Below are 55,179 nucleotides of genomic sequence, written 5' to 3'. Positions count from 1 at the left end.
CAACGGCGCCACCGCGCCGTGCACCCGGATGCTGCCCTCGTCCGGAATGAGCACCCCGGCGATCAGCCGCAGCAGGGTGCTCTTGCCGGTGCCGTTACGGCCGATCACCCCGACGGTCTCGCCCGGCTCGACGGTGAACGACACGTCGCGCAGCGGCCAGAACTGGCCGGGCAGGGCACCGCGCCCGCCCCGGTGGATGAACAACTCGCGCAGCCGCAACTGCCGACGCCGGTTGCGGACGAAGCGGATACCCAGGCCGTCGGCCTCGATGATCGGGGCGGCCACGTCAGAGTTCCTTGAGCACGGCGGGTTCCAACCGGCGGAACGACCACCAGCCGGCGGCGAGCACCAGCACGCTGCCGACGACAGTCGTGGCGAGCAGCCGGGCGTCCGGGAACTCGTCCGGGTACCAGATCGCGTGGTGCAGCTGGAAGATCCCGACCAGCGGGTTCAGCTCGTACACCACCTTCAGCCAGCCCGGCAGCTCGGACTCCCGGACCAGGCTGAGCGGGTAGATGATCGGCGTGGCGTAGAAGAGCACCCGGATGATCAGCCGCAGGAACCGTTCCACGTCGCGCATCAGCACGTTCCACGCGGACAGCAGCAGGGCCAGCCCGGTCAGCAGGACGGCCTGGACGACGACCGCGAGCGGCAGGGCGAGCAGCGACCAGCCCGGGTGGATCCGACCGTGCACCGCGTAGATCACCGCGATGGCGATCAGGATCGGCAGGCCGGCGGCGTACTCGGCGAACCGGCCGGTGACCCGACCGATCGGAAAGACCTGACGCGGCACGTTCATCGTGGTGATCAACCGGGACTGGCCGGTCAGCGCGTTCGTCGCCTCGCTCAGCGCCGAGCTGGTCCACATCCAGGCGAAGATCCCGGTGATCAGGAACAGCGGGTACGACCCGGCCGCCTCGCCCAGATGCCGGCCGGTGTCGCGGGAGTAGAGCACCCCGAACACGAACCAGTAGATGGCACCCATGCCGAGCGGCTCGATCAACGACCAGAAGTAGCCAAGCACCGACTGCTGGTACTTGACCGCCAGATCCCGTCGGACCAGGATGCGCAGCGAGTTGCGGTGCGACCACAACGCCGCGACGCCAGAGGTCACCGCGAGCCTCCCGCCTCCTGAAACGGACGACAGGTTAGCAGTCGGTGAACGAATGCCCGGAATCGACCGGACTCAGCACTCGATCACGTTGACGGCCAGACCGCCACGCGCCGTCTCCTTGTATTTGACCTTCATGTCGGCGCCTGTCTCCCGCATGGTCTTGATGACCTTGTCCAGCGACACCTTGTGCACACCGTCGCCGCGCAGCGCCAGCCGGGCGGCCGTGATCGCCTTGATGCTAGCCACCGCGTTGCGCTCGATGCAGGGGATCTGCACCAGGCCACCCACCGGGTCACAGGTCAACCCGAGGTTGTGCTCCATCCCGATCTCGGCCGCGTTCTCCACCTGCTCCGGGGTGCCGCCGAGCGCCTCGGCCAGCCCGGCCGCCGCCATCGAGCACGCCGAACCCACCTCACCCTGGCAGCCGACCTCCGCGCCGGAGATCGACGCGTTCTCCTTGAACAGCACGCCTATCGCGCCGGCCGTCAACAGGAACCGCACCACGCCATCGTCATCAGCGCCCGGGACAAACCGGGTGTAGTAGTGCAAAACCGCCGGAATAATCCCGGCCGCACCGTTCGTCGGCGCGGTGACCACCCGGCCACCGGCCGCGTTCTCCTCGTTCACCGCGAGGGCGAACAGCGTCACCCAGTCCATCGCGTGCAGCGGGTCGGGCGTCCCGGCGTCCGCCTCCAGGCCACGCCGCAGCTCCGCCGCCCGCCGCCGAACCTTCAACCCACCCGGGAGTACGCCGTCGCGCTCGCAGCCGCGCTCCACGCACTCCCGCATCACCCGCCAGATCTCCAACAGGTCGGCCCGGATGTCCGCCTCGCTGCGCCAGGAGCGCTCGTTGGCAAGCATCACCTCGCTGATCGACAGGCCCGTGGAACTGGTGACGTCGAGGAGCTGCGCCCCGGTCAGGAAGGGGTACCGCACCCGCGTGCTGTCCGGCTTGATCCGATCCGCGCCGGCCGCGGCCTCGTCCACCACGAACCCGCCACCGACGGAGTAGTAGGTACGGCTGCGCACCTCGGCGCCGGCCCCGTCGTACGCCGCGAAGGTCATCCCGTTCGGGTGGTACGGCAGCGAACGACGCCTGTGCAACGTCAGGTCCCGATCCGGGTCAAAGTCGATCTCGTGCGCGGCCAGGATGCTGATCCGCCGCTCGGCCCGGATCCGCTCGACCCGAGGACCGACGGTGTCCGTGTCGACAGTCTCCGGCGACTCGCCCGCCAACCCGAGCAACACCGCCGGACCGCTGCCGTGGCCGTGCCCCGTCGCACCCAACGAGCCGAACAGCTCAGCCTGCACCCGTGCGACGTCGGAGAGCAGCCCGTCGGCCTTGAGCCCGGCGGCGAACGTCCGCGCGGCCCGCATCGGCCCCACCGTGTGCGAGCTGGACGGCCCGATACCGACGCTGAAGAGGTCGAAAACACTGATCATGGCTGCGCTTCCTCGCCGTCGTCCCGGCGTACGGGACCCGGCCGCGCCAACACCGCCGACCTGGCAGCCCTGCTCGTGATCGACCGGGGTATGAGTTCCGGCCGCCCGGGGTGTGGAGGGCCGATCTGCCAGCGTACCCGCCCAGCTCAACGCCCACCCGACCACCGGGAGTGTCCACCTGACCGCCATCTCCCCGCCACCCGTACCCCCGCACGGCCGCCGCCACGGAAGATCGTGCTCGATCTCCGTCTCGATACCACTACAACCAGGATCGAGCGCGATCTTCGTCTGCTTCTCCGGACGCCGTGGCCGGCGGACGCGGCGGGTGGCTCGGGAAGGCGGGCGGGTGGCTCGGGGAGGCGGGCGGGTGGCTCGGGGAGGCGGGCGGGTGGCTCGGGGAGGCGTCAGCGAGGGGCTACCCGGGTAAAGCACCTACGGGTCCACGGGTCGCCGCTCATCCTCGGGACGGAGGGCGAGGTGGCCACCCCCTTCTACCGTGGATTGCAGACGCGGCGCACCGCCGCAGAGTGGGAGTACGACGATGAGTCGCAAACTGGTCCGGCCCCGCGAGGGGCGCATGCTCGCCGGTGTCTGCGCCGGCCTCGGTCGGCGGTTCGGCATGTCCGCCGGGATGGTCCGGCTGCTGTTCCTGCTGTCCCTGCTGCTGCCCGGCACCCAGGTGATCGTCTACCTGGTCCTCTGGGTTCTCATGCCGAATGAGGACCGCTACCTGGCCTCCACCCAGCACTGACCCGCGCCTCTCGCCGCGCGCCACCAGCGCCCCCGTCGAGGCCAGAGCCCCGGACCGTGAGGCAGCAACTTCACCGAAGTTGCTGCCTCACCAGCGTCAGAGGCAGCACCATCCCCGAAGTTGCGCAGATCTTGCCCGGTGAGCACCGGGCGACACGGACGCCACCCGAGCGGCGCGGTGCCGCGCGGTGCGGGGCAGCACGGGGCAGCGGAGCGGCGTCCGCGCGGGGTGTGGTCTTCTAGATCCACTCGGGCTTACTGAAACTGGGGTGTCCGGGGGGTCGCGATACCCCGACTTCAATGAAGCCGAGTGGATCATGGCGTGCGCTTCGCGCGAAGGGCCGCGAGAAAGGGCAGCGCCCGCTCCGACGGACGTCGGGGCGGGCGCTCGGCGTTACGGGTTTGGCAGGTCAGGGGGCCACGTAGGTCACGGTGATCTGCTGGTAACCAAGGGAACGCAGCAGCCCTTCCAGCATCTTGCGGGTGTTCTCCTCGGCGCGGGCGGAGAGCCCGCTGTCGCGGGCGGCGGCGGTGATCCGCTCCTCGGCGAGCTTGTAGACCTGCTGCTGCCGATTGGGGTCGTTGCCGACCAGGTCACCGAGCCGGTTGAGCAGACCACGCTGCTCCGCGAAGACGTAGCTCTTCTCCATGTCGAGGTTTGTCTCGCCGAGCTGCGGCGCGGGCAGCTTGATCTCGACGGACTTGCCGTCGGCGGACTGGACGATGGCACCGTCACCGATCTTGGTGAAGTCGACGTACGCCTCGACACTGCCTGCTCCGACGAACAGGGTGCGCTCGTTGAGCAGGAAGTCCGGCACGTTGCGCCTGTCGTTCTGGGTGTCGACGACCACCTGGAAGTTGCCCTCCGCGGCCACGTAGCGGCTGAGGTCCTGGATCGACTTCAGCAGCGTTGGTTGGCTGCGGTCGGTCTGCTCCTTGGCGAACGGGTTGCGGAAGTCCGGCAGGAAGCCGGTCGCCTGGACGCCGAGCAGCACCACCACGGCCAGTGCGGCGGCGCCGAGCAGCAGGAGCAGGCCGCGCGCGGCCCCACCACCACCGCCACCGTCGCCACCGGCCGTCGGGCCGCCGGGCGGGCCGGCTGGTGGGTCGCCGGGGCCACCGGGGCCGCCAGCACCTCCGGAGCCGCCCGGTGTATCGAACGTCGGCTCGGATGTAGCGGTCGACCGATCCCGGAGGGCGTCGCCGGTCGGGTAACCGGGGAACTCCCTCGTGGGCTCGTTGCTGCCAGCGTCGCGGGCCATCACGCTCACCGTCCTCGTCAGACACGTCGTCTGCTGATGACGGTACGGCCCCACTGCGACAGTCGCGCGTCGAGCGGCAGGAAGTGACAAGAGGGCAGGTCAGGCGAACGCGGAGAGCCCGGTGAGCCGTTGCCCGACGACGAGCTGGTGGATCTCGGAGGTGCCCTCGTACGTCAGCACGCTCTCCAGGTTGTTGGCGTGCCGCATCACCGGGTATTCGCCGGAGACGCCGTTCGCGCCGAGGATGGTCCGGCACTGCCGGGCGATGGCCAGGGCCTCCCGCACGTTGTTCAGCTTGCCCACGCTCACCTGCTCGGGCCGCAGCCGGTGGGTGTCGGCGAGCCGACCCAGGTGCAGCGCGAGCAGTTGCGCCTTCACCAGCTCGACGGCCATGTCGGCGAGCTTCGCCTGGGTGAGCTGGAAGCCGGCGAGCGGGCGACCGAACTGGGTGCGGGTGGTGGCGTACGCCAGGGTGGTTTCCAGGCAGTCGCGGGCGGCGCCGATCGCGCCCCAGACGATGCCGTACCGGGCTTCGGTGAGGCAGCTCAGCGGCGCCTTGAGCCTGACCGCCTCGGGCAGTTGGGCGTCCGCCGGGAGCCGGACGTCGTCGAGCACGATCTCGCCGGTCACCGACGCGCGCAGCGACATCTTGCGGCGAATCTCCCGGACCGTGACGCCCGGCGTGTCCATGGGTACGGCGAAACCGCGCACGCCCTCGTCGGTGCGCGCCCAGATCACCGCGACGTCGGCGATCGGCGCGTTGGTGATCCACATCTTTCCGCCGGTGAGCAGCCAGTCGTCGCCGTCGCGGCGGGCCCGGGTGGTCATCGAGGCGGGGTCGGAGCCGTGGTCCGGCTCGGTCAGGCCGAAGCAGCCGATCGCCTCGCCGGTGGCCATCGACGGCAGCCAGCGTTGCTTCTGCTCCTCGCTGCCGTAGCGCCAGATGGCGTACATGGCGAGCGAGCCCTGCACCGAGACCAGGGAGCGGAGGCCGGAGTCGCCGGCTTCCAGCTCCTGGCAGGCCAGCCCGTAGGCGACCGCGGAGGCGCCGGCGCAGCCGTACCCGGTCAGGTGCATGCCGAGGAGTCCGAGCTTGCCGAACTCGCGGGCCAGGTCCCGGGCGGGCACCTGGCCGTCCTCGTACCAGTCGGCGACGTGCGGACGCACCCGGTCGTCGACGAGCTGACGGACGACGTCGCGGATCTGCCGCTCCTCCTCGGTGAGCGACAGGTCCAGGTCGAGCAGGTCGAGTGGAGCGGTCATGGACGCCACCCTAACGAAGGTTCAGCGCGCGGAAGAAGGGCTCGTCACTCGATCGGCTCCGCGAGCACCAGCACCCGCGCGTGGATCTGGTTGCGCTGCTGCAGGGCGGCGCGCAGCGCGCGGTGCAGCCCGTCTTCCAGGTAGAGCCCGCCGTTCCACTGCACGACGTGCGGGAAGAGGTCACCGTAGAAGGTGGAGTCCTCGGCGAGGAGCTTGTCGAGCGCCAACTCGCGCTTGGTGGTGATCATCTGATCCAGGCGCAGTGGACGGGGCGGGATCTCCGCCCACTGCTTGAGGGTCAGGTTGTGCTCCGGGTAGGGACGCCCGTCCCGGACCGCTCTGAAGATCACGACGGCACGCTCCCCTCCCCGTGGCCGGGCCGACCGACAGCGCCGAGCCGGGCCGCGGCGGGCACCGCGGCGCGGCACCGATGACCGTGCCAGCCTAGCCGCCCGGTCCCCGTTGCGTTCTGCTCCCTGATGTCAGTTTCGCTACCGCTCGTCCGATCCTCAACCGGACGAACGGGACACCGCGCTCAGCTCCACCTGCCGCGCCGGACAACCTCGTCCACTCCACGACGCCCACGGCGCAGCGACGGTGACCGATGGTCGGGTGCCCGGTAACCGATTGTGACGGCACCGATGGGTTGGTACTCCACCGGCACGCCGAACGCGTCCCGGTAGCTGGCCAGCCGCTGCGGCGCGATGCCGAAGAAACAGGCCCCCAGCCCCTCGTCCACGGCGGTCAGCAGCATCAGCAACGCCGCGAAGCCGGTGTCCACGTGCCAGTACGGCACCGGCCACCGATCGGTGGACCGGTCCGTCCAGCCCTTGTCCGGCTCGGCGTAGCGCCGCAGGTAGGCCGACTCGTTGGCGTGCGGCACCACGATGAGCGGTGCCCGGCGCATCCCGGCCAGCCAGCGCTCCCGTCCACCGCCGTCCGGGGTGGTGGCCGCCCAGAACCGCTCCCGGTCGGCCGGCTCCTCCAGCACCAGGAAGCCCCAGCCCTGGGCGAACCCGGCCGACGGGGCGCGGATCGCGTGGTCGAGCAGCCGTTCCACCACGTCGGGCGGGACCGGACGGTCCGGGTCGTAGTTGCGCACCATCCGCCGACGCCGGACGACCTCGGCGAACTCCATCAGGCCCCGGGCCGGATGCCCCAGGCACCCCGCCAGGTCGTGCCGGGCTTGAGCGAGAGCAGGTCCCTCCCCGACCGGAACGCGTCCGGCGGGCAGGTCATCGGCTCGATCGCCACCGAGCGGCGATGCCGCTCACCGGTGAGCGCGTCCCCGGTGAACACCTGCCACCAGCCGAACTCCGCGTCCGCCCAGATGTGCACACCTGCCGAACCGTCCGGGGCGACCAGGCTCACCGACGAGCCTCCGTCGGCGTCGCGGATCACCTCGCCGAAGCACAGGTCAAGCTCGGCGGCGCCGATCCGGCGCGGGCTGGTCCAGTCGTACTCGGTGCCGGCCACCGGCGTCGCGCCGATCGGCAGCAGCCGCCCGTCGACAAGCATCCGGGTACGGGTGGGCAGCCGCATCACCAGGTCGTCGACCGCGACGCCCGGCAGTTGCAGGTACGGGTGCACGGAGAAGCCGAACGGCGCCGCCTCGCCACCGACGTTTGTCACCTCGTGCTCGGCGCGCAGCCCGTCCGCGTCGACGCTCCACCGGCTGAGCAGCCGCAACGGCCACGGGTAGCCGGGCTGCGGCGGCAGGTCGTAGCCGAGGGTCACGGCGGCCTCCGACTGCTCCACCAGACGCCACGGCACCCAGTTGACCAGCCCGTGGATCGCCACATGCCGCTCCGGCTCGGTAAGCGGGAGCTGGTGCGCCCGCTCGCCGAACGAGTAGCGGCCATCGCGGATCCGGTTCGGCCAGGGTGCCAGCACCTGCCCGGCGCAGCCGGGGCAGACCTCGTCGGTCTGGTAGCCGTCGACCAGGTCGACACCGTCGTGCCGGTACGTCCGGAGCCCACCACCCACCTCCACGATGACGGCCTCGTGGCCGGCGGCGGAGATGGTCCACTGGGCGCCGGAGAACGCGCGCTGCTCGGGGCTTTCCATGTCGGCGACCCTAACCGGTCACGTCCGGTCCCCGCTCGACGCCGCCGCCCGGTAGCGCAGCAGTGCCGGGAACGCGACCGCGAGCACCACGACGAGCACCGCCGAGGCGAGTCCGCCGGCCACCCAGGCCACCCCGCCGCCGAACCCGGCGGCCATCGTGCCGGCCCGCAGATCGCCCAGCCGTGGACCACCTGCCACCACCACCGTGTTGACGCCCTGGAGCCGGCCACGCATCCGGTCCGGTGCGTAGACGAGCAGCATCGACTGGCGCAGCACCGCGCTGACCAGGTCGGCGGCCCCGGCCACGGCGAGCAGGAGGACCATCAGCCAGAGCTGGTGGGCGAGCCCGGCCGCGGCGATCGCGACTCCCCAGGCGACCACCGCGACCACCAGGCCGAGGCCCTGCCTGCGGAGCCGGCCGATCCAGCCGGAGGTCAACCCACCGATCATCGAACCGATCGCGATGGCGCTGTAGAGCAGGCCGACCGCCCCGCCGCCGCCGAACCTCTCGTGGGCGATCTCCGGGAAGAGCGCCCGCGGCATGGCGAGGATCATCGCGATCAGGTCCACCCCGAAGGACAGCAGCAGCACAGGTGTGGTGGCCAGGTAGCGGAACCCGTCCACCACACTGGCCAGGCCGGCGCGGCGGGGCTCACCGTCGGCGGTCGGCTCGGGCGGCAGCGCGGGCAGGCGCAGCGCCGCCCAGAGCATCGCGGTGAACAGCACCGCGTCCACCCCGTAGGCGATGGGCAGCACGACAGTGGTGTCCGGCGAGGCGGCGAGGATCAGGCCGGCGGCGAGCGGGCCGGCCACCGAGGCCGCGGTGAAGGTCGTGTAGTTCAGGGTGGTGGCGGACGCCACCAGGTCGTCCGGCACCAGCCGGGGCAGCATGGCGCTGCGGGCCGGTGAGGTGATCGCGAACGCCACCGACTGCAGCGCCATCAGCGCCAGCAGCAGCACCGGGCTGCCCACGTTCAGCAGGGCCTGGACCAGCAACCCGAGGGTGGACGCCCAGAGCAGGACCGACCCGCCGAGCAGCACGGCACGGCGGTCGTGGGCGTCGGCGACCGCGCCACCCCAGAGGCCGAAGATCAGCAACGGTACGAAGGCGGCCACGCCCAGCAGGCCCACCCAGAACGAGTCCCGGGTCAGGGCGTACATCTCCACCGGGACCGCGACAGCCGTGAACTGGAACCCGAACATCGCCACGGTGTTGCCGAGCCACAGCCGCCGGTAGGCGGGCACCCGCAGCGGACGTACGTCGATCGCCCAGCGGCGCGATCCGCGCGCCCGGGCCTCCCGCACACCCGTCACGGCGCCAACCGCTCGACGATCCAGGTTTCCTCGTCGAGGCGGAAGCGGAGCCGGTCGTGCAGCCGCCCGGCCCGGCCCTGCCAGAACTCCACCGACTCGGGCCGGACCCGCAACCCGCCCCAGTGCGGCGGGATCGGGATCTCCGCCTCGCCGGCAAACCGCTCGGTCACCTCGCGGTAACGCTGCTCAAGCGTCGCCCGGCCGGTCACCACCTGGGACTGTGGGCTGGCCCAGGCGCCCAGTTGGGAGCCGCGCGGCCGGCTGGCGAAGTACGCCGCGCTCGTCGCCCGGTCGACCGGCTCGACCCGCCCGGCCACCACCACCTGCCGCTGCATGGGAAACCACGGAAAGACCAGGCTGGCGTACGGGTTGTCGGCCGCCTCGACGCCCTTGCGGGACAGGTGGTTGGTGAAGAAGACGAAGCCGTCGGGGTCGTAACCCTTGAGCAGCACTGTCCGACCGCTCGGCCGGCCGGCCGCGTCCGCGGTGCCCACCACCATCGCGTTCACCTCGGGTAGCCCGAAGGCCACCGCGTCGGCGAACCAGCTGTCGAACTGCGTGTGCCAGTCGGCGGCCAGGTCAGCTTCGGTCAGGCCCAGGTCCGCGGCGTACTCGTTACGCATCGCGGCCGGGGCGGGTGTGTCGCCCGTCACGTCCCCACTCCTTCTCGGCAGGTCCGCCCGCGCCCTCCCGCGCTGGCCAGCCCGCCCTGCCCAGTCTCACCGAGTCCGGCGGAGAATGCGCGTCCGGGGATGTCGCGTGCAGCACAGTCGCCGTGGGTCGCGTATCCGGTTACTCAGCAGGCAAGATGTTCCGAACACATCCCTGAGGGTCGCCTGCGGCGCTCGGCCGACCGGGCCGGATGAGCCGACTCGGGCGCACCGACCAGATCCAGGAGAGCGACATGGCCGATTTCAAACCCGGGCTGGAGGGCGTCGTCGCCTTCGAGACCGAGATCGCCGAACCCGACCGCGAGGGTGGCGCGCTGCGCTACCGCGGGGTCGACATCGAGGATCTGATCGGTCAGGTCTCGTTCGGCAACGTGTGGGCGCTGCTCGTCGACGGCCGGTTCGGGCCGGGTCTGCCACCGGCGGAGCCGTTCCCGGTGCCGGTGCACTCCGGGGACATCCGGGTCGACGTGCAGTCGGCGGTCGCCATGCTCGCCCCGTACTGGGGGCTCAGCCAACTGCTGGACATCTCCGACGAGCAGGCTCGCGAGGACCTCGCCCGGGTGTCGGTGACCGCGCTCTCCTTCGTGGCCCAGTCGGCTCGGGGCCTCGGCCTGCCGGCGGTGCCGCAGAAGGAGATCGACAAGGCGCAGACGATCGTCGAGCGGTTCATGAAGCGGTGGCGCGGCGAGCCCGACCCGCGGCACGTCAAGGCCGTCGACGCGTACTTCATCTCGGCCGCCGAGCACGGTCTGAACGCCTCCACCTTCACCGCCCGCATCGTCGCCTCCACCGGAGCGGACGCGGCGGCCTGCATCTCGTCGGGCATCGGCGCCCTCTCCGGCCCGCTGCACGGCGGCGCGCCGTCCCGGGTGCTCAGCATGCTCGAGGCGGTGGAGCGCAGCGGCGACGCGGAGGGCTACGTCAAGGGCGTGCTCGATCGCGGCGAGCGGCTGATGGGCTTCGGCCACCGGGTCTACCGGGCCGAGGACCCGCGCGCCCGGGTGCTGCGGCGCACGGCCAAGGAGTTGGGCGCGCCGCGCTTCGAGATCGCCGAGGCGCTGGAGAAGGCGGCGCTCGCCGAGTTGCAGGCCCGTCGCCCGGACCGGGTGCTGGCCACGAACGTCGAGTTCTGGTCGGCCGTCGTCCTGGACTTCGCCGAGGTGCCGGCGCACATGTTCACCTCGATGTTCACCTGCGCACGGATGGGCGGTTGGAGCGCGCACATCCTGGAGCAGAAGCGCCTTCAGCGGCTGGTCCGCCCGTCCGCCCTCTACGTCGGCCCGGAGTCGCGCAAGCCGTCCGGCGTCGAAGGCTGGGCCGCCATCCCGCACGGCGTCTGACCTGTCCCAGAAGGGCCTCTCCGCTACGTCCGGCGTAGCGGAGGGGCCCTTCCGCACGTCAACCGAGCGGTCACCGCCGAGGTGTGGCGAAGGACTCAGCCCGGCCCTCGGGGGCACGGCTTCCACCGATGGGTCCGGGTGCGAGGATGAGGGCCGGCAGTGTCGCCGGGCCCGCCCTCGCCCTTGCGGAAGGATCTTCAAGACCGTGGCTGACGCACCGACCATCCGGATTCCCGATGACCTCAAGCCCGCCGACGGACGCTTCGGCTGCGGCCCGTCCAAGGTCCGCCCCGCGGCGGTGTCCGCACTTGCCGAGGTCGCCACCAGCTACCTGGGCACCTCGCACCGCCAGAAGACGGTCCGCGACCAGGTGGCCCGGCTGCGCTCCGGCATCGCCGAGTTCTTCTCGCTGCCCGAGGGTTACGAGGTCGTGATCGGCAACGGCGGCACCACCGCGTTCTGGGAGGTCGCCACCTTCGGCCTGGTTCGCGACCGGGCCCAGTTCGCCAGCTTCGGCGAGTTCGGCGCCAAGTTCGCCAAGTCGGTGAAGGACGCGCCGTTCCTCGGTGAGCCGACAGTTCGCAAGGCCGACGCCGGCAGCGCGCCGAGCCTGGTCGCCGAGTCCGGGGTGGACACGTACGCGACCCCGCAGAACGAGACGTCCACGGGCGTGGCCGTCCCGATCAGCCGGGTGGCCGGCGCCGACGAGGGCGCGCTGCTGCTCGTCGACGCGACCTCCGGCGCGGGTGGCCTCGACGTCAACGTCGGCGAGACCGATGTCTACTACTTCGCCCCGCAGAAGTGCTTCGGCTCCGACGGTGGCCTCTGGCTGGCCCTGATGTCACCGGCCGCGCTCGATCGCGCCGCCGAGATCAAGGCGTCCGGGCGCTACATCCCCGCCTTCCTCGACCTGGTCACCGCGATCGACAACTCCCGGCTGGAGCAGACCTACAACACCCCGGCGCTGGCCACCATCTTCCTGGCCGCCGAGCAGACCGACTGGATGAACGCGCAGGGCGGCCTGGCCTGGGCCGCCAAGCGCACCGCCGAGAGCGCCGCCACGGTGTACGGCTGGGCGGAACGGTCCACCGTGGCCAGCCCGTTCGTCGGCGACCCGGCCCTGCGCTCCAACGTGGTCGCCACGATCGACTTCGCCGACGGGGTGGACGCCACCGCGGTCGCGAAGGTGCTGCGCGCCAACGGCATCGTGGACACCGAGCCGTACCGCAAGCTCGGCCGCAACCAGCTGCGGGTGGCGTTGTTCCCGGCCGTCGAGCCGACGGATGTCGAGGCGTTGACCGCGTCCATCGACTACGTCATCGAGCGACTCTGACGTTCGTCACGGTCGGTGTTCGTTGGGGCCTCCACGGACACCGACCGTGATCATCGTTGCAGCTCAGTCGCGACATGCGGGGTGTCGCTTCCCCCACCCCGAGACAGATGCGCGTACGGTGGTCCGAGACGCCTGGGTGGCCGACTCGTGGCGTGCGGCCAGCGAAGCGGGACGGAGGCAACGCTATGCGCCCAGTACGCTTCGTCGCCCTCTCCGAGGACGGCCATGCCCTGGTTCTCGCCGACGAGGTCGGGCGGTTGCTCGCCCTGCCGATCGACGACCGGATCTCGGGTGCGCTGCACGCCGAGCCCGGCGCGCCGCCGCTGCCGGCGGCACCGACCGCCGCCGACCCGATTCCCTCGCTGTCCCCTCGGGACATTCAGGCCCGCATCCGCTCCGGTGAGTCCGCCGAGGATGTCGCCCGGATCGCCGGCGTGCCTGTCGACCGGGTGCTGCGCTATGCCGGCCCGGTGCTCCAGGAGCGGGCGATGCTCGCTCAGCACGCCCGCCGCACCCGGCTCAAGGGCGCGGAGAAGCCCACCCCGTTGGCCGAGGTGGTAAACGGTCGGTTGAGCCAGCACGGCATCGACACCGAGAAGATCTCCTGGGACGCGTACCGGCGGGACGACGGCACCTGGCGGATCATCGCCACCTGGCCGTCCGGCAAGGCCACCGCGCAGGCCATCTGGGATCTCGACAAGACCCGGCAGTCGGTCGCCCCGCACGACGACATGGCGCAATACCTGTGTGCCGAGCGGCCCACCCCGATCCTCGGCCAGGAGCCGGCGCCGGAGCGGGGCGGGCACGGCCTGCCCGGTCCCTCGCGCGGCGAGCCGAGCCGTGGTGGGCACGGGTTGCCGGCGGCGTCCGAGCATCCACGCCCGGGCCGGGACCCGATCCGGGCCGGTCGGGACGCGCTGCTCGCCTCCCTGGACCGCCCGCTCGGCGCCTCGTCGGGTCGTGGCCTCGAACCGCGTACCCCGGCTGCTCTTGCCGGTTCGGACGCGCCTCGGCAGCGGCCGGTCGGCGGGGGTGCCGCCGCGCTGCTCGGCGGCGGCCAGGGGTCGGCCTTCGACGACGACTCGGATGCGCCCAAGGAGGTGCCTGCCGTGCCGTCGCTGGCGGTGCTGCGGCCCCGCCGCACGGGCGCGGCAGCAGCCGCCGGTGGTGGTGAGTCCACAGATGCCAACGGCAAGCCCCGCAAGCGCCTGCCGAGCTGGGACGACGTGCTCTTCGGCAGCGGGCCGGCGGCGCGCGAGTCTTCCTGACGCTAAGCGTCGACGGGTGGCGAACGGCCACCCGTCGACGCGAGGCAGGGCGGACTGGGCGTACCCAGGAAGTGCTGGCCTCGCCCACCTACAGCAGGCCATCTCGCGAGGTCCCCGCCGCCCGGTCAAGGGTGGCAACCTCGCGTACGGCCTCGGCGACGGCCCGGAAGTCCTTCTTGAGGATCGCGCCGTGGTTGCTGGCGACCTTCGCGGCGATCTGGATGTGCGGGTTGCGGGCGGTCGCCGCGTCGAGGCTGGCGCGGATCTTCTCCTGCTCGTCACCGCGACTGCCGAGGGACGTGCCGGAGGCGACGACGTACCGCACCGGCACGGTGATGCTGTCGAGCACGGGGCCCAGCTCGCGCTCACGGGAAAGTCTGCCCAGCTCGATGTTGCTGTCCGCCATCTGCTCGGCATTCATTCGCGGGGTCAGACCGGTGGGGCGCAGTAGCGGCATGAACAGGTTCATCCGTCGGAACATCTTCCGGATCCGCTGCTCCATGGCCTCGTCGAGCCAGTCGTGCGGAAACGCGCCGTCGACCAGGACTGCACCGAGAGCGCGCTCCGGGTTCCGGTTGGCCCAGTGCGCCCCGACCACCGCCCCGTAGGACCAGCCCACCACCAGCGCGCGGTCAACCTTCCTGGCAGCGAGGACGGCATCGACGTCGCGGACGGCCGCCTCGAAGGAGTAGTCCGTCGAGCGCTTCGACGTCCTGCCGCGAGCCCGCTCGTCGTAGGTGATGTGCCGCCAACCGGTGCCCAGTTCGGCGATGACTCGACGCCAGTACCCCTGGGTGGCGAACTGACCGTTGAGGTAGAGCACCGGTACACCGGGCCCGCCGGTGTCGGTGACGGCCAGAGCCGTGTCGTCGACCGGCACCAGGCCGGTCCACGTCGAACTGGTCTCGGACATGCTGTTCTTCGTCATCGTGTTCCGTCCTGTTCAGAGGCTGCGGGCGGCGATGTCGCCGCGGGAGGTGGTGGCGCGGATGTCCAGTGCGGTGGTGCCGTCGTTGCGGAGGGCGTTGCTGACCCGGCCGTGGCCGGTGCCGGCGTCCAGTGCTGCCGAGACGCCAGCGGTGGCGGCGACCGAGATGTCGCCGGACTGAGTCGTCAGCACGACGGTGCCGTGCGTGGCTTCGGCGATCCGGATGTCGCCCCTGGTGGTGCTGATCTCGGCGGGGCCGGTGAGCCGGCCGACCTCGACGTCGCCGTCGATCGCGGTGAGGCGGACGCTCGCCGCCTCGTCGATCTTGATCTGGCGGTACGCGCCGTCGAAGGTGACGTCGCCGAGGCGCCCGACACCCCGCAGCTCGGCGCTGGCGGCCTTGGCGTCGATGCGGGAGTCGGCGGGCAGTCGAACGGTCACCTGCAGAGATCCGGAGGAACCGACGAGCGGATTGCTGGGGGTTACGGCCATGATCCGCAGGACGCCGTCGGCGTACGTGACGGTGGTCTGTTCGGCGGCCCTGGTGTCGCGGCTCTTGGTCGGGTCGGTGGGCAGGACCTCGACTGTGGTGTCGACGCGGTCCGCGGCGATGAGCTGGATGCGCCCGGCAGGGATGTTCAGGATGGCGGAGATCGGGGCGGGGGTGTCGTACGTCTTCATCATTCTCTCCCGGTGCTCGTCCTTGTTTCTGATACCGGAAACGCTACGTTGCTTTCCACGCCCAAGCAACAGATTCGTTGCGTTCGTAAGGAGTTTTAGCAGTTCAAGGCTTTAGTTTCATTGCAACGAGTGTGCCGGATAACGCAACGGTCGATCCGCGCCTGTTGCAATGGTTAAGAAGTGAACGCTATGGTGAAAGGCCACGAGGCCGCCACGAAGGATCACCAGGGAGATCAGATGCCGGGAGGCCGACTCACCCAGCAGGAGCGCCAGCAGATCGCGTTGGGGCTTGTCGACAGCCTCCCCTACGCCGAGATCGCGCGACGTCTCGACCGACCCACCTCGACGATCACGCGCGAGGTGATGCGCAACGGCGGCCCCATGGGCTACCGCGCCGACCTAGCTCACCGCGCCACCGAACGCCGCGCCCACCGGCGCAGGCCAACCTCCTCCCGCCCGGCGGCGGCGGTCCTCCCGCAGCACGGGCGCGACGCCGAGGCCGTGGCCGACTACGAGGAGACGTTCACCACCGTCCTCATGGCGTCGGGTCTGAACAAGATGGGGGCCCGCGTGTTGACCTGCCTGTTCACCACCGACGCGGGCGCCCTCACCGCGTCCGAGCTCGCCCAGCGCCTCCAGGTCAGCCCGGCGTCCATCTCCAAGGCGATCAGCTTCCTGGAGGGCCAGAGCCTGGTCCGCCGCGAACGCGACGAACGCCGCCGCGACCGCTACGTCGTCGACAACGAGCTCTTCTACCAGGCTACGATCGCCAGCGCCCGAGCCAACGACCAGCTCGTCGCCACCGCGCGGCAGGGCGTCGCCCTCCTCGGTGCACACACCCCGGCCGCCGCCCGCCTGGAGAACATCGCCCGCTTCCTCGATTTCATGAGCGAGAGCATCGTCCGCGCCGCCGAACAGGCCCGCGAAGTCCTCCGCAGCGGACCCGAGACTGCCGCTGCCCCACCGATCTCAGCCCAGGGGCAGGTGCGGGTCGTTGCGCCGACGGCACCGGGTCAGAGCGGCCAGGCGGCGAGGCGGTCGTAGCGCGAGCCGCGCGCGCCGAGGTGGTCGACCGACGCGGAGGGCGGGTAGACCGCGACGAAGAGCCGCAACCGACGCTCAGCGGTGCCGTTGCCAGTGCCCGGCTCGGGCCGCGGGCAGGGCCAGCCCGGCCGCGTGCAGCACACCCTCCACCCGGACCCGCTCGATTTCCTGGTCGACGCCGGACAACTCGGCGAGGTGTTCGGTGATGCCGAGGGCGCGGCAGGCCAGCCGGAGCCGGTCGTCGTACGCCTGCAGGAGCGCGCCGTGCCAGACCATCGACCGACCGCTGCCGCCGAGGCGCTGACCGCCGAGGCGGCGCAGGTCGGCGGCGAGCTGCTCCAGGGGCCGACGGTCGACCCTGTCGAAATCGCTGAGGTCGATGTCCCGGGTCAGCGCGTCGGCCTCGACGGCACGATCCAGGCGGGCGATGGTGCGCTTCTCCCGGCTGCGCTCCCGCCATTCGGACCAGCCGCAGACGACCCGGTCGAGGATCTCGTCATAGCAGAAGAGCAGGGCGAATGCCGCCGGCAGACTGGCGACGGCAAGGAACGCCAAGGCCAGCATCAGCGCGCGTCCGACTCCCACGCATCGACGCTAAGCCCCGTCGTGCCGACTCGCCAGCGATTTGGCCGCATCCGCACGATCCGCTCAACGAGACGCGGTCCGAGCGGCGGTAAACCTCAGCAGTCGGCGGAGGTCACGTAGAAGCGGGGCATCGGGAGCACCCGGAAGCGCAGCCGGGCCCCGGAGCGGCGCAGCTGCCAGGTGAGGGCGATCAGCGCGGCGGCCAGTGAGATCAACGCACCCATCCAGATGCTGGCACCGGCGCCGAAGTGCTCCGCGACCCAGCCGATGAGCGGCGCGCCGACCGGGTTGGTGCCCAGGAAGACAAGCACCCACAGGGACATCACCCGACCCCGGAAGGCAGCGTCCACGCCCAGCTGAACCCGCTGGTTGGCGGCCTGGGCGAAGAAGACCATGAAGAAGCCGGTCGGCACCAGCAGCACCACGACCAGCCAGTACGCCGACGCGAGGCCGACCAGGGTGCCGAAGCTGGCACAGGCGATCGCGGCGCCGAGCACCAGCCAGACCGACGGACGACTGCGTCGGCCGGTGCCGCTGAGGGCGCCGCCGAGCGCGCCGACGGCCAGCGCCGTGCTGAACAGGCCGAAGGAGGCGGCACCGGTGTGGAAGACCGTCTTCGCCAGCGCGGCAAGGGTGAGCTGGAAGTTGAAGAGCGACATGCCGATCACCGACATGACCGCCATCGGCAGCAGCAGATCGGGTCGCCGCCACACGTACCGCAGCCCGTCGATGACCCGTGCGGACGCCCGCTCGTCGCGCGGCAGCAGGGCGTCGCGGTGCAGGTCGGCCGTCCGCATCCGGACGACGTTGACCAGGGGTGCGATGGAGCTGACGGCGGTGAAGAGGAAGACCGGGCCGACGTTGAACGCGGCGATGGCCAGGCCGGCGACGGCCGGGCCGACGATCCGGGCCGAGTTGAACACGGCGGCGTTCAGCGACAGCGCGTTGGGCAGCAGGGGCGTGCCGACGAGTTCGGAGACGAAGGCCTGGCGGACCGGGGTCTCCACGGCGTTGGCCGTGCCGAGCAGCGCAGCGAAGGCGAAGACGTGCCAGAGCTGCACCAGGTCGGTGAGGACCAGCAGGGACATGCCGAGCGCCAGCAGGCTCCAGAACGCGTTGGCGGCGAAGAGCAGCACCCGCTTGTCGTACCGGTCGGCCAGCCGGCCGGAGAGCAGGGTGAGCAGCAGCACCGGGGTGAACTGGCAGGCGGTGACCACGCCGAGCGCGGTGGCCGAATTGTTGGAGAGGTCGAGGACGAGCCAGTCCTGGGCGATGAACATCATCCAGACGCCGATCAACTTGATCAGCTGCCCGGATGCGAAGAGCCGGTAGTTGCGAACCTGTAGGGACTGGAACATCGTGCTCAGCTTGGCCTGCACTCTTGGTGCGCCTCCTTGGACGTACGCGTCATCGACAGGTGACGGCACGGCCCGGTGGGGCAGTGTGCGGCTCAGGCGCGAGCGAGCTGCTGGAGAATCTCGGCGGCCCTCTGCAGGGTCTCCCGTTCGTCCTCGTCGAGCGCGGCCAGCCGGTGGGCCAGCCACTCGTCGCGGGCCCGCTCGAACTGGTCGAGCACGGCGTGCCCTCCCTCGGTCGCCGCGAGGATGACCTGCCGACCGTCGGTCGGATGGGGTGTCCGCCGCACGAGGCCGCGGTCCTCCAACTTTCCGACGATCTTGGTCATCGTCGGTGGCTGCACCCGCTCGACGTCGGCCAATTCCCGAGGGGTCATCGCACCCGCCAGCCGCAGGCTGGTGAGCGCGGAGACCTGGGTGACCGTGAGGTCGCCGACCGGTCGGGCCTGGCGGACCCGCCGGTTGAGTCGAGTGATCGCATCACGCAACTGGGGTGCCAGTTGCGCCGGTGGCACGCGTTTCGCCGTCACCGTCCGCTCCGTCACAGTAGTTAGCTTAACTAATGAGCATGGCTAACGACATCGGTTATGACCAGGCTCACGAGGAGGTTAATGCTGTTCCGGGCGGGGAATCCCGTTCGATTCCCCGCCCGGACGCGGGTCAGAGCACGAGCGTCTCGATCGGCCCACGCAGGAAGTACAGCACGAACAGCGCGGCCACCCCGTACAGCAGCGGGTGGACCTCCCGGGCCTTACCCCGTGCCAGTTTGAGCACCACGAAGGTGATCAGGCCGGCACCGATCCCGTTGGAGATGGAGTAGGTGAACGGCATCAGCACGATCGTGAGGAACGCCGGGATGGCGATCTCGTAGTCCGACCAGTCGATCGTCCGGACCGCCGTCATCATCAGGAAACCGACGACCACCAGGGCCGTCGAGGCCGCCTCGAACGGCACGACCACCACGAGCGGCGCGACGAACATGGCCAGCAGGAAGAGCGCCCCGGTGACCAGGTTGGCCACGCCGGTCCGCGCGCCCTCCGCGACACCCGCGGCACTCTCGATGTACGACGTGTTGCTGGAGGTGCTGGCCGCACCGCCGGCCGCCGCGGCGATCGAGTCGACGAGCAGGATCTCCTTGGCCCGCGGCGGGGTGCCCTGCTCGTCGAGCATGCCGCCCTCCTGGCCCACCGCCACCATCGTGCCCATGGTGTCGAAGAAGTCGGTGATCAGCAGCGTGAAGACGAACATCAGCACGACCAGCCAGCCGGCCCGCCCCCACGAGTCGAGCACGTTGAACTTGCCGAGCAGCGACAGGTCCGGCAGGTCGACGACCGTCTTCGGCAACTCCGGCACGTTCAGCGCCCAGCCCTTCGGGTTGGGCTTCCCGTCCACGAACGACGGGCCGATGTTGCCGATCGCCTCCACGATCACCGCCAGCACGGTGGAGGCGAGGATGCCGATCAGGATCGCGCCCCGCACCCGGCGCACCACGAGCACCAGGGTGATCAGCAGACCCACCACGAAGACCAGCAGCGGCCAGCTCAGCAGCTTGCCGCCGATGCCCAGGCCGACCGGGACCGTGGTGTTGGCGGCGTCCGGGAGCCGCCGGACGAAGCCGGCGTCCACCAGACCGATGATGGTCAGGAACAGACCGATACCGACCCCGATCGCGGTCTTCAGCTGCGTCGGCACCGAACGGAACACAGCGGTCCGCAGACCGGTCAGCACCAACACCGCGATGATCACACCTTCGATCACCACCAGGCCCATCGCGTCGGCCCAGGTCATCTCGGGGGCGATCTCGTACGCGATGAGCGCGTTGACACCCAAACCGGCGGCGAGCGCCAGCGGGAACCGGCCGACCACACCCATCAGGATGGTCATCAGGCCGGCGACCAACGCGGTCCCGGCGGCCAGCGCGGCAATCGGCAGGGTCTTACCGTCACCGTCGACGGCGCCACCCAGAATCAGCGGGTTGAGCACCACGATGTACGCCATCGTGAAGAAGGTCGCCAGGCCGCCGCGTACCTCACGGCCCACCGTCGAGCCACGGGCGGAGATCTCGAAGAACCGGTCGAAGCTGTTACGCGGATGAGCGGGGTTGGGAGGTGTGCCGGTCTCGGGCGGCGCTACTGCCATCAGGTCCTCGCAGGTGATCTTCCGGTTGTCGCGCGCATCGTCCCAGATCACAAGCGGGCAGGGGAAGTGGATCGCGTACGCTTGCCGAATGCCGAACGAGCAGCCGCCGCGGCCGGCACCACTGGACCCGCCGATGGTGCCGTTCGCTCTCGCCGGGTTGGTCGCCTGGGCGGTGGCCGGGCTGGTCCTGCTGATCTTCTTCCGGGGCTGGCTGACCGACCACGGTCATCAGAACTGGCTCTGGACCTGCCTCGCCGGTTTCCTCTGGGGCTTCCCGGGCCTCGCCGTGATGCTGCGGCACGACGCCAACCGCCGCCGCCGCCGCGCGAGCTGACCTGGCCACCGCGCCGGGGCCACCCCGGCGCGCACGGTCAGGAGTGCCCGTACGGCTCCGCCGGCTCGGCCGCCTCCACCGAGCCCGGTGCGCGACTGACCGACATGGCCTCGACCGCGCTGTCGTCGTACACCGTCGGTAGCTCTTCGACAGCGGTCTCGGCCGCCTCGATGAGCGTCTCGGAGTGGGCGCCGCAACCGTGGTCGGCACTCACCACCCGGCCGTCGTCAGGCGCGTAGAAGTTGCCACAGGCCCCGAACGCCTGCCGCATCGCACCCGCCAGCGGCAGATAGAACCCGCAGGTGCCGCAACGGGCGGCGGCCGGGGCGGCGGTGGAGATGGGCGCGGCGGGGCCGTGGTCGCCGTCATACCAGCGCTGCGCCGCCTCGATGCGACCCTCCCGGGAGAGCACGCGCGCCCGCCCGAGGCCCAACTCCCACGCGGTCTCCTCGACCGCCGGGTCGTCGGAGAGCAGGTAACCGGGGACCAGTCGATCGTCGTCCGGCGCGGTGGGCAGCAGATCGCCCGGGCCCAGATCGCCGGGCTTGAGCCGCTCCTGCCAGGGCAGCCAACCGGGCGCGAGCAGCGCGTCCGAGCCGGGCAGCAACACCGTCTCGCAGATGGTCACCGTCTTGCTGCGCGACACCCGGGTGACGGTGACCGCCCACCGCCAGCCGCGATAGCCGGCGAGGAGGCACTCGAAGTAGTGGGTGACCAGGCGTTCGCCCTCGGCCACGACCTGCAGGTGGTCGCCGACATCGTCGGCGTCCACCTCGGTGATGCCAGCGCGGGCCACCTCGACGGCGGCGGCACAGACCTGGTCGAGACGGGCGGCACGGGTGGTGGCGGGCCTTGTCACCTCTCCATTGTTCCCCATGCGCCCCGCAGGGGTGACAGTGACTCCCGGGGAACCTTTCCCCGCGGTGGTGCGGCGTACCCGGATCGGATGGGCGAGGATGGTGCACATGCCGTCGTACTCCCGCTCCGGGCGATCCGTCCTCGGGCGCACCGTCGGCACCGGCATTCGCGCCATTCGCCTGCTGTTGCGGGGTTCGGTGGGCAGCGGCCGCTGGGTGACCCGGCGGGCCGGTCGGGCCCGGGCCCGGGGTGCTGGCGGCGAGGTCGGCATGGTTCGCCTGTTCGACCTGCACGCGGTCTCCTGTGCCGGCGACACGCTGATCGCCATCGGCCTGGCCGGGACGATCTTCTTCAACGTCCCACTGGGCGAGGCCCGCAGCAAGGTCGCGCTCTACCTGCTGGTGACGATGGTGCCGTTCGCCATGCTCGCCCCCGTGGTGGGCCCGCTGCTGGACCACTTCCGGCACGGCCGGCGCTACGCCCTGGCCGCCACGATGCTCGGCCGCGCCTTCCTGGCCTGGTTGATCTCCGACTACATCCACGGCTTCGGGCTCTATCCGGCCGCGTTCGGGGTGCTCGCCCTGTCCCGGGCGTACGGTGTGGCCCGGTCGGCGGCGGTGCCCCGGTTGCTGCCGGAAGGGCTCGGCCTCTCCCAGGTGGGTGCCCGCGCCAGCGTCTACGGCACCGTCGCCGGCGCGCTGGTGGCACCGATCGGGTTGGCCGCGTTCTGGTTCGGCCCGCAGTGGCCGCTGCGCGTCGCGTCGGTGATCTTCCTGATCGGCATGGTGATCTCGCTGCGGTTGCCGCCGAAGGCCGACTCGGAGCCACCGGAGCGGGTCCCCCGGCCGCTGCGCGCGCTGGGTCGACGCCGTGGCGACCGGCCGCTGGGTCGGGGGCGGCCCGCCGGCCGACTGGTGATCGCCACCCTGATCGGCGCCGCGACGCTACGTGCGGTGTACGGCTTCCTGCTGCTCTTCCTCGCCTTCGCGATCAAGAAGGGCGACCTGACCACCGTGGCGTTCGGCCGGGAATTGGGCGCCGAGTGGGCGTTGGGGCTGGTCGGCGGGGCGCTCGCGGTAGGCACCTTCCTGGCCACCGCCGTCGGCACCCGGCTGCGCATCCACCGACCGACAGCCATCCAGTCCAGCAGCATGATCATCGTGGCGGGCGTGGCGGTGCTCACCGTCATCCAGTTCTCGTTGGTGATGGTGGCCCTGCTCTGCCTGGTCGCGGCGCTGGTCAGCGGAATTTCCAAGCTGGCCGTGGACGCCTCGATCCAGGAGCGCATCCCGGAACGGCTGCGAGCGAGTTCCTTCGCCCACTCCGAGACGGCGCTGATGCTGGCCTTCGTCGCCGGGGGCGGGCTCGGGCTGGTGCCGTTCGACGGTCGGATGGGCATCGCGGTGGCCGCTGGGGTGGGCATCCTGGCCGCCGTCCGAGGTGTGCTTGTCGCGGCCCGGCTGCGCGGCGAGAGGCTTGCCGGCCGGCCGCTCGGCGACGACGAGCTGACCGAGGACGAGCTGACCGTGGACGAGCCGACGGACGCGCCCGGGGCCTCCGCGCCCACCTCGCCGGCACCGGCGCAGAGCAGCTCCCCGCCGTACGAGGGTCCGGACCCGACCCCGCCGGGCTACCACATCTACCGGCCGTCCTCCGCGGTCGGCGGCCCGGGTGGCGGCGCCGACGAGGAGACCCGCCGCGAATCGCCCGGCTCGCTCTCGTGACCGGCCTGCTGGTGGTGACGGCGGTGCCAGCCGAAGCGGACGCGATCCGTTCCGGGCTGACCGACCCGACCGTGACCGTCGCCCCGGTCGGTGTGGGTCCGGCCGTCGCCGCTGCCGCCACCGCACGCCTGCTGGTGCTTGCCGAAGCCGCCGGACGGCCGTACCGCGCGGTGGTAAGCGCCGGCGTGGCCGGCGGCTTCACCGGCCGGGCCGAGGTCGGCGACACGGTGCTCGGCACCGCCAGCATCGCCGCCGACCTGGGCGCCGAGTCACCGGACGGGTTCATTCCCGTCGACGACCTGGGCATGCCACTCGCGCTGCTCGGTGCCGGCAGCGTGGTGCCAGCCGACCCGGTCCTGCTGGCGGCACTACGGGCCGCCCTCCCGGCGGCCACGGTTGGCCCGGTGCTCACGGTCAGCACGGTCACCGGCGCCGCCGCCAGCACGGCAGAGCTGCGCCGCAGGCACCCGGAGGCGGTCGCCGAGGCCATGGAGGGGTACGGCGTGGCGGTCGCCGCGGCGCAGGCCGGGGTGCCCTTCGCCGAGCTGCGGACCATCTCCAACCCGATCGGCCCCCGTGATCGCGACGCCTGGCGGCTGCGCGAGGCCCTCACCGCCCTCACGGCGGCGGCCCCGGCGCTGCGCTCAACCACGGCCGCGTAGGACGGACTTCGAGGGTGAGCGCCGACGGCCGGCTTGCCTGTAGCTCGAACCCGCAGGCGAGCAGAAAGAGCACGTTGCCACCGTCGGCTATCGCGTGGACGGTCCGGATGTCAGCGACTGCCATCTCGCTGGCCAGCAGCTCGATCAGCTGACGCGCGATGCCCAGGGTCCGGAGGCCGGGCGCAACGACGACGCCCTCCAACACCAGCTCACGTCGGTCGCCCCAATCCTCACCGAGGAGGAGATCCAGGCTCCGCTCATGGGCCCTCAACTCACCGACCGGCCCGGCCCCGGGCAGCTCGGCGAGAAAGTGCCACGACGTTGACGGCAGCCCTTCGAACACGCGTCGATACCGCACCTGGGCCCGCGCCTGCTCCCGCAACCGCCGCGTGTCACGTCGCGTCCGATCGAGGTCGTAGGTCAGCTCCGGGACGCGGACCGGCCACAAGCGCTGCGGAAGGGTGTAGGAGTGCACCCACCAGGCACCGGGCCAGTCCTTCAGGGTCAGGACTCGACGGACGTCGAGGTGCGCTGGGTAGCGGCGGCCGGCCTCGTCCCGCAGCTCGTCCCGCAGCTCGTCCCGCAGCTCGTCCCGCAGCTCGTCCCGCAGCTCGTGGTCGGGCGCCTGCGGTGACTCGTCAACCGCCGCGGCGGAAGAGGCGTCGGGGAGTTTGAGCACGAGCTCACCGCCGGCCGCGCGGACCAGCCGCTCCACCGTGCGGAATGCCGGCCCGGCACCCTGCCCCGCCTCGATGCGCGCCAACGTGCTCTTCGGGATCCCGGACTGCTCGGCCAACTCGCGCTGGCTCAAGTCGGCGCGTCGACGAAGATCCCGCAGGGTTGCCCCCACGTCGATCGCACCCTTGTCAGCAGCCACCCGTCCATGGTTTTCCGCTCAGCTCGCGCCGTCAACAGCAACAGCCCACCTGTGGATAACCCTGTGGACAGCGTCTCTGCCGCTGTGTACATCCCTTCGTCAGCGCCTGTAGAGCTGCCCCACCAGTGGGGCAAGCGGGGTGCGCCTCGCCGGCACGGCACGGCACGGCCACCGGCCACGGCACGGCACGGCCACCGGCCACCGGCCACCGGCCACAGCACGGCACGGCACGGCACGGCACGGCCACCGGCCACTGGCCACTGGCCACTGGCCACCGGCCACAGCACGGCACAGCACGGCCGGCCACGGCACAGCACGGCCACGGCACAGCACGGCCACGGCCACGGCCACGGCCACAGCACGGCACGGCACGGCACGGCACGGCCACGGCACAGCACGGCCACGGCACGGCACGGCACGCACCTTGCGGACGCCGGCGCGCCCCACAGACGGGGCAGCTCTACAGGGAGCAGAGGTGACTACCGAGCCCCGACGACGGCTCGCGGACAAGCGGCCGCCGGGACAGGCGGCGGGTGCCCGTCAGATCACAAGCGCCGGACCGCGGCGATCGAGTGGCGAGGGGCGGGGCTACCGTGAGGGGCGTGGCGCTCTCTCTGGCGATCTCGCCCTGCCCCAACGACACGTTCGTCTTCGACGCCCTGGTGCACGGGCGGGTGCCCGGCGCGCCGCCGGTCGAGGTGACGTACGCCGACGTGGACGTCACCAACACGGCGGCCGAGAGGGGCGCGTTCGACCTGGTGAAGGTGAGTTTCGCGGCGCTGCCCTGGCTGCTCGACGACTACCACCTGCTGCCCTGTGGCGGCGCGCTCGGTCGCGGCTGCGGCCCGCTGGTGCTCACCCGCAGCGATCGCGACGGCGGGCCGGACCGCACCGACCTGACCGGCGCCACGGTAGCGGTGCCGGGCGATCGGACCACCGCCTACCTGCTGTTCCGCCTCTGGTCGGCCGGACGGCCGCCGGCCCGGATCGAAGTGGTCCCGTTCCACGAGATCATGCCGGGCGTCGCGGCCGGCCGCTACGACGCAGGGTTGGTCATCCACGAGGCCCGGTTCACCTACCACCGGCACGGCCTGACCGCCCTTGTCGACCTCGGCGAGTGGTGGGAGGCCGACACCGGGCTGCCCATTCCCCTCGGCGCGATCCTGGCCCGACGCGGCGCGGTGGACCCGGAGGCCGCGGCCGGCTGGATTCGCGAGTCGGTCCGGCAGGCCTGGGCGGACCCGGCGGCCAGCCGGGAGTACGTGCTGGCGCACGCCCAGGAGATGGAACTCGACGTGGTGGACCGGCACATCGGCCTCTACGTCAACGAGTTCACGGCGGACCTGGGCGAGGCCGGTTTCGCCGCGGTGGCGGCACTGCTCGATCGAGCCGCCACCGCCGGCCTGGTGCCTCAGACCTCCAGCTCGCGCGCGACCGCGTGGACCAGCTGAGCGATCTTCTGCGCCGACTTCTTGTCCGGGTACCGACCGCGGCGCAGGTCCGGCTGGACCTTCGCCTCCAGCACCTTGATCATGTCCTCGACGAGGCCGTGCAGCTCCTCGGCCGGCCGACGGCGCAACTCCGCCATCGACGGCGGCGCGTCCAACAGCTTGACTCCCATGGCCTGCGCACCCCGGCGGCTGTCCACCACGCTGAAGTCGACCCGCTGGCCCCCCTTGAGGTCGGTGACACCCGCCGGCAGCGCACCCTTGGGCAGGAACACGTCGCCGCCCTCGTCACTGGTGACGAAGCCATATCCCTTGGCCGTGTCGTACCACTTCACTCGACCCGTAGGCACCTGAAAACCCCTGCTTCACTTGAGCCGCTACTGCTCCAAGGCTAGCTGGATCATGCCGTCGAGCGCCGCCGGGAATTCGGTGAGATCGTCCAACACCGCCTCCGCCCCGGCCGCGCGCAGCTCATCGCGGGAGCACGGGCCGGTCGCGACACCGATGCCGGGCACCCCGGCGGTCGCCGCCGCGACCATGTCCGCCACGTGGTCGCCGACGTAGTGGGTCGCGTCGTGCTCCCGTAGGGCCGTCGCCTTCTGCTCGGCGAACAGGTCACCGGCCAACTCGTCCACCGTGAGGCCGAGGTGGTCCAGGTGTAGTCGGGCCAACCGGCCGATCTTCGACGTGACGACAAGCACACGGCCACCCCGGGCCCGGATCGCGTCGATGGCCTCCCGCGCGCCGGGCAACAGGACAGACGGGGTGATCGCGTACGCCGGGTACAGCTCGCGGTACACCCGCACCGCCGACTCGATCTGCTCCGGCGGGAACCAGTGCGCGATCTCGGTACGCAGCGGCGGCCCGAGTCGCGACACCGCCAGCTCGGCGTCCACCGGCACGCCGGTCTTCGCCGTCAGCGCCCGATAGGCCGCGGCGATGCCGGGGCGGGAATCCACCAGGGTCATGTCGAGGTCGAATCCGACGGTCAGTGCGGGCATGTCGAGAAACCTACCCGGCGACCCCCGGTCGGCCGGACGTCCGAGGGGCGCGAGAGCCCACTGCCGGGCTAGCGTGGAAAGACGATGACCACCTCACTCGCCGACCACCTACGGTCGCTGCCCGACGAGTCACTGGCCGCGCTCCTCCAGCTGCGGCCCGACCTCGTCGTGCCCGTGCCAGCCGACATCTCCGCCCTGTCCATCCGGGCCCAGTCCCGGGTGTCGGTGGCCCGCGCGCTGGACGGGCTGGACCAGTTCACCCAACAGATCCTCGACGCCGCCCGCCTCACCCGGAACCCGGACGACGACACCACGGCCACCGACGCCGTCCTCGCCCTGGCGACCGCCGGGCCGCATCCACCCGCTCCGACGGCCGTCCGAGCCGCCGTGGGCCGGCTGCGCGCGCTCTTCCTGCTGTACGGCCCGGAGCACGCGCTGCACGTGGCGCCCGCCGTCGACGAGGTCTCCCCGTACCCCGCCGGGCTCGGCCGGCCAGCGGCGGAGCTGGACCCGCGCACGGCCGCGCTCTGCGCGGACCCGGCGAAACTACGACGGACGCTGCTCGCCGCCCCGCCCTCGGCCCGGGCGATCCTCGATCGGCTGGCGGTCGGCCCGCCGGTGGGCAGCGTGCCGCCGGGCGCTCTGCAGGCACCGCCGCTCGGCGCGGAGGACCCGGTGCTCGCCGACCCGACGAACGGTGGCGCCCCGACCGGTTCCCCGGTGCGCTGGCTCGTCGACAACCGGCTCCTGGTCCCCGTGACGACCGGCTCGTCGACGGCCAGCGGCACGGTGGAGCTGCCCCGTGAGGTTGGTCTGCTGCTGCGCCGCGACAGCGGACCGCTCGGGCCACTGCGCACCAGCCCGCCGCCGGTGGCCGCCGCGCCGCGTGAGCCGAAGGCCGTCGACTCGGCCGGCGCCGGGCAGACGATGGAGGTGGTCCGACACACCGAGGGGCTGCTGGAGCAACTCGCCGACGAGCCCGCGCCGGTGCTGCGCTCGGGCGGCATCGGTGTCCGGGACCTGCGTCGGTTGGCGCGTACCGCCGGGTTGGACGAGCCGACGACCGCGCTGCTGCTCGAGGTGGCGTACGCGGCGGGGCTCGCGGGCGAGCTGGAGATGCCCGGCGCGACCACCAGCCGGTACGGGGCGGACCAGCAGGTGCTGCCGACCGGCGGGTACGAGGTGTGGCGGGCCGCCTCGCTGGCCCAACGGTGGGAGCAGCTCGCCCGCGCCTGGCTGACCATGAGCCGGCAGGTGGGGCTTGTCGGCCGCCGCGACGACCGGGACCGGCCCATCACCGCGCTCTCCGCCGAGGCCGAACGGGCCAACGCGCCGGCCACCCGACGGGCGGTGCTCGCTGTGCTCGCCGACCTGGAACCGGCGACCGCGCCCACTCCGGAAGAGGTGCAGCACCTGTTGGACTGGCGAGCGCCACGGCGCAGCCGGGGCCGGGACGCCGCCCACCGGGAGGTGCTGGCCGAGGCGGCGCAGCTCGGCGTGACCGGGCTGGGGGCGCTCACCTCGTACGGGCGGCTGCTGCTGGGGGACCTGACGTCGGCCGACGTGCGGGGCGGCGACGACCCGCTGGGCGTGCACGCCGACGTGGAGAGCGGTGACCCGTCGAGTGCCGCCCGAGCCCTGGACGCGCTGCTGCCCGCCCCGGTCGACCACTTCCTGGTGCAGGCCGACCTGACCGTCGTGGTGCCCGGCCCACCCGAGCCGGCGCTCGCCGCCGAGCTGGAGGCGATGACCGAACTCGAATCGGCAGGTGGGGCCAGCGTGCACCGGGTCACCACGGCGAGCGTGCGGCGGGCGCTGGATTCGGGCTACACGGCCGACGACCTGCACGACGTGTTCCGGCGGCGGTCACGTACCCCGGTGCCGCAGGGGCTCACCTACCTGGTGGACGACGTGGCGCGTAAGCACGGCGGGCTGCGGGTGGGGCTGGCCGGGGCGTACCTGCGCAGCGACGACGAGACTCTGATCAGTGAGGTGCTGGCCGACCGACGGTTGGAGTCGCTGGCTCTGCGCCGGCTCGCGCCGACGGTGCTGTGTACGCCGTACCAGGTCGGGCGGTTGCTGGGCGCGCTGCGCGACGCCGGGTTCGCCCCGGTGCAGGAGGACGGCACCGGTGGCACCGTGCTGACCCGCCCACGGATCCGGCGGGCCCCGGCCCGGGTGTCGGTGACCACCCGGACACTCGATCCGCTGGCCGCCCCGAAGCTGCCCATGCCCCGGCTGCTCGGGGTGGTGGAGCACATCCGGCGGGGTGACGCGGCGGCGCGGGCGGCCCGGCGGGCGCCGGCGGTGGTGCGGGGCGGGGCGGCGGGGCTGGGCGGCGGCCCGGTGCCGGCGCACACCCACAGCGAGGCCCTGGCGGTGCTCCAGCAGGCGGTCCGCGACAAGGCGCTGGTCTGGGTCGGTTACGTCGACGCACACGGGGCGACCGCGTCCCGGTTGGTCAAGCCGGTCTCGATCGGTGCCGGCTATCTACGCGCCGAGGACGAACGGACCGAGATGCTGCACACGTTCGCGCTGCACCGGATCACCGCGGCGGTGCTGGCGGACTGAGCCGGGCGACATTGTGTGGCTGGCCGGTCAGCGGCGGCTGCGGCGGAAGGTGCCGACCACCGAGATGATCAACAGCAGCGCGAAGCCCGCGCCGGCGGACTCCCCGACCGAGTCGACGAAGCCCTGGCGCAGCACCAGCCAGCCGAAGAGGAACCACCCGACCAGGAGCGTCGCGGCGACGGCATAGGCGATCACTGTCGCGCGGGACACCTCGTCGGGTGGTGTTTGGTCGTGCTCCGGGATCACCTCACGGTCGACCGTCATGCCCAGCCTCCCCGCCCGGTCCGGCCCTGGCCTCCCAGCGTGACACTCGAAAGACCTGTCGGACAGGGGTTAACGCCGTGATTCGCCGGGTGTCGGTCAGGTGCCGGCGCGGCGGCCGATCAGCACCACCCGGGTGCCGACCCTGCCCAGCTCCCACATTCGGACCGCGTCGGCGTGCAGCAGGTTGACGCAGCCGTGCGAGCCGATCGACGTGTCGTGCAGGTAGGTGGTGGTTTCGTGGAAGCCCATGCCCTGGGTGAAGTGTTGCCAGTACGGCAGCCACACCTCGTACGGGTCGGACCACTCTTTGGGGTTGCGGAAGTTGACGGTGAACGTGCCGGCCGGGGTGCGGTAGCCGGCCATGCCGGTGCGGGTCACCGTCGGCGGCATGATCACCTTGCCGCCACGGACCGCCCAGACGGTCTGCCGGGTCAGGTCGACGCAGAACGTGGTGCCCGTGCCGGCCCTGCACCGGGCCGGGTCGGTGGTGGCGAGGCGCTGGGCCACGTCGTACGTGGTCGGTCCGGCGCGACCCTCGACGGGGCGAATGCCGTACCTCTTCTGGAACTTCTTGATCGCGGCGCAGTCGGCGGCGGACTGCCGCCCGTCCACGGTCACGGCCCCGAACCCACCCAGTCGGGCCAGGTAGGTCTCCACCTCGCGCTGGTGCTGGCCCTGCGGGCAGCCGGCGACCGTCGGCGCACCGGTGGTGGTGGTCGGCTTCGGCGTCGCGCTCCGGGTGGGTTTCGGCGCCGGGGGCCGGGTCGCCTTCGGCGTGGGGGTGGTGGGTGCGGCCGGTGTCGGCCGGCCGCGCTGGTCCGGGCCGGGCGTGGCGCTCGCCCCCGTTGCCTGTTCCGCCGCACCGGCTGGGGCGGCTCCCCCGCCACCACTCCCACCGGACTGCGGATCGAACGCGCACGCACCGGCGCCGACCAGCACAACCACCACCAGGGCGACCAGTCGGGAAGTGATTCGGACACGTCGCACTCGAACCTCCCCAACTCTCGTCCCATTACTAGACGTTCGTGAGTGCCGTCACGGTTGCGGCCGGTGAGCATCTTTCTTCGGAGATCCCACATCGTGCAACACTGGATGGTCGGCCAGCGGCGGGTATGCGACCCGTTCCAGCCGGACGGCCAACCGAGGAGAGGACGCTGGCGTGAGCGGTGGACCACTGATCGTGCAGTCGGACAAGACGCTGCTGCTGGAGATCGACCACCCCGACGCGCAGGCCTGCCGGATGGCGATCGCGCCGTTCGCGGAGCTGGAGCGCTCACCGGAGCACGTGCACACCTACCGGCTGACCCCGCTGGGCCTGTGGAACGCCCGGGCGGCGGGGCACGACGCTGAGGGTGTCGTCGACTCGCTGCTCAAGTACTCCCGCTACCCGGTGCCGCACGCGCTGCTCGTGGACGTGGCCGACACGATGGACCGGTACGGGCGGCTCCAACTCGCCAACGACCCCGCGTACGGGCTGGTGCTGCGCGCGCTGGACCGGCTGGTGCTGATCGAGGTGGCCAAGAGCAAGAAGCTCGCCGGGATGCTCGGCGACAAGATCGACGACGACACGATCCGGGTGCACCCGTCCGAGCGTGGCCGGCTCAAGCAGGCGCTGCTCAAGCTGGGCTGGCCGGCGGAGGACCTGGCCGGCTACGTGGACGGCGAGGCGCACCCGATCGAGCTGGCCGAGGCCGGCAAGGACGGGCGCAAGCCGTGGACGCTGCGGTCGTACCAGCGGGAGGCCGTCGAGGCGTTCTGGGCCGGCGGGTCGGGTGTGGTGGTGCTGCCATGCGGCGCCGGCAAGACACTGGTCGGCGCGGCGGCGATGGCCGAGGCGAAGGCGACCACGCTGATTTTGGTCACCAACACGGTCGCCGGCCGGCAGTGGAAGCGGGAGCTGATCGCCCGCACGTCGCTGACCGAGGAGGAGATCGGGGAGTACTCGGGCGAGCGCAAGGAGATCCGCCCGGTCACCATCGCGACGTACCAGGTGCTCACCTCGCGGCGCGGCGGCGCGTTCACCCACCTGGACCTGTTCGGGGCCCGCGACTGGGGTCTGGTCGTCTACGACGAGGTGCACCTGCTGCCCGCGCCGATCTTCCGGTTCACCGCGGACCTCCAGGCCCGTCGTCGGCTGGGCCTGACGGCGACGCTGGTACGCGAGGACGGCCGCGAGGGTGACGTGTTCAGCCTGATCGGCCCGAAGCGGTACGACGCGCCGTGGAAGGACATCGAGTCGCAGGGCTGGATCGCCCCGGCCGAGTGCACCGAGGTCCGGGTGACCCTGACCGACGCGGAGCGGATGTCGTACGCGACGGCGGAGGCCGAGGAGCGCTACCGGATGGCGGCGACCGCCCGCACGAAGCTGCCGGTGGTGAAGGCGCTCGTGGACCGGCACCCGGACGACCAGGTGCTGGTGATCGGGGCGTACATCGACCAGCTGCACCAGCTCGGCGAATATCTCGACGCGCCGATCATCCAGGGTTCGACGACGAACAAGGAGCGGGAGCGGCTGTTCGACGCGTTCCGCACCGGTGAGATCCGCACCCTGGTGATCTCGAAGGTGGGCAACTTCTCCATCGACCTGCCGGAGGCGGCGGTGGCGATCCAGGTGTCGGGGACGTTCGGGTCGCGGCAGGAGGAGGCGCAGCGGTTGGGGCGGGTGCTCCGGCCGAAGGCCGACGGGCGGCAGGCGCACTTCTACACGGTGGTGTCCCGGGACACGATCGACACCGAGTACGCGGCGCACCGGCAGCGCTTCCTCGCCGAGCAGGGGTACGCGTACACGATCGTCGACGCCGACGACGTCCTCGGCCCGTCGCTGCCGTCCATCGACTGACCCGCCACCCGGCGGCCCGCGGCCGGCTCCCGGCGGCCGTGATCGACTCGGTTTGCAGGAAGTCGGGGCGTCCAGGGCAGGTTGATGCCCCGACTTCACGAAAGCCGAGTCGATCGATGCCCAGCCGAGCCAGCCGAGCCAGCCGAGCCAGCCGACTGGACGATGCTCGCCGATGCCCTGGTCACGGCACGCGGTGGCACGTAGACACCCGCCGGGCGGAAGCTCCCGCGTCGCGAACTCACGCGCCGCGAGTCCTGCCGGTATAGCTGATCAACGCCGGCGGGACTCGGCGACGAAGACGCCGCGACCTGGACGACCCACCAGCACACCGTCGCCACGCAGCCTCGCCACCGCCCGGCTGATCGTGGACTGGGAGACGTCGTATTCATCTGCCAGCACCCGCCCGGACGGGAGTTGCGACCCGGGCGCGTAGGTACCGTCCTTGATCTTTTTCAGGAGATCGTCGAGCAGTTCGTCCATCGTGGGCGGGATAGGCACGTGGAGCCCCTTGCAGTCGGTTGGCCCGCCCAGTATTGATCAGCTCCTTCGACACAGGCAACGCATGTAGCACGGATGACATAAGTGGGTAGATGACTCGGAGACATGCTTGACATAGGTGACTCAGTGGCAATAGCGTCGCTCTCGGTGATGCGGTGCTGCTGCGGTCGGTTGGCGCCTCTCGTACTGGTCTCGCATCACCGCCGAGATCCTCACCCGCCGCGCTCCCCCAGCGCGGCCTGCTGCCGCACCTCCGGAGCGGCCGCAGGGCGGGGCGGTCTCCGCCGAGCGCAACCGGCGGAGGCCGCCCCCGTACGTCGATCCATCCGACGAAGGGCAGTCACCGTGCGCAACCTGATCCGTCAGCCGGGCCCCCGCGACGAAGAACGTCAGACGCGAGAGCGGACCGCGGCGCGGACGGCCCGGTCGACGAACCGCCGCCTCCGATGAGCGACCGCTGGGTGATCCACCTGCCGATCACCGCGCCGGACCTGCTGCGCGCGCGGATCTTCGCGCGTACCGCGGCTCGGGTGTTGGTCCGACTCACCGCGCGGGTCGAACCGGGCGGGGTGACCGTCTCGGCGGAGGACCAGCAGGGCGTACATCATTGGGTGTTCTGTGACCGACCGCTGCCCGGCGGCGGGCGGTGTGGGCTGCCCACCGACCACACCGCGCGCTGTGCGCGACGCTCGCGCTGACGCGTAGCCGGCGGCCGGCCGTGCCGACTCACCCGGTCGGGGTGGTACCGCTCAACGGGAGAAGCCGCGCACGAGCACGGCCAGCCGCTGCTCGTGGCCGGCGCGGCGGAGCCGTCCGCTGCGCATCAGCGTGACCAGACCGTGCAGACCGCTCCAGAACGTCTCGGTGAACGTCTCCAGGTCGTCGTCCCCGGCGGCGGGGCGCACCGTCTCGGCCAGCTCGGCGAAGCCTCGGGCCAGGTCGGTCGGGACGCTCTGGCTGGCGAACGGCAGGTCCACGGCGAGGGTGAACATCGCGTCGTAGAGCGCGGGACGCCGCTCGGCGAACGCGACATACGCCGCCGCGACGTCGGCGACCGCCTGCCGGGGATCGGCGGCCGAGGCGCGGGCCGAGGCGAGCGCGGTGGCCAGCTCGGCGAAGCCCTCGACGGCGACCGCCGCCATGATGGCGTCCTTGCCCTTGAAGTGGCTGTAGAGGACGGGCTGGCTGTATTCGATCTCGGCGGCGAGCCGCCGGGTGGTGACCGCGTCCCAGCCTTCCGTCAGGGCCAGGTCGCGGGCCGCGGCGACGATGGCCCGTTCCCGTTCCGCCCGGTCGCGCTCCCGGCGTGCCTGCGTCGACATGACAGTGACTCTAGCACCGCTAGCGATCCTGTCGATGCTCTGCTAGCGTCGCTCTTACATCTAGCAGCGCTAGCAATTGGAGCGGACCATGTTGACCCCCCTCGCCTACGGGCTCGCCGTCGTGCTCAACCTCTTCGTCGTCTTCATCGGTGTGCGGTTCCTGCTGGTGCCCACCGCGTCGGCTGCCGGGTACGGCGTACCGGCCCGGCCGGACGGAGATCGGGCCTACCTCACCGTCAAGGGAGTACGCGATCTCAGCTACGGGCTGCTCGGCCTCGCCCTGATCGCCTTCACCAGCGCCGACGCGGTCGCCTGGTTCATGCTGGTCGTCGCGCTCGTCCCGCTGGGCGACACCGTCATCGTGCTCCGCAACGGCGGAACGAAGGCCGTAGCCTTCGGCATCCACTTCGCCACCGCCGTCGTCGTCCTCCTCGACGCCGCCCTACTGTTCGCCCTGTAGCCACCGGCCGGACCAGGCCGGACCAGGCCGGACCAGGCCGGACCAGGCCGGACCGCGCCTTGATCGACTCGGCCTCCTGAAAGTCGGGGCAACCGGGGCAGGTTGATGCCGCGGTTTCACGGAAGCCGAGTCGATCAAGGCGCGGGAGCACCCGCCGCCGGACGCGGGCGACGCCGCCGGACGCGGGCGACGCGGGCGCGTTACGACGTGGGGGGTGGGCAGCGGTCGGGGAGGGTGACCTCGCCGGGGTGGTGGTCGAAGGTGTCCATCGTGAACCACTCGTCCAACTCCGGGTCGAAGAGGTTCTGTAGGCCGAACTGCAACACCTGCCACCACCGGGTCGGGTCCCGCTGGTCGACGTAGATGTCGCCGAGCGCGAGCGGAAACCGGAAGAACTCCCCTGGCACTGTGGACCCGCCGACGACGCCGACCCGCCAGTGGTCGACGTGCCGGTCCTGGGCACCCTGCAGGACCTCCGGTCCCACGTACCGCGCGGTCTTCAGTTTGTCGTTGAAGATCTGCCGGTTGAAGAACCCCGGGACCTTGCTGCACGCGCGGGGCGGGAAGAGCGGGATGTTCGGCCACTTGTAGGTGAGCGTGTAGAGCGTGTTCTCGTAGATCAGGTTGGTGAACCAGATCGGGTGTTCCGGGCCGCCGGCGGTCATCTGACTGTTGCCGTTGCGGCCCTGCCAGCTGAACGGCACGTCGATGCCGAGGTCCCGCACGATGTACCGGCCGGTGCCCTGGAAGTCGGCGGGAAGCAGCGGTGGGCGCGGGTCGCGTGGGTCGGGGGCGGTGGGACCGTCGGCCTGGGCCGCGCGGGGCAGCGGCGCCGCCGCCGGACCCGGCGCGACCACGCCGAGAGCGAACAGGCCGCCGGCCACCGCCGAAACCAGAGCCCGCAGGGTACGCCTCGACGCCATGTCCCCTCCGCCAACGTGCACAGTGGCCGGCGCACTGACCGTGCGTGCCTTCGGCGAAGCGTAGGAGCGGGAAAAACGTGAGAGCGGGCGGAACGAACGGCCTCCACCGGACGGGTGACGCACCCCGATCAACTCGGCTTCCAGAAAGTCGCGGCATCCCGGACAGGTTGATGCCCCGGTTTCACCAAAGCCGAGTTGATCAAAGCATGCGCATTGTCTGACTGCTCAGGCCGCGCGCAGCTTCCGTAGGACGTACTGGTTGAGGCTCATCCCATCCTCGGCAGCCTCGATGGCGAGTTCGCGATGCAGACTCTCCCCGACACGGAGGTTGAACTTGCCCGAATAGCTTCGTTCCGCGAATGGCTGCGGCACCGCCTCGCCCTGCTCCTCCATGTCCGCGATCACCTCCTGCACGAGACGCTGAAGGCCTTGCAGCGCCTCCACCTGTGCGGGGGCCAGCCAGGATAGCGACGGAAACTCGGCGCAGGTGGCGACGAACTCCTGGTCATCGACAGACCAGGTGACGCGGTATGTGTAATGCGTGATCTCGGGACGGGCGTCGGGTTGCATCACATCGCCTCCTTCAGAGGACGCGGGTCACCCGCTCGGCGGCGACGATCGCGTCCCGTCGCGCTGGGTCGAGGTTGGCGCTGATCACCACGGACGCACCGGCCGAGAGGGGCGCGAGCAGCCACTTCAACGGCTCCTCGTGCTCGGCGGCGTCGACGAGCAGCCGGTCGCCGGCGCGCAGGTCCAGCATCTTCGCGTACTCCTTGGCGATCGCGCCCCACTGCCCGTAGGTGGTGCCGTCCGCGGTGGCCGGGTCCGACGGGCGGATCGCGGTGTGGTCGGGCGTTGCCTCGCCGTGGCGAAGCACCTCGGCGGACCAGTCCAACCAACCCAGCGGCACGTCGGCCAACCGTCCCGGGCCGGTGCCGACGAGGTAGCGGTGTGGCGCGTCCGGCACATCCTCCAGCCAGTCGTCCTGCCGCTGCGGAGTCACCAGGACCGCGTCGAACGGCCGGTCGCCGCCGGATTCGAGCACCGCCAGGCCCGCGGTGGCGCGCGGCCGGAACGACACCGCCAGGCCCGAGGCCCACGCGCCCAACAACACCGCGGCGGTACGCCAGTGCGGTGGCAACAGCACCGCTACGCGGCTGCCGGGGCCGAGACCGCAGCCGTCCCGCAGCAGGCTCGCGCTGCGCGCCGCCCAGGAACCGACCTGCTGTGCGGTCAGGTCGACACGCTCGCCGGTCGCCTCGTCGCGGTAACTGAGCAGGGGCTGCTCGGCGTCGGCGGGCTGGGCCGCCAGCTCGTCCGTGACGGTTGCCTGCATCTCCACGCTCCCCGGGTTGACGTCGACCCCACCCTACGCAACGACTTTGGTCGCGCCGGTCGTCGCCCGATGGCCGTATCGAGTGGCCGACTGGCCGGCGCACGGTGCGGGTGAGCCCCGTAACGCCGAGGAGCGCCCGTGCGTACTGAACCCGATCCCGCCGACGGCCCCGCCACCACCCCGCGGCCCGCCACCACAGACCATCCTGTCGCCACTGACCCGCACGCCAGCGCTGACCGGCACGCCAGCGCTGACCGCCCCGCCACCGTAGACCGCCCGGCCACCACCGGCCGGCTGCCGCTGCGTCGGCGGCTCCTGCCCGTCATCGCGTTGCTGCTGCTCGCGCCGTGGGCGGCGGAGTGCTCGTGGGGCGGCTTCGCCATCGACGACTTCCTCCCGGTGCTGATCTTCCTGGGTCCCATGTACGGCGGCGCGGCGATCCTGATCCGGGAGACCGCCCGGCACCTCGGCGCGGGCTGGCCGACGATCGTGCTGCTCGCCGCCGCGTTCGGCGTACTCCAGGCCGGGCTTGTCGACCAGTCACTGTTCAACCCCGACTTCCTCGACGACACCCAGTACGCCGACACCCGGGCCGCCGCCGAGGCGACACTGGTGCCGGGGCTCGAATTCAGCCTCCGGCAGGCGTTCGACTACGTGGGTAACCACATCGTGCTGACGATCTGCGCGCCGATCGTGCTCATCGAGTCGTTCCTCGGGGCGGACCGCCGGCTTCGGCCGTGGCTGGGCCGACCCGGTCTCCTCGTCGTCGGTCTGATCTACCTGCTCGGCAGTCTGTTCATCTTCTCGAACATCAACGACGACAAGGGCTTCCTGGCCAGCCCACTCCAACTGACCTTCGCGGCGTCGCTGGTCCTTGCCCTCGTCGCGACGGCCCTGCTCCCTCGCTGGCGCCGTCCCCGCCCGCGCCGGAGCCGTCGGGTGCCGCATCCGCTCTGGGTGGGTCTGCCTGTCGTCCTCGTCCGCCTCGGCTCCGACCTGTCGCCCGGCTGGCCGGGGATGATCGTCGCACTTTCGCTCGCCGCCGTCGCCGGAGGGCTGATCGCGTACCTGTCGACGCGCGGCGGTTGGGGGCAGCGGCACGTGCTTGTCGCCGGCAGCGCGGGCCTGGTCATGGCCGCCGCGTTCGCGTACGTGGTGCCGCCGTACTCCCCGGCGAGCCCGGCGGCGGCCCTGGCCGGCGACATCGCGGTCACCGTCGTCACGGTCACCCTGGTCGTGGGTGCCTGGTGGCGGCTGCGACGACCTTCGCCGACTGTTCATGTCGGCGCAAGCTGACGCTCCCCCACAACTGTCAGCCTCCGTGCGGGTACGACCTAACGGAGGAAGTCCTTGACTCTCAGAAGAGCATTCACCGCGCTCACCGCAGCCGGTGTCGCCGCCGCCAGCCTGACCGGGGCCACCCCCGCGTCGGCAGGCGGGCACCACCACCCGCCGCTCGCCTTCGACCGGGTCGCCACGTATCCGGTGTTCCAGAACCGTCCGGCCGGTGAGGACCCGGCGACCCCGACGGTCGCCGAGATCTCGGCGGTCAGCGAGGACGGCCGCACCCTGATCCACACCGACGCGCTGGCCCGGCGCATCGGCTTCCTGGACATCTCCCGCGCCGACCGACCGCGCGGCCTCGGCACGCTCTCCCTGGCACAGCTCGGCGACGCCGAGGACGAGCCCACCTCGGTCGCCGTGGTCGGTCGGTACGTGCTGGTGGTGGTCAACACCAGCGGCAGCTTCACCGCGCCGTCGGGTCGGCTCGACGTGATCGAGCTGGCCAGCCGCAAGCGGGTGGCCAGCTTCGACCTCGGTGGCCAGCCCGACTCGATCGCGATCAGCAAGGACAGGCGGTACGCCGCGATCGCCATCGAGAACGAGCGCGACGAGGAGGCCACCCCGCCCGGCGGCGAGGAGGGCGACCTGCCCCAGGCGCCCGCCGGCTTCGTGCAGATCGTCGACCTGACCGGGAAGTCCCCGGCCGGTTGGCGGCTGCGCCCGGTCGCGCTGACCGGCGCCGACGGGAGCGCCCTGCCCGCCCTGGCCCAGGCCGGTCTCGCCGCGCCGACCGACCCCGAGCCGGAGTACGTCTCGATCAACAACCGCAACCAGTTGGCCGTGACGCTCCAGGAGAACAACGGCGTTGCCCTCATCGACCTGCCCACCGGCCGGCTCACCACGGTGTTCAGCGCCGGCACCGCCACGATCAACGGGATCGACACCAGGAAGGACGGTGTCATCGACCTGACCGGCAGCATCACCGACGTGCCCCGCGAGCCGGACGCGGTGGCCTGGGTCGACGACCGTTACCTGGCCACGGCCAACGAGGGTGACTGGCACGGCGGCACCCGGGGCTGGTCGGTCTTCGACAGCCGCACCGGCCGCGTCGCCTGGGACGCCGGCAACACCTTCGAACGGCTCGCCGTGACGTACGGGCTCCACAACGAAGACCGAGCCGGCAAGAAGGGCACCGAGCCGGAGGGCGTGGCCGTCGCCGAGTACGACGGCGTGCGGTACGCGTTCGTCGGCTCGGAGCGCAGCAACTTCGTCGCCGTCTACGACCTCAGCCGCCCGACGGCACCTGTGTTCACGCAGATCCTGCCGACCACGAACGGGCCGGAAGGGCTGCTGCCCATCCCGTCCCGTGGGCTGCTCGCGGTCTCCAGCGAGGAGGACGACGCCTCGGTGAACGTCCGGGCCTCGGTGTCGCTGTTCCAACTCGGCAAGGGCACGCCCGCGTTCCCGAGCATCGTCTCCGGCACCGACCGGGCCGGTACGCCGATCGGTTGGGGTGCCCTCGGCGCGCTGAGCGCGGTACCGGGCAAGCGGGACCAGCTCTACAGCGTCACCGACGCGGCGTACAGCCAGACCCGGATCCTGACCATCGACGCGAAGCGGACCCCCGCCGTGATCACCGGCGCGCTGCCGGTCAAGGACGCGACCGGGGTGCCGGTCGGGTACGACGCGGAGGGCATCGTCGCCCGCCCGCAGGGCGGCTTCTGGCTCGCCGTCGAGGGTGCCAAGGGTGCGGAGAACAAGCTGGTTCGGCTCGACGACGCCGGGGTGACCCGGCAGACCGTCGCGCTGCCCGCCGAGGTCGCCGCCGGCCTGGGCAAGCAGGGCCTGGAGGGCGTCACGGCGACCACCGACCGGCAGGGCCGGGAGATCGTCTGGGTGGCCGTGCAGCGGGAGCTGAGCACCGACCCGGCCGGGATCGTCCGGCTGGGCCGCTTCGACGTCACCGCGGGCACCTGGAGCTGGTACGGCTACCAGTTGGGCGCCACCAGCACGCCCGGTGACTGGATGGGCCTCTCCGAGATCACCGTGGTCGGCGACCGGCTCGCGGTCATCGAGCGGGACAAGCTCAACGGTCCGGCCGCCGCGGTCAAGCGGATCTACACGGTGCCGCTGCCGGGCGCGGCGGCGACCGGCCCGCTGACCGTGCTGCCGAAGACGCTCGCCGTCGACGTGCTGCCCGCGCTGCGCGCCACGAACGGCTGGACCCAGGAGAAGCTGGAGGGCCTGACCGTGGCCGGCAACGGCGAGGTGTACGCGATCACCGACAACGACGGAGTGCAGGACGCCACCGGCGAGACGGTGCTCCTGCGGCTGGGCCCCAGCCGGAAGGTCTTCGGACGCCGCTGATCGGCACCGCTCGGAGAAGTCACCTCGGCCCGGCGTCCACAGGCGTGGACGCCGGGTCGCCTTCTCTTCCAGCACGAGGTTGTCGACCCGCGGCCGTCCCGCCGACGCGAGAGCCGAACAGTTTCTTCGGTCGCGCAGAGGGCATCACGCAAAACTGCCGTGGGTGCCACAGTCGAACAGTTCGAGCGTCGAGGTGACCGCCCCGGTCCGTCGCGGACCTCGCCGGGCCGGCGAGCCGGGTGGCACACTGAGCGCCGTGACGGCAGCGACCCGCGACAGTGCCCCGCCGAGCGAGACCGAGGGCACCGACCGAGGGCTGGAACGCCTGGTCTTCTTTTCCGACGCGGTGATCGCGATCGCGATGACGTTGCTCGCGATCGAGCTGCCGCTGCCGGAGGGCGACGACGACACGGCCCGCTGGCGTTCGCTCGGCGAGCTGCTCACCGGGGAATACCTGTCGTTCCTGCTCAGCTTCGTGGTGATCGGCGCCTTCTGGTGGGTCCACCACCGGCTCTTTCAGCGGGTGGCCCGGATGGGCCCATGGATCGCCTGGCTGAACCTGCTCTTCCTGTTCACCATCGTCGTCCTGCCACTCGCCACCCGGCTGCACCGCGAGGAAGGCGCCGAGCAGGTAGGCGTCGTCGCGTACGCCACCGTGGTCGTTGCCGTCGGCGTCAGCCTGCTCCTACTGCTCTGGCAGCTCCACCGCGCCGGACTGCTCCGGCCGGACAGCCCGCCGGGGACGGTGACGGGGACCGCGCGGGCCATCGCGGCACCTGTGTTCGCCTTCGCGATCTCGATCCCGATCGCGTTCGTCAGCACGACCGCCGCGCAGTACACCTGGCTGCTGCCCGTCGTGGTGCTCGTCGTCGTCCGCGGCTACCACCGGTGGCGGCGGGTCTAGTCCGGCGACGGCAGTAGGCGAATTTGGTTCGGTTCGCCTACTGCCGTCGCAGAACCAGGTGGTGGGGCAGCCCTGACCGTTAGGCAAGCCGCCGAGCGCGGGTGGCGGTGACCGTCGCGGTGCCACTGCTGGACAACCCGGAGATCAGGTACGCCCGGTAGGTGCCGTTCGGCAGCACCGTCCACAGGTCCGGTGTGCCGTCGGCGTTAATGTCGGCAGCCTGCAGCGTGCTGATCGCGACGCCGGTGTTCCAGTTCGTCGCCACCCGGTACTGGGTGTGCGTCAACGTGCCGGTGCCGTCACCGTTGTCGACCATGGTGACCCCGGTCCACAGGTACAGGTGCCCGGTGCCGGCGTTACGCAGGAAGAGAGCCACCCCCGACGCGGTCTCGGTGCTGGCGATCGTCCAGTTCTGCCAGTCCGCCGCGCCGGTCGGCGTGGGGTTGGTCAGGTCGGTGACACCGTAGTAGAGGCCCGGCGCGTGGAAGTTGGGGTGGTAGCCGAGCCGGTAGCCGTTTGTGGCGTCGCCGGCGATGCCGAACAGATCCGGGATGCTGGTGTCGACGCCGTCAGCCTGGAACGCGTTCGCGAGTTGCAGGGGGCTGTTGCCGTTGGCGTCGGCCAGAAACTCGTACGGGATGGAGAACTGGTTGTTGTAGGGGCTGGGCATCGTGCCGTCTCCGGCACCGCGGAGAAGGATGGCGGCACCGGCGGAGTTGCCGGTCGGGTAGTAATAGAGGAAGTCCTGGCGTGCGCTGCCGGTGAAGCGACCGGTGATGACCTGGGCGCCGTCGAAGTCCGCTCCGGACGCGTCTCCGACACCATTGCCGAGTAAGCCGATGTTGATGGCCGGAGTCTGCACCTTGCCGGTGCCGACGCCGGTCTTGCGAGACTTCAGGCCGAGCGCCGACCAGACGCCGGAGGCGAGGCGGGTGCCTGGGCCGCCGACAGTGACCAGGTCGGCGACGCCGTCACCGTTGAGGTCCTTGTCGACCGGACCGGTGGTGACGGTGGGCGTGGGCTTCGTCGCCGCCTGGGCCGGCAGGGCCGGGGCGAGCGCGGTCAGCGCCAGCGCCACGGGCGCGGTCCAGGCCAGCACGCGGCGGGATGTGAAGGACTTGGTCAAGGGTTCCCCCCGTGTCGTTGGGCGTTGCGGCTCGGACGGTAGCGGACAAGAGCAACTGTTCCGGCCACGTTCAACCCAGCCTCCGGGGCCTTGGTCCGCGCTACCTCGGTCGGCTTACTAGGCCGGCAGTGCCGGGCCGCCGTCGAGCAGCGGGGCGAGCAGGTCGTCGTACTCCTCGACCCGGGTCAGCACCTCGGCGGCGGTGAACTGGCGGACGGCCGGTTTCCGGCCGCGAGCGCCGGCCTCGACCTCGTCCCAGGTCAGCGGCGTCGACACCGACGGCACCGACTGGGCCCGCAGGGAGTACGGGGCGACTGTGGTCTTCGCCGCGTTGTTCTGACTCCAGTCGATGAAGACCTTGCCGGGGCGCAGGTTCTTCGCCATCTTCGACACGATCAGCTTCGGGTGCGCCTGCTCCAACTCCTGGGCGATCCGCCGGGCGTAGGCGGAGACGTCGTCGGCGGGCTGGGTGCCCGCGATCGGGCAGCAGAGCTGCATGCCCTTCTTGCCTGACGTCTTCGGGTACGACTCGATGCCGTCGTCGGCGAGCCGGTCGCGCATCAGCACCGCCACCGGACAACACTCGGCCAGCCCGGCCGGCGGCCCCGGGTCCAGGTCGACGACCATCATGTCCGGGTGCTCGCCGACCTTCCACTGCGGCGTGTGCAGCTCCAGCGCTGCCAGGTTGGCCAGCCAGACCAGGGTGGGCAGGTCGTCGGCGACCACGTAGTCGATTGTCTCCCGGCCCTTCGTCGACCCCGGGGCGGGCAGATTTTCCACCCGTACCCAGTCCGGGGTCGCGGCCGGCGTGTTCTTCTCGAAGAACGACTTGTCGTCGACCCCGTTGGGAAAGCGGATCCGGGTCAGTGGCCGGTCCCGCAGGTGCGGCAGCAGCACCGGCGAGATGCGGGTGTAGTAGTCGATCACCTCACCCTTGGTGAACCCCGCCGCCGGATAGAGCACCTTGTCCAGGTTGGAAAGCTCCAGCGGGCGGCCCTCGACGTCCACCCGTAGCCGCTCAGCCGGCATCCTCGACCTCCTCCGGCGGCTTGTCCGGGCGCAACCGCAGCACCCGGGGGAAGCGCAGTCGGCCGTCCGGGGTGCGCTGGCCGTACTTCACCTCCACCACCACCCGGGGTTCTACCCAGATGGCGCCCCGGGCATCCTCGCGCGGCACACCCGGCGCGAACGGTGACACGCCGGAGCGCAGCGGCTCCAGCTCGGCGAGGAGCTGCCGTTCGATGGCCGCGCCGATCCCACCGCCCACCCGCCCCCGGTAGACCAGCCGGCCGTCCGGGCCGGGCACCCCGACCAGCAGCCCGCCGATCCGACGCGCGCCCGGTCGCCAGCCGCCGATGACGAAGTCGCCGGTCACCTCCAACTTGACCTTCACCCAGTCCGGCGAGCGCACCCCCGGGCGGTAGACGGCACCGACCCGCTTGGCCATCACGCCCTCCAGGCCGTGCTCACCGGCCGCCTCGTAGGTGGCCGGGCCGTCGGCGAAGACCGGCGGCACCGCCCACCGGGTGCTGCCGAGGGTGAGCGCGTCCAGTGCCTCCCGGCGGCGCTCGTACGGCCAGCCGGTCAGGTCGTCCCCGTTCAGCCGCAGCAGGTCGAAGATCATGTACGTCACCGGCATGACCGCCGCCAGGCGGGCCGCCTTGTTGCGGTCCCGCACGTGCATCCGCTCGGCCAACGCGGTGAACGACGGTTGTCCGCCCGCGCCGAGCAGCACCACCTCGCCGTCGAGCAGGGCATCGTCGACCTGCTCGGGCAGGGTGGCCAGCTCGGGGTACGCGGCGGTGATCTCCACGCCGGAGCGGGCGTACAGGTGCTGGTCGCCGCCGGAGATGTCGGCGAGCGCGCGGACCCCGTCCCACTTGAACTCGTACGCCCAGCCGGCACCCGCCGGGAGCGGCCCGGTCATCGCGAGCATCGGCTTGAGCGGCGCGCCGGGCACGACCCGACTGTAGTAGCAGGCCGAACACCTCGCGTCATGTTCTTTCGGATGCGAGCATGGTCGATACCGGGGAAGGGAGCGCAGGATGCGTGCCATCTGGAAGGGAGCCGTGTCGTTCGGGCTCGTCTCGATCGGGGTGAAGCTCTACTCCGCGACCGAGGAGAAGGACATCCGGTTCCACCAGGTGCACCGCGAGGACGGTGGTCGGATCCGCTACAAGCGCACCTGCTCGGTCTGCGGCGAGGAGGTCACCTACGACGACATCGCCAAGGGCTACGACATCGGCGGCGGCGAGATGGTGATCCTCACCGACGAGGACTTCGCCGACCTGCCGTTGACCAGCTCCCGCGCGATCGACGTGTTGGAGTTCGTGCCGGCCGAGCAGGTCGACCCGATCCTCTACAACAAGGCGTACTTCCTCGAGCCGGAGGGCACGGCCACCAAGCCGTACGTGCTGCTGCGCGACGCGCTCATCGACTCGGAGCGGGTGGCCATCGTCAAGGTGGCGCTGCGCCAGCGGGAGCAGCTCGCCACCCTGCGGGTCCGCGAGGGGGTGCTGCTGCTCAACACCATGCTCTGGCCGGACGAGATCCGTACCCCGGATTTCGGTTTCCTCGACGAGGACCTCAAGGTGCGCCCGCCGGAGCTGGCGATGGCCAGTTCCCTGATCGACTCGATGACCGGCGAGTTCGAGCCGGACGTCTTCACCGACGACTACCGGGCCGCGTTGCAGGAGGTCATCGACGCCAAGGTGGAGGGTCGAGAGGTCGTCCAGCCGGAGGAGGCCGAGGAGGCCCCGGCCGCGGCGGTGGACCTGATGGCCGCGTTGAAGGCGTCGGTGGAACGGGCCAAGGCGGCCCGCGGCGAGCAACCCGCCGGTGGCGGTGGCGGTGAGCCGACACCCATCTCGTCGGCCCGGTCGGCGCAGAAGGCGGCGGAGAAGAAGGCCGCCAAGGCCCCCGCGAAGAAGACCGCGGCCAAGAAGACGGCCGAGAAGAAGGCGGAGCCGGCGAAGAAGACGGCCGCCCGCAAGACCGCACCCCGCAAGAGCGCCTGACCGGCACGGCAGCGACGGCGATGTCCGGCGGGCCGGGTACGCTCCGCCGGCCGCTGGCCACCGGAGGAGCCCCCATGCCGTACACCCCTGACCTGGACCGGTTGTTGACGCCCGGCGCCCGCTTCACCGACCAGCACGGCGCGTACCTGATCGAGGTCCACCCGGTGGACGACGTCGTGCTTCCCACCGGCCAGGTGGTGGGGTGTGACCCGCTGGTGTGCCCGGAGGCCGAGCCGTTCACGGTCACCGTGGCCCCGGGGCGTTATCCCGCCCGCGCCTGGGTGGCCGTGGTGCTCCGGGAGGACGCCGAGGTGGACCGGCGGGTGGCCGCGCTGGAGCTGGTCGTCTCCGCCGAGCCCACCGTCAGGTGGGAACCGGCCGTCGCGGGCGACCAGGACGTCGCCACGCTCGGCGCGGACGACTACTTCGGGTACGGGGTGGACGCCGGCGCCGGCACCCTCGCCGACCCGACCGCGCTCGCCGCCCTGGAGGGCTGGGACGAGGAGCGGGTCGAGGAGGTCTTCATCCCCGAAGAGCTACCCATGTCGCCGGTGCGCGGGCTGATCACCGCCGTTCTGGACGAGGCCAGCGGCGCGAACGTCGTCACCGTGGCCACCGGTTGGGGCGACGGCTGCTACGGCACCTGGATCGGGCGTACCGCCGACGGCCGGGTCACCTCGTTCGTGACCGACTTCATGGTCGTCCCGGGATAACCGCCCGGGAAGGTCCCGGAACTGCCGCACTGGGCGATCCGAGGCGTCCGCGGCGGGCACGGTGGGCCGTGGTGCGGGTACCGTGTGCGTCGGCTTTCCCCCCGGCACCGGGTGCCGGCCACACTTCGCAGCAGGGAGTCGACGACGTGAGCGAGCGGACGCAGCAGGACCGGCCGGCGGACCAGGATCAGAGCCCGGCGACCAAGTCGGGGCGCCGGCTGGCCGCCCAGTTGGCGGCGAAGAAGGCCGCCGACCGGAAGCGTAAGCGCAACGCGGTGATCAGCGGCCTCGCCGCCGTCGTCGTTGCCGGAGGGTTGATCGCCGTCTTCGTGACGATCGGCGGCGGGGGCGACGACAAGCCCAAGAACCAGGCCGACGCGACCCCGTCCGCGACCGTCCCGGCCCCCGACGCCCCCGACGCCCCTGACGCCGCCGCGCCGCCCGCCCCACAGCTGCCCGCGGACGCCGATCCGGCGCTGAAGACCAAGCCGACGGTGAAGCCGGGCACGGGCGAGCTCACGAAGCTCGCGATCACCCCGCTGATCAAGGGGACCGGCCCGGCCGTGAAGAAGGGCCAGAACATCACCACCAACTACGTGGGGGTGTTCTACAAGGACGGCAAGGAGTTCGACTCGTCCTGGAAGGGCGGACAGCCGGCCAGCTTCCCGATCGGCGTCGGCCAGGTCATCCCCGGCTGGGACCAGGGCCTGGTCGGCGTGACCGTGGGCAGCCGGGTGCAGCTCGACATCCCCACGGACCTGGCGTTCGGCAAGGACGCCGCGTCCAAGGGTGCGCCGGAGGGCCCGCTGCGCTTCGTGGTGGACGTGCTCGCCGCCCAGTGACCCCGTCCTGATCGTCCCGGTTGCCGCCGGGGTGCGATGGCGTTGTTCACATGGGGCTTCCGGCCCGTCACCCAGCGGCAGTAGGTTCGGCGTCACCCCGGGCGGTTCGCCGTCCGGGGTGAGATCCGGGACTCCGACGCGGAGGTGCAGATGACGGCGCTGGATGAGCCCGGGCGGACCGCCCGGTCGATGTGGGCCTACTTCGAGCCGGTGCACGCGGTCACCTACCTGCACCCCCGGGCCCGCGCCGCGTACGAGGCGGTCGGGTTGCGCGGTTACTGGCGCGGTTACTTCGCCGGCAGGGCCGCGCCGCTGGGTGCCACCGAGGCGGCCCCGGTGATCGCCACCTTCTTCACCTTCGCGCCGCCGATGGTGGCCCGCGCGCTGCCAGCGGTGTGGCGGCTGGCCACCCCGTCGGAGGCGCTGCGCGCCCGCCTGACAGGTGCCGTGCAGGCGCTCGCCGAGCTGACCTACGAGCTGCCGGAGTCGCACCTGGCGGAGGCCGCCGACCTGCTGGAGCGGGCCGCCGCGGCGGCGCAGACCGCCGGCCGGGTGCTCGGCGCGGCAAACGCGGCGCTGCCGGTCGGGGAGTACCCGCTGGCGCGGCTCTGGCAGGCCGCCACGACGCTGCGCGAGCACCGGGGCGACGGGCACGTGGCGGCGCTTGTGGCCGCCGGGCTGGACCCGATGGAGACGCTGACCTGGCGGGTCGCGCGGGACGGTTCGCCGCCGCAGTACCTGCTGGGCCGGGGCTGGTCCGAGGAGCAGTGGCACGCCGCCCGCGAGCGGCTGACGCGGCGGGGCTGGCTGACCGGGGACGGCACGACCACCGAGCAGTCCCGGGCCGAGTTCCAGGCCATCGAGGACGCCACCGACCGGGCCGCCGCGCACCCGTGGCAGGCGCTCGGCGACCAGGACACGGACCGGCTCCGGGAGCTGTTGGAGCCGATCGCCCGGTCCGGCCACACCCTGCTCTCCGAGGGCAGTCCGCTCGTCCTGCCCGCGCTGCCCGGCTGACCGGGCACCCGCCGATCGGGCAGGATGGGCCCGTGGCAGATGCGGTGGTCTTCGACCTGGACGGCGTGATCGTGGATTCCGAGCCGGTGTGGGAGGAGGTCCGCCGGGCGTACGTGGCGACGCACGGCGGGACGTGGCAACCGGACACGCAACGGCGGCTGATGGGGATGAGCACCGGCGAGTGGGCCCACTATCTCAGCGGCGAGCTGGGTGTCGGCCGCACCGCCGAGCAGGTCGCCGTCGAGGTGGTCGAGGAGATGACCCGACGCTACCGGGACCACGTACCGCTCATCGCCGGCGCCGATGAGGTCGTCCGCCGGCTGGCCGCACGGTGGCCGCTGGGGCTGGCCAGTTCGTCGCCGACCCGGCTGATCGAGGCTGCGCTGGCCGCCACCGGGCTGACCGACGCGTTCGGCGCGACCCTCTCCACCGAGCAGACCGAGCGGGGCAAGCCGGCACCGGACGTCTACCTGCGCGTCGCCGAGCGCCTCGGCGTCGACCCGACCCGCTGTGTGGCGGTGGAGGACTCGTCGAACGGGGTGCGGTCGGCCGCCGCGGCGGGGATGCGGGTGGTGGCCGTGCCACACGGTTCGTACCCGCTCGACCCGGACGCCGCCCGGCTCGCCGTGGTGTCGCTCGGTGCGATCGGGGAGCTGACCCCGGAGCTGGTGGAGAGCCTGGGTTGACGCCAACCGAGAGGGGTAGAGACCACAGATGAAAGCGATCGTGTACGAGCGGACCGGCGACCCTTCGGTGCTGGAGCTGGTCGATCGGCCGGTGCCCGAGCCGGGGGCTGGCGAGGTCCTGGTCCGGATGGCGGTGTCGGGGGTCAACCCGACCGACTGGAAGTCACGGCGTTCCTTCGCGCCCAAGGGCTGGCAGATTCCCGGGCAGGACGGCGCGGGAGTGGTGGAGGCGGTCGGCGAGGGGGTCGACCCTGACCTGATCGGTGAGCGCGTCTGGATCTGGGAGGCCGCCTGGCAGCGGCCGTGGGGCACGGCAGCGGAATACACGCTGGTGCCGGTCCGGCAGGCGGTGCGCCTCGGCGACGCCCCGTTCGAGCTGGGGGCCGCCCTGGGCATTCCGTTCCTCACCGCGCACCGCTGCCTGACCGCCGGCGAGTTCATGCCGGACACGCTGCGCGCCGGTGCGCTGGCCGACCACACGGTGCTGGTGCAGGGCGGGGCGGGCGCGGTCGGCAACGCCGCGATCCAGCTCGCCCGCTGGGCCGACGCCACTGTGGTCGCCACGGTGAGCAGCGCCGAGAAGGCACAGCTCGCGGCGGCGGCCGGCGCGTCGTTCGTCATCAACTACCGGGAGCAGGACGTGGTCGAGGAGGTCCACAAGATCGCTCCCGACGGGGTGCACACGATCGTGGAGGTCTCCCCGGCCCGCAACGCCGCGATCGACGCGCAGGTGCTGCGGCACGGCGGCGCGGTCTGCATGTACGCCGACGACGGCGGCGACGAGGTGGCCATCCCGATCCGGGCGATGATGGCGCCGAACGCGCGCTGGCAGTTCGTGCTTGTCTACACCGAGCCGAAGGCGGCCAAGGCGCTGGGCGTCAAGGACGTGGCGGCGGCGGCCAGCCAGGGCGGTCTCCGGGTCGGCGCCGACGCCGGTCTGCCGCTGCACCGCTTTTCGCTGGCCGAGACGGCCGCGGCGCACCAGGCGGTGGAGGACTCGACGGTGGGCAAGGTGCTCATCACGACAAGTGACGCCTGATCGGGTCGCCGACCACCTGATTTCCCCGTCATCAGGACAGAGGCGAACAAGTTTCGCAACAATGACTATGCGGGTCGCCCCGCGTGGAACGGGCGGCCCCGGCGCGGTGCGAACGCCGGGGCCGCCCCCTGCGGAGGAATGTCGAGTGGCACTCCACCCGCCCGGCGACAGTGCCGGGGGAAACGTTACGGCGCTGTCAGCTCCCGGACAGTCAGCTCGCCCTCGGCGTACCGCGAACGGACGACCTTCTTGTCAAACTTGCCCACGCTCGTCTTCGGCACCGAGTCGATGAACGCCCAGCGCTCCGGCAACTGCCAGCGCGCCACCGAGCCGGCCAGGAAGTCCCGCAGCTCCTCGGCGGTGACCGAGGCGCCCTCCCGGACCACCACGGTGGCCAACGGTCGTTCGTCCCACCGCTCGTCCGGCACACCCACCACGCACGCCTCCAACACCGCCGGGTGGCCCATCAGCGCGTTCTCCAGCTCGACCGAGGAAATCCATTCACCACCGGACTTGATCACGTCCTTGGCGCGGTCGGTGAGCGTGATGAAGCCGTCCGGCGAGAGGGTGCCCACGTCGCCGGTACGCAACCAGCCGTCGCGGAACTTCTCCTCGTCCGGGGCGTCCTCACCGACGTACCGGGCGGTCACCCACGGCCCACGGACCTCCAGCTCGCCCACGGACTTGCCGTCGTCAGGCAACGGCTCACCCGACGGGCCGACGATCCGCGCCCGCACACCCGCCGGCACCCGCCCCTGCGTGTAGCGGTATCGCCACGCCTGCTCACCTGTCGCGCCGGCGGGCGGACGCGAGACCGACCCCAGCGGCGACATCTCGGTCATCCCCCAGGCGTGGATGACGTCGATCCCGTGCCGCTCGTCGAACGCGTGCATCAGTGCCGGCGGGCAGGCCGAACCGCCGACGATCACCTCGGTGAGCGAGGACGTGTCCACGTCGTGGGTGTCCAGGTAGGCCAGCAGATCCGTCCAGATGGTCGGGACCGCGCCGGCCAGGGTGGGCCGCTCGGCGGCGACCATCTCGGCGATCGGCGCGGCCTGGAGAAACCGGTCCGGCATGATCAGCGACGCGCCGGAGAGGAAGGCCGCGTACGGCAGACCCCACGACATGGCGTGGAACATCGGCACGATGGCCAGCTCCCGGTCGGTCGGCGCGAGACCGAAGCCCTCCGGCATGCAGACCTGCAACGAGTGCAGGTAGATCGACCGGTGCGAGTAGGCCACGCCCTTCGGGTTGCCGGTGGTGCCGGAGGTGTAGCAGAGCGCCGCGGCGTCACGCTCGTCCACCTCGGGCCAGTCGTACACCTCGGGCCGGTCGGCGAGCAGCGCGTCCCAGTGGTGCACGGTGATCCGGTCGCCGGCCGCCGCCACCAGCGGCGCCGGGTCACCGCCGCCGACCACCACCACGTGCCGCACCGTGGTCAGCTCACCGATCACCCGGGCCAGCAGCGGGATGAGCGTGCTGTCGACGAGCACCACCCGGTCCTGCGCGTGGTTGGCGATGTAGGTGACCTGGTCGGGAAAGAGCCGGATGTTGAGGGTGTGCAGCACCGCGCCCATGCTCGGCACCGCGAAGTAGGCGACCAGGTGCTCGTTGTTGTTCCACATGAAGGTGGCGACCCGCTCGTCACCGGTCACCCCGCACTCGTCGCGCAGCGCGTGCGCCAGCCGGGCGGCGGCGCGGCCCACCTCGGCGTACGTCATCCGGCGGGGCTCGGCGCCCGTCCAGGTGACCACCTCGGCAGAGCCGTGCACTCCTGCGCCGTGATCGAGGATCCGGGAGACCTGCAGAGGGGCGTCCATCATCGTGCTACGCATGGGTAACAAGCTAGTGTCGGCGGTCACACGTTGGGAACCCCCGTAAGTTGTCGCAGGTGAGCATTTCCTGGGCCGACTCGTACGTGGGGCAGTTGCGCGCGCTCGCCGGGGATCGGACGCTGATGTTCGTCGGCGCCCGCGCCGTGGTCAGCGACAACGCCGGACGCATCCTGCTGATCCAACGCTCGGACAACGGCCAGTGGGCCATGCCGGCCGGGGCGATGGAGTTGGGCGAGTCGATCGCCGACTGCGCGGTCCGCGAGGTCCGCGAGGAGACCGGGTTGCGGGCGCTGCGGGTCTGCGCGTTCGCCCTCTACACCGGCCCGGACCGCACGAGCACGAACATGTACGGGCACACGTACCAGGTCTTCACAACGGCGTTCCGGGTGGAGGAGTGGGACGGGCAGCTCGCCCGGGTCACCGACGAGACCACCGACGCCGGCTTCTTCCCCCGCGACCGGCTCCCCGCCCCGCTCTCCACCTCGGTCACCGAGACCCTTGCCGACCTGGACGTCTTCGAGCAGACAAACCGGCTCATCCTCAAGTAGGCCGGCCCCGGGGCCCCTGCCTCACTGCGGGTGGCGGAGTCCGGCGAAGAAACCCTCCTGGATCCAGTTCGGGTACGCGACCGGAAGCTTTGTGACCTCGTCCAGTTCGGCGAGGTCCTGCTCGGTGAGCGTGAGATCCGAGGCGGCGATGTTGTCCACCAACTGCTCGTGCTTGCGGGCCCCCACGATCACGCTTGTCACGGCCGGCCGGGACAGCAGCCAGGCGACCGCCACCCGGGCCGGGCTGACCTCGTGCCGCGCGGCGACGCCCTTGAGCACGTCGACCACGCCGAAGGCGAGGTCGGGATCGAACGGTGTGAAGCTGGCGTAGCCGGGCTGGGCGCTGCGGGCGCCACTGTCGGCGACGGCGCCGTCCCGGCTGACCTTGCCGGAGAGGAAACCACCGGCGAGCGGGCTCCACACGGTCAGCCCGATGCCCGCGTCGAGCGCCATCGGCACCACGTCGCGCTCGACGTCGCGACCCAGCAGCGAGTAGTACTCCTGCACCGAGACGAAGCCGGCCAGCTTCTCGCGGGCGGAGATGCCAAGCGCCTTGGACAGTTGCCAGGCGGCGAAGTTGGCGGCGCCGATGTAGCGGACCTTGCCCTGCCGGACCGCGTCGTCGAGCGCCCGCAGCATCTCCTCCATCGGCGTGACCTGGTCGAAGTTGTGGATCTGGTACAGGTCGATGTGATCGGTGCCGAGGCGGCGCAGGCTGTCCTCCAGGTTCTGCATGATGTGCAGCCGGGAGGTGCCGACGTCGTTCGGGCCGGGGCCGGTACGCGAGTGCACCTTGGTGGCCAGCACCACGTCCCGACGCCGCTTGCCGAGCGCCTTGCCGAGCAGTTCCTCGCTCTCGCCGTCGCTGTAGCCGTCGGCGGTGTCGACGAAGTTGACCCCGGCGTCCAGCGCGGTGTCCACCAACCGCTGCACGTCGGGCAGCGCCAGCCCACCGAGGGTGCCCCAGAGCGGGTGCCCACTGCCGCCGAAGGTCATCGCGCCGAGCGAGATCTCCGAGACGTACACCCCGGTGGTGCCCAGCAGTCGGTACTTCACGTGTCGCTCCTCGTGGTGAGGGGTTCGGAGGCCGAGGACGGACACTCCCTGGTCATAGTGTCGGACAGTGTGTCCGGCAACGAGCGTACGTCGCCGCTCCGCCCCCGGCCACCCAAGGTCTGGTTCATGAGGGCGGTCATGAAACAGGCCTTAGGATTCCGGCTATGCCCTCGATCACCCGCCGCCGCCCGAGCAACCCCGACGGACGAGCCGCCGTCGAGGCGCGGGTGCTGGCGGCCACCGAGCGGCTGCTCCAGCAGGGGGCTCGCTTCACCGACCTCGGCGTCCAGCGGATCGCCGCCGAGGCCGGGGTGGCGCGGTCGACCTTCTACACCCACTTCCGGGACAAGAGCGAGTTGCTCATGCGCCTCGCCGGCACCATGCGGGAGAGTTCCTTCGGTCGCACCGGCGAGTGGGACCCCAGCGGACCAGGAGATCCGCTCGCGCTGCTGACCGAGATCTTCGCCGACGTGATCCGGATATACCGGAAATACGCCCCGGTGTTGGCGGCGATCAGTGAGGTCGCCGCGTACGACGAGGTGGTCCGGGAGTACTGGGCGGCGGGGTTGGAGCAGTTCGTCACCCGCACCGTCGACGTGCTCCGGATCGAGCAGCAGGCCGGGCGTACCCCCGCCGACCTGGACGTGACGACGGCCAGCCGGCTGATCGTGGTCGGCGGCGACCGCTTCCTGGCCGACCATGTCAGCACGACCTCGACCGACGCCCAGACCGACGCGGCGGCCGCCCGGGAGTTGGCCGCGACCTGGTGGTACGGCGTCTACCGCCGCCCCGCCTGACCCTCTCGCCCCTCCGGATCGACCTGATCCCCTCCGAGTCACGGAAGTCGGGGCATCCCGGCGCGCGGACACCCCGACTTCACCGACCCCGAGTCGATCATTCCTACCAGCCGATGCCGTCAGGCCGCGGTGGGGCCGAACTGTTCGGTGAAGCGCCCGGTGAACAGGTCTACGCCCTTGTACTCGGCGACCGTCGCGGCGGGGACGACGGCCGGGCCGTCGGGCGTGGGCATCTGGCCGACACCGTGTCGCGACCCGAGCGGGATCAGGATCA

The 55,179-nt window shown here is 71.5% G+C and carries 57 protein-coding genes (2 of these 57 only partly in view); 24 read left to right on the top strand and 33 right to left on the bottom strand.

From position 1 onward, the window contains the following. The 3 genes from ACLQ29_RS09180 to ACLQ29_RS09170 all read right to left on the bottom strand — a co-directional run. Positions 1 to 285, bottom strand: the beginning of a protein-coding gene (locus ACLQ29_RS09180) for an ABC transporter ATP-binding protein (RefSeq protein WP_357072614.1). Its footprint begins 462 nt before the window's first position; only the first 285 of its 747 coding nucleotides appear in the window; it begins with the start codon at positions 283 to 285; the stop codon falls past the left edge of the window. Position 286: 1 nt separating this feature from the next. Next, positions 287 to 1,114, bottom strand: coding sequence for an ABC transporter permease (locus ACLQ29_RS09175; RefSeq protein WP_425771171.1), 828 nt, complete (start codon positions 1,112 to 1,114; stop codon positions 287 to 289). 72 nt (positions 1,115 to 1,186) lie between these two features. Beyond that, a complete protein-coding gene (locus ACLQ29_RS09170; RefSeq protein ID WP_425771170.1) occupies positions 1,187 to 2,557 on the bottom strand; it encodes an L-serine ammonia-lyase in 1,371 nt (456 codons plus the stop codon). A gap of 541 nt (positions 2,558 to 3,098) precedes the next feature. Between ACLQ29_RS09170 and ACLQ29_RS09165 the strand changes: the two genes are divergently transcribed. Continuing rightward, positions 3,099 to 3,308, top strand: a complete 210-nt coding sequence (locus ACLQ29_RS09165; RefSeq protein WP_088951236.1) for a PspC domain-containing protein — start codon at positions 3,099 to 3,101, stop codon at positions 3,306 to 3,308. A 409-nt stretch (positions 3,309 to 3,717) separates the two neighbouring features. Here the strand turns inward: ACLQ29_RS09165 and ACLQ29_RS09160 are convergent, their stop codons facing one another. From ACLQ29_RS09160 to pdxH, 7 genes are all read right to left on the bottom strand, one after another. Further along, on the bottom strand, positions 3,718 to 4,569 hold the full coding sequence (locus tag ACLQ29_RS09160; RefSeq protein ID WP_425771169.1) for a DUF4230 domain-containing protein: 852 nt from the start codon (positions 4,567 to 4,569) through the stop codon (positions 3,718 to 3,720). A gap of 99 nt (positions 4,570 to 4,668) precedes the next feature. Then, positions 4,669 to 5,832, bottom strand: a complete 1,164-nt coding sequence (locus ACLQ29_RS09155; RefSeq protein ID WP_425771168.1) for an acyl-CoA dehydrogenase family protein — start codon at positions 5,830 to 5,832, stop codon at positions 4,669 to 4,671. A gap of 44 nt (positions 5,833 to 5,876) precedes the next feature. Continuing rightward, positions 5,877 to 6,182, bottom strand: coding sequence for a type II toxin-antitoxin system VapB family antitoxin (locus ACLQ29_RS09150; protein WP_357251917.1), 306 nt, complete (start codon positions 6,180 to 6,182; stop codon positions 5,877 to 5,879). A gap of 185 nt (positions 6,183 to 6,367) precedes the next feature. Then, positions 6,368 to 6,970: a nitroreductase family protein gene (locus ACLQ29_RS09145; protein ID WP_393365846.1), complete on the bottom strand. Its 603-nt coding sequence runs from the start codon at positions 6,968 to 6,970 to the stop codon at positions 6,368 to 6,370. Further along, positions 6,970 to 7,899: an aldose 1-epimerase family protein gene (locus ACLQ29_RS09140; protein ID WP_425771167.1), complete on the bottom strand. Its 930-nt coding sequence runs from the start codon at positions 7,897 to 7,899 to the stop codon at positions 6,970 to 6,972. The genes ACLQ29_RS09145 and ACLQ29_RS09140 overlap by 1 nt, the downstream gene beginning before the upstream one ends. A gap of 18 nt (positions 7,900 to 7,917) precedes the next feature. Beyond that, complete coding sequence (locus tag ACLQ29_RS09135) at positions 7,918 to 9,213, bottom strand: MFS transporter (RefSeq protein ID WP_425771166.1); 1,296 nt, start codon at positions 9,211 to 9,213, stop codon at positions 7,918 to 7,920. Then, a complete protein-coding gene (gene pdxH, locus ACLQ29_RS09130) occupies positions 9,210 to 9,836 on the bottom strand; it encodes a pyridoxamine 5'-phosphate oxidase (protein ID WP_425771258.1) in 627 nt (208 codons plus the stop codon). Before pdxH ends, ACLQ29_RS09135 begins: the two co-directional genes overlap by 4 nt. A 281-nt stretch (positions 9,837 to 10,117) precedes the next feature. Between pdxH and ACLQ29_RS09125 the strand changes: the two genes are divergently transcribed. From ACLQ29_RS09125 to sepH, 3 genes are all read left to right on the top strand, one after another. Next, on the top strand, positions 10,118 to 11,224 hold the full coding sequence (locus ACLQ29_RS09125) for a citrate synthase 2 (RefSeq protein WP_393365841.1): 1,107 nt from the start codon (positions 10,118 to 10,120) through the stop codon (positions 11,222 to 11,224). 205 nt (positions 11,225 to 11,429) lie between these two features. Beyond that, positions 11,430 to 12,557: a phosphoserine transaminase gene (serC, locus tag ACLQ29_RS09120; protein WP_425771165.1), complete on the top strand. Its 1,128-nt coding sequence runs from the start codon at positions 11,430 to 11,432 to the stop codon at positions 12,555 to 12,557. A 185-nt stretch (positions 12,558 to 12,742) separates the two neighbouring features. After that, the gene (gene sepH / locus ACLQ29_RS09115) at positions 12,743 to 13,825 is read left to right on the top strand and encodes a septation protein SepH (RefSeq protein WP_425771164.1); all 1,083 of its coding nucleotides are present in this window, start codon (positions 12,743 to 12,745) and stop codon (positions 13,823 to 13,825) included. Between the two features lie 88 nt (positions 13,826 to 13,913). Here the strand turns inward: sepH and ACLQ29_RS09110 are convergent, their stop codons facing one another. After that, a complete protein-coding gene (locus tag ACLQ29_RS09110; protein ID WP_425771163.1) occupies positions 13,914 to 14,738 on the bottom strand; it encodes an alpha/beta fold hydrolase in 825 nt (274 codons plus the stop codon). 30 nt (positions 14,739 to 14,768) lie between these two features. Beyond that, entirely contained in the window at positions 14,769 to 15,434 is a 666-nt protein-coding gene (locus tag ACLQ29_RS09105; RefSeq protein WP_425771162.1) for a DUF4097 family beta strand repeat-containing protein, read from the bottom strand. 237 nt (positions 15,435 to 15,671) lie between these two features. Between ACLQ29_RS09105 and ACLQ29_RS09100 the strand changes: the two genes are divergently transcribed. Beyond that, positions 15,672 to 16,478, top strand: coding sequence for a helix-turn-helix domain-containing protein (locus tag ACLQ29_RS09100; RefSeq protein ID WP_425771161.1), 807 nt, complete (start codon positions 15,672 to 15,674; stop codon positions 16,476 to 16,478). Positions 16,479 to 16,553: 75 nt separating this feature from the next. Here ACLQ29_RS09100 and ACLQ29_RS09095 read toward each other — a convergent pair whose 3' ends face one another. The 4 genes from ACLQ29_RS09095 to ACLQ29_RS09080 form a co-directional block, all read right to left on the bottom strand. Continuing rightward, a complete protein-coding gene (locus ACLQ29_RS09095; protein WP_393365829.1) occupies positions 16,554 to 17,063 on the bottom strand; it encodes a hypothetical protein in 510 nt (169 codons plus the stop codon). A 95-nt stretch (positions 17,064 to 17,158) separates the two neighbouring features. Then, complete coding sequence (locus tag ACLQ29_RS09090) at positions 17,159 to 18,442, bottom strand: MFS transporter (protein WP_425771160.1); 1,284 nt, start codon at positions 18,440 to 18,442, stop codon at positions 17,159 to 17,161. A 71-nt stretch (positions 18,443 to 18,513) separates the two neighbouring features. Then, positions 18,514 to 18,963: a MarR family winged helix-turn-helix transcriptional regulator gene (locus tag ACLQ29_RS09085; protein WP_357251878.1), complete on the bottom strand. Its 450-nt coding sequence runs from the start codon at positions 18,961 to 18,963 to the stop codon at positions 18,514 to 18,516. Between the two features lie 115 nt (positions 18,964 to 19,078). Beyond that, positions 19,079 to 20,557 carry an NCS2 family permease gene (locus ACLQ29_RS09080; protein ID WP_425771257.1) on the bottom strand — a complete coding sequence of 493 codons (1,479 nt, stop codon included), beginning with the start codon at positions 20,555 to 20,557 and terminating at the stop codon, positions 19,079 to 19,081. An 88-nt stretch (positions 20,558 to 20,645) separates the two neighbouring features. Here ACLQ29_RS09080 and ACLQ29_RS09075 point away from each other — a divergent pair, with 88 nt between their 5' ends. Further along, on the top strand, positions 20,646 to 20,891 hold the full coding sequence (locus tag ACLQ29_RS09075) for a DUF2530 domain-containing protein (protein ID WP_393243254.1): 246 nt from the start codon (positions 20,646 to 20,648) through the stop codon (positions 20,889 to 20,891). 37 nt (positions 20,892 to 20,928) lie between these two features. Here the strand turns inward: ACLQ29_RS09075 and ACLQ29_RS09070 are convergent, their stop codons facing one another. Next, the gene (locus tag ACLQ29_RS09070) at positions 20,929 to 21,858 is read right to left on the bottom strand and encodes a DUF3027 domain-containing protein (RefSeq protein WP_425771159.1); all 930 of its coding nucleotides are present in this window, start codon (positions 21,856 to 21,858) and stop codon (positions 20,929 to 20,931) included. On the opposite strand from ACLQ29_RS09070, the gene ACLQ29_RS09065 reads away from it, so the two are divergent. Both ACLQ29_RS09065 and ACLQ29_RS09060 read left to right on the top strand, forming a co-directional pair. Beyond that, entirely contained in the window at positions 21,857 to 23,473 is a 1,617-nt protein-coding gene (locus tag ACLQ29_RS09065) for an MFS transporter (protein ID WP_425771158.1), read from the top strand. The two genes, ACLQ29_RS09070 and ACLQ29_RS09065, sit on opposite strands and share 2 nt — an antisense overlap. Continuing rightward, complete coding sequence (locus ACLQ29_RS09060; protein ID WP_425771157.1) at positions 23,470 to 24,135, top strand: futalosine hydrolase; 666 nt, start codon at positions 23,470 to 23,472, stop codon at positions 24,133 to 24,135. The genes ACLQ29_RS09065 and ACLQ29_RS09060 overlap by 4 nt, the downstream gene beginning before the upstream one ends. Here the strand turns inward: ACLQ29_RS09060 and ACLQ29_RS09055 are convergent. Then, on the bottom strand, positions 24,092 to 25,012 hold the full coding sequence (locus ACLQ29_RS09055) for a helix-turn-helix domain-containing protein (protein ID WP_425771156.1): 921 nt from the start codon (positions 25,010 to 25,012) through the stop codon (positions 24,092 to 24,094). The genes ACLQ29_RS09060 and ACLQ29_RS09055 overlap by 44 nt on opposite strands. 602 nt (positions 25,013 to 25,614) lie before the next feature. Between ACLQ29_RS09055 and ACLQ29_RS09050 the strand changes: the two genes are divergently transcribed. After that, positions 25,615 to 26,463, top strand: coding sequence for a 1,4-dihydroxy-6-naphthoate synthase (locus ACLQ29_RS09050; RefSeq protein WP_393365816.1), 849 nt, complete (start codon positions 25,615 to 25,617; stop codon positions 26,461 to 26,463). Here ACLQ29_RS09050 and ACLQ29_RS09045 read toward each other — a convergent pair. Both ACLQ29_RS09045 and ACLQ29_RS09040 read right to left on the bottom strand, forming a co-directional pair. Then, the gene (locus ACLQ29_RS09045) at positions 26,424 to 26,810 is read right to left on the bottom strand and encodes a cold-shock protein (RefSeq protein ID WP_030486362.1); all 387 of its coding nucleotides are present in this window, start codon (positions 26,808 to 26,810) and stop codon (positions 26,424 to 26,426) included. The genes ACLQ29_RS09050 and ACLQ29_RS09045 overlap by 40 nt on opposite strands. A gap of 27 nt (positions 26,811 to 26,837) precedes the next feature. Next, positions 26,838 to 27,461, bottom strand: a complete 624-nt coding sequence (locus ACLQ29_RS09040) for an HAD family hydrolase (RefSeq protein ID WP_425771155.1) — start codon at positions 27,459 to 27,461, stop codon at positions 26,838 to 26,840. A gap of 84 nt (positions 27,462 to 27,545) precedes the next feature. On the opposite strand from ACLQ29_RS09040, the gene ACLQ29_RS09035 reads away from it, so the two are divergent. Then, positions 27,546 to 30,032, top strand: coding sequence for a helicase-associated domain-containing protein (locus ACLQ29_RS09035; RefSeq protein ID WP_425771154.1), 2,487 nt, complete (start codon positions 27,546 to 27,548; stop codon positions 30,030 to 30,032). Positions 30,033 to 30,059: 27 nt separating this feature from the next. Here the strand turns inward: ACLQ29_RS09035 and ACLQ29_RS09030 are convergent, their stop codons facing one another. Further along, positions 30,060 to 30,296, bottom strand: a complete 237-nt coding sequence (locus tag ACLQ29_RS09030) for a hypothetical protein (protein WP_425771153.1) — start codon at positions 30,294 to 30,296, stop codon at positions 30,060 to 30,062. A 96-nt stretch (positions 30,297 to 30,392) separates the two neighbouring features. After that, a complete protein-coding gene (locus tag ACLQ29_RS09025) occupies positions 30,393 to 31,283 on the bottom strand; it encodes a L,D-transpeptidase family protein (RefSeq protein WP_425771152.1) in 891 nt (296 codons plus the stop codon). A 172-nt stretch (positions 31,284 to 31,455) separates the two neighbouring features. Between ACLQ29_RS09025 and ACLQ29_RS09020 the strand changes: the two genes are divergently transcribed. Continuing rightward, entirely contained in the window at positions 31,456 to 33,135 is a 1,680-nt protein-coding gene (locus ACLQ29_RS09020; RefSeq protein ID WP_393365807.1) for a DNA repair helicase XPB, read from the top strand. 270 nt (positions 33,136 to 33,405) lie between these two features. Here ACLQ29_RS09020 and ACLQ29_RS09015 read toward each other — a convergent pair whose 3' ends face one another. Further along, positions 33,406 to 33,615: a winged helix-turn-helix domain-containing protein gene (locus ACLQ29_RS09015; RefSeq protein ID WP_393365805.1), complete on the bottom strand. Its 210-nt coding sequence runs from the start codon at positions 33,613 to 33,615 to the stop codon at positions 33,406 to 33,408. 464 nt (positions 33,616 to 34,079) lie between these two features. On the opposite strand from ACLQ29_RS09015, the gene ACLQ29_RS09010 reads away from it, so the two are divergent. Further along, the gene (locus ACLQ29_RS09010; RefSeq protein WP_425771151.1) at positions 34,080 to 34,331 is read left to right on the top strand and encodes a hypothetical protein; all 252 of its coding nucleotides are present in this window, start codon (positions 34,080 to 34,082) and stop codon (positions 34,329 to 34,331) included. Positions 34,332 to 34,382: 51 nt separating this feature from the next. Here the strand turns inward: ACLQ29_RS09010 and ACLQ29_RS09005 are convergent, their stop codons facing one another. Beyond that, positions 34,383 to 34,955, bottom strand: coding sequence for a TetR/AcrR family transcriptional regulator (locus tag ACLQ29_RS09005; RefSeq protein ID WP_425771150.1), 573 nt, complete (start codon positions 34,953 to 34,955; stop codon positions 34,383 to 34,385). A gap of 88 nt (positions 34,956 to 35,043) precedes the next feature. On the opposite strand from ACLQ29_RS09005, the gene ACLQ29_RS09000 reads away from it, so the two are divergent. After that, entirely contained in the window at positions 35,044 to 35,415 is a 372-nt protein-coding gene (locus tag ACLQ29_RS09000) for a DUF4267 domain-containing protein (RefSeq protein ID WP_393365799.1), read from the top strand. A 200-nt stretch (positions 35,416 to 35,615) separates the two neighbouring features. On the opposite strand, the gene ACLQ29_RS08995 is transcribed toward ACLQ29_RS09000, so the two are convergent. The 3 genes from ACLQ29_RS08995 to ACLQ29_RS08985 form a co-directional block, all read right to left on the bottom strand. Next, the gene (locus ACLQ29_RS08995; protein WP_425771149.1) at positions 35,616 to 36,338 is read right to left on the bottom strand and encodes a hypothetical protein; all 723 of its coding nucleotides are present in this window, start codon (positions 36,336 to 36,338) and stop codon (positions 35,616 to 35,618) included. Positions 36,339 to 36,563: 225 nt separating this feature from the next. Next, positions 36,564 to 36,908, bottom strand: coding sequence for a type II toxin-antitoxin system HicB family antitoxin (locus tag ACLQ29_RS08990; RefSeq protein WP_393367059.1), 345 nt, complete (start codon positions 36,906 to 36,908; stop codon positions 36,564 to 36,566). 13 nt (positions 36,909 to 36,921) lie between these two features. Then, positions 36,922 to 37,674 (bottom strand): TIGR03089 family protein, encoded by a 753-nt coding sequence (locus tag ACLQ29_RS08985; protein ID WP_425771148.1) that lies wholly within the window; start codon positions 37,672 to 37,674, stop codon positions 36,922 to 36,924. Positions 37,675 to 37,812: 138 nt separating this feature from the next. On the opposite strand from ACLQ29_RS08985, the gene ACLQ29_RS08980 reads away from it, so the two are divergent. The 3 genes from ACLQ29_RS08980 to ACLQ29_RS08970 all read left to right on the top strand — a co-directional run bounded on the left by ACLQ29_RS08980 (position 37,813) and on the right by ACLQ29_RS08970 (position 42,229). Continuing rightward, on the top strand, positions 37,813 to 38,970 hold the full coding sequence (locus ACLQ29_RS08980) for a hypothetical protein (protein WP_425771147.1): 1,158 nt from the start codon (positions 37,813 to 37,815) through the stop codon (positions 38,968 to 38,970). 54 nt (positions 38,971 to 39,024) lie between these two features. Continuing rightward, entirely contained in the window at positions 39,025 to 41,325 is a 2,301-nt protein-coding gene (locus ACLQ29_RS08975; protein ID WP_425771146.1) for an esterase-like activity of phytase family protein, read from the top strand. A gap of 256 nt (positions 41,326 to 41,581) precedes the next feature. Beyond that, entirely contained in the window at positions 41,582 to 42,229 is a 648-nt protein-coding gene (locus ACLQ29_RS08970; RefSeq protein WP_425771145.1) for a TMEM175 family protein, read from the top strand. 79 nt (positions 42,230 to 42,308) lie between these two features. On the opposite strand, the gene ACLQ29_RS08965 is transcribed toward ACLQ29_RS08970, so the two are convergent. The 3 genes from ACLQ29_RS08965 to ligD (ACLQ29_RS08955) all read right to left on the bottom strand — a co-directional run bounded on the left by ACLQ29_RS08965 (position 42,309) and on the right by ligD (ACLQ29_RS08955) (position 45,315). After that, complete coding sequence (locus ACLQ29_RS08965; RefSeq protein WP_425771144.1) at positions 42,309 to 43,355, bottom strand: hypothetical protein; 1,047 nt, start codon at positions 43,353 to 43,355, stop codon at positions 42,309 to 42,311. 117 nt (positions 43,356 to 43,472) lie between these two features. Next, positions 43,473 to 44,384, bottom strand: a complete 912-nt coding sequence (gene ligD, locus ACLQ29_RS08960; protein WP_425771143.1) for a non-homologous end-joining DNA ligase — start codon at positions 44,382 to 44,384, stop codon at positions 43,473 to 43,475. After that, the gene (ligD, locus tag ACLQ29_RS08955; RefSeq protein WP_425771142.1) at positions 44,374 to 45,315 is read right to left on the bottom strand and encodes a non-homologous end-joining DNA ligase; all 942 of its coding nucleotides are present in this window, start codon (positions 45,313 to 45,315) and stop codon (positions 44,374 to 44,376) included. The genes ligD (ACLQ29_RS08960) and ligD (ACLQ29_RS08955) overlap by 11 nt, the downstream gene beginning before the upstream one ends. Positions 45,316 to 45,400: 85 nt before the next feature. Between ligD (ACLQ29_RS08955) and ACLQ29_RS08950 the strand changes: the two genes are divergently transcribed. The 6 genes from ACLQ29_RS08950 (at position 45,401) to ACLQ29_RS08925 (ending at position 50,669) form a co-directional block, all read left to right on the top strand. Further along, positions 45,401 to 46,372: a Ku protein gene (locus ACLQ29_RS08950; RefSeq protein ID WP_425771141.1), complete on the top strand. Its 972-nt coding sequence runs from the start codon at positions 45,401 to 45,403 to the stop codon at positions 46,370 to 46,372. A 74-nt stretch (positions 46,373 to 46,446) separates the two neighbouring features. After that, a complete protein-coding gene (locus ACLQ29_RS08945; protein WP_425771140.1) occupies positions 46,447 to 47,085 on the top strand; it encodes a DUF4241 domain-containing protein in 639 nt (212 codons plus the stop codon). 146 nt (positions 47,086 to 47,231) lie between these two features. After that, positions 47,232 to 47,927, top strand: coding sequence for an FKBP-type peptidyl-prolyl cis-trans isomerase (locus ACLQ29_RS08940; protein WP_425771139.1), 696 nt, complete (start codon positions 47,232 to 47,234; stop codon positions 47,925 to 47,927). Between the two features lie 150 nt (positions 47,928 to 48,077). Next, positions 48,078 to 48,944 (top strand): SCO6745 family protein, encoded by an 867-nt coding sequence (locus ACLQ29_RS08935; protein ID WP_425771138.1) that lies wholly within the window; start codon positions 48,078 to 48,080, stop codon positions 48,942 to 48,944. A gap of 32 nt (positions 48,945 to 48,976) precedes the next feature. After that, complete coding sequence (locus ACLQ29_RS08930; protein WP_425771137.1) at positions 48,977 to 49,630, top strand: HAD family hydrolase; 654 nt, start codon at positions 48,977 to 48,979, stop codon at positions 49,628 to 49,630. A gap of 28 nt (positions 49,631 to 49,658) precedes the next feature. Continuing rightward, positions 49,659 to 50,669, top strand: a complete 1,011-nt coding sequence (locus ACLQ29_RS08925; protein WP_425771136.1) for an NADPH:quinone reductase — start codon at positions 49,659 to 49,661, stop codon at positions 50,667 to 50,669. Positions 50,670 to 50,854: 185 nt separating this feature from the next. Here the strand turns inward: ACLQ29_RS08925 and ACLQ29_RS08920 are convergent, their stop codons facing one another. Then, a complete protein-coding gene (locus ACLQ29_RS08920) occupies positions 50,855 to 52,504 on the bottom strand; it encodes a fatty acid--CoA ligase (RefSeq protein ID WP_425771135.1) in 1,650 nt (549 codons plus the stop codon). A gap of 56 nt (positions 52,505 to 52,560) precedes the next feature. Here ACLQ29_RS08920 and ACLQ29_RS08915 point away from each other — a divergent pair, with 56 nt between their 5' ends. Continuing rightward, the gene (locus tag ACLQ29_RS08915) at positions 52,561 to 53,052 is read left to right on the top strand and encodes an NUDIX domain-containing protein (RefSeq protein WP_357368119.1); all 492 of its coding nucleotides are present in this window, start codon (positions 52,561 to 52,563) and stop codon (positions 53,050 to 53,052) included. A gap of 21 nt (positions 53,053 to 53,073) precedes the next feature. On the opposite strand, the gene ACLQ29_RS08910 is transcribed toward ACLQ29_RS08915, so the two are convergent. Further along, on the bottom strand, positions 53,074 to 54,108 hold the full coding sequence (locus tag ACLQ29_RS08910) for an aldo/keto reductase (RefSeq protein ID WP_425771134.1): 1,035 nt from the start codon (positions 54,106 to 54,108) through the stop codon (positions 53,074 to 53,076). A gap of 164 nt (positions 54,109 to 54,272) precedes the next feature. On the opposite strand from ACLQ29_RS08910, the gene ACLQ29_RS08905 reads away from it, so the two are divergent. After that, on the top strand, positions 54,273 to 54,905 hold the full coding sequence (locus ACLQ29_RS08905; RefSeq protein ID WP_425771133.1) for a TetR/AcrR family transcriptional regulator: 633 nt from the start codon (positions 54,273 to 54,275) through the stop codon (positions 54,903 to 54,905). 119 nt (positions 54,906 to 55,024) lie between these two features. Here ACLQ29_RS08905 and ACLQ29_RS08900 read toward each other — a convergent pair whose 3' ends face one another. After that, on the bottom strand, positions 55,025 to 55,179 hold the 3' end of the coding sequence (locus tag ACLQ29_RS08900) for an NAD(P)/FAD-dependent oxidoreductase (RefSeq protein ID WP_425771132.1). 955 nt of this gene lie beyond the right edge of the window; 155 of the gene's 1,110 nt are visible here — the last part of the coding sequence; its start codon lies beyond the right edge, outside the window; the stop codon is at positions 55,025 to 55,027.

This window comes from Micromonospora sp. DT228 (assembly GCF_049841595.1).
GTDB lineage: Bacteria > Actinomycetota > Actinomycetes > Mycobacteriales > Micromonosporaceae > Micromonospora.
This window is presented reverse-complemented; position numbering and strand designations above follow the sequence as displayed.

Excerpts from the sequence above, each read along its gene's own strand:
- ACLQ29_RS08920 (WP_425771135.1), bottom strand. The coding sequence starts at position 52,504 with ATGCGTAGCACGATGATGGACGCCCCTCTGCAGGTCTCCCGGATCCTC.
- sepH (WP_425771164.1), top strand. The coding sequence starts at position 12,743 with ATGCGCCCAGTACGCTTCGTCGCCCTCTCCGAGGACGGCCATGCCCTG.
- ACLQ29_RS09070 (WP_425771159.1), bottom strand. The coding sequence starts at position 21,858 with ATGTGCACCATCCTCGCCCATCCGATCCGGGTACGCCGCACCACCGCG.
- ACLQ29_RS09105 (WP_425771162.1), bottom strand. The coding sequence starts at position 15,434 with ATGAAGACGTACGACACCCCCGCCCCGATCTCCGCCATCCTGAACATC.
- ACLQ29_RS09000 (WP_393365799.1), top strand. The coding sequence starts at position 35,044 with ATGTTGACCCCCCTCGCCTACGGGCTCGCCGTCGTGCTCAACCTCTTC.
- ACLQ29_RS09110 (WP_425771163.1), bottom strand. The coding sequence starts at position 14,738 with ATGTCCGAGACCAGTTCGACGTGGACCGGCCTGGTGCCGGTCGACGAC.
- ACLQ29_RS09140 (WP_425771167.1), bottom strand. The coding sequence starts at position 7,899 with ATGGAAAGCCCCGAGCAGCGCGCGTTCTCCGGCGCCCAGTGGACCATC.
- ACLQ29_RS09170 (WP_425771170.1), bottom strand. The coding sequence starts at position 2,557 with ATGATCAGTGTTTTCGACCTCTTCAGCGTCGGTATCGGGCCGTCCAGC.
- ACLQ29_RS08985 (WP_425771148.1), bottom strand. The coding sequence starts at position 37,674 with ATGCAGGCAACCGTCACGGACGAGCTGGCGGCCCAGCCCGCCGACGCC.
- ACLQ29_RS09065 (WP_425771158.1), top strand. The coding sequence starts at position 21,857 with ATGCCGTCGTACTCCCGCTCCGGGCGATCCGTCCTCGGGCGCACCGTC.
- ACLQ29_RS08990 (WP_393367059.1), bottom strand. The coding sequence starts at position 36,908 with ATGCAACCCGACGCCCGTCCCGAGATCACGCATTACACATACCGCGTC.
- ACLQ29_RS08950 (WP_425771141.1), top strand. The coding sequence starts at position 45,401 with ATGCGTGCCATCTGGAAGGGAGCCGTGTCGTTCGGGCTCGTCTCGATC.
- ACLQ29_RS09145 (WP_393365846.1), bottom strand. The coding sequence starts at position 6,970 with ATGGAGTTCGCCGAGGTCGTCCGGCGTCGGCGGATGGTGCGCAACTAC.
- ACLQ29_RS09160 (WP_425771169.1), bottom strand. The coding sequence starts at position 4,569 with ATGGCCCGCGACGCTGGCAGCAACGAGCCCACGAGGGAGTTCCCCGGT.
- ACLQ29_RS08905 (WP_425771133.1), top strand. The coding sequence starts at position 54,273 with ATGCCCTCGATCACCCGCCGCCGCCCGAGCAACCCCGACGGACGAGCC.
- ACLQ29_RS09010 (WP_425771151.1), top strand. The coding sequence starts at position 34,080 with ATGAGCGACCGCTGGGTGATCCACCTGCCGATCACCGCGCCGGACCTG.
- ACLQ29_RS09035 (WP_425771154.1), top strand. The coding sequence starts at position 27,546 with ATGACCACCTCACTCGCCGACCACCTACGGTCGCTGCCCGACGAGTCA.
- ACLQ29_RS09080 (WP_425771257.1), bottom strand. The coding sequence starts at position 20,557 with ATGGCAGTAGCGCCGCCCGAGACCGGCACACCTCCCAACCCCGCTCAT.
- ACLQ29_RS08995 (WP_425771149.1), bottom strand. The coding sequence starts at position 36,338 with ATGGCGTCGAGGCGTACCCTGCGGGCTCTGGTTTCGGCGGTGGCCGGC.
- ACLQ29_RS09030 (WP_425771153.1), bottom strand. The coding sequence starts at position 30,296 with ATGACGGTCGACCGTGAGGTGATCCCGGAGCACGACCAAACACCACCC.
- ACLQ29_RS08935 (WP_425771138.1), top strand. The coding sequence starts at position 48,078 with ATGACGGCGCTGGATGAGCCCGGGCGGACCGCCCGGTCGATGTGGGCC.
- ACLQ29_RS08925 (WP_425771136.1), top strand. The coding sequence starts at position 49,659 with ATGAAAGCGATCGTGTACGAGCGGACCGGCGACCCTTCGGTGCTGGAG.
- ACLQ29_RS09100 (WP_425771161.1), top strand. The coding sequence starts at position 15,672 with ATGCCGGGAGGCCGACTCACCCAGCAGGAGCGCCAGCAGATCGCGTTG.
- ACLQ29_RS09040 (WP_425771155.1), bottom strand. The coding sequence starts at position 27,461 with ATGCCCGCACTGACCGTCGGATTCGACCTCGACATGACCCTGGTGGAT.
- ACLQ29_RS09125 (WP_393365841.1), top strand. The coding sequence starts at position 10,118 with ATGGCCGATTTCAAACCCGGGCTGGAGGGCGTCGTCGCCTTCGAGACC.
- ACLQ29_RS09155 (WP_425771168.1), bottom strand. The coding sequence starts at position 5,832 with ATGACCGCTCCACTCGACCTGCTCGACCTGGACCTGTCGCTCACCGAG.
- ACLQ29_RS09015 (WP_393365805.1), bottom strand. The coding sequence starts at position 33,615 with ATGGACGAACTGCTCGACGATCTCCTGAAAAAGATCAAGGACGGTACC.
- ACLQ29_RS09165 (WP_088951236.1), top strand. The coding sequence starts at position 3,099 with ATGAGTCGCAAACTGGTCCGGCCCCGCGAGGGGCGCATGCTCGCCGGT.
- ACLQ29_RS08945 (WP_425771140.1), top strand. The coding sequence starts at position 46,447 with ATGCCGTACACCCCTGACCTGGACCGGTTGTTGACGCCCGGCGCCCGC.
- ACLQ29_RS09005 (WP_425771150.1), bottom strand. The coding sequence starts at position 34,955 with ATGTCGACGCAGGCACGCCGGGAGCGCGACCGGGCGGAACGGGAACGG.
- ACLQ29_RS09075 (WP_393243254.1), top strand. The coding sequence starts at position 20,646 with ATGCCGAACGAGCAGCCGCCGCGGCCGGCACCACTGGACCCGCCGATG.
- pdxH (WP_425771258.1), bottom strand. The coding sequence starts at position 9,836 with ATGCGTAACGAGTACGCCGCGGACCTGGGCCTGACCGAAGCTGACCTG.
- ligD (WP_425771143.1), bottom strand. The coding sequence starts at position 44,384 with ATGCCGGCTGAGCGGCTACGGGTGGACGTCGAGGGCCGCCCGCTGGAG.